The organism is Pseudoalteromonas sp. EB27 (assembly GCF_001974875.1).
Lineage (GTDB): Bacteria > Pseudomonadota > Gammaproteobacteria > Enterobacterales > Alteromonadaceae > Pseudoalteromonas.
Map to the genome: position 1 here is coordinate 1 of NZ_MTQD01000005.1, position 57,671 is coordinate 57,671.

The 57,671-nt window shown below is 39.6% G+C and carries 48 protein-coding genes and 15 tRNA genes (1 of these 63 running past the window's edge); 21 read left to right on the forward strand and 42 right to left on the reverse strand.

Annotated elements, in window-relative coordinates:
• The first annotated feature begins 644 nt into the window (after positions 1-644).
• Together BW142_RS06790 and BW142_RS06795 are read left to right on the forward strand one after the other, a co-directional pair.
• Complete coding sequence (locus BW142_RS06790; RefSeq protein ID WP_076924379.1) at positions 645-2,060, forward strand: sodium:alanine symporter family protein; 1,416 nt, start codon at positions 645-647, stop codon at positions 2,058-2,060.
• A gap of 165 nt (positions 2,061-2,225) precedes the next feature.
• Positions 2,226-3,824 (forward strand): BCCT family transporter, encoded by a 1,599-nt coding sequence (locus BW142_RS06795; RefSeq protein ID WP_076924380.1) that lies wholly within the window; start codon positions 2,226-2,228, stop codon positions 3,822-3,824.
• Between the two features lie 527 nt (positions 3,825-4,351).
• Here the strand turns inward: BW142_RS06795 and BW142_RS06800 are convergent.
• The 12 genes from BW142_RS06800 to BW142_RS06855 form a co-directional block, all read right to left on the reverse strand.
• Positions 4,352-4,438 (reverse strand) — tRNA-Leu (locus BW142_RS06800).
• A gap of 38 nt (positions 4,439-4,476) precedes the next feature.
• A tRNA-Cys gene (locus tag BW142_RS06805) sits at positions 4,477-4,550 on the reverse strand.
• 19 nt (positions 4,551-4,569) lie between these two features.
• Positions 4,570-4,645 (reverse strand) — tRNA-Gly (locus BW142_RS06810).
• A 49-nt stretch (positions 4,646-4,694) separates the two neighbouring features.
• Positions 4,695-4,781: transfer RNA gene (locus BW142_RS06815), tRNA-Leu, on the reverse strand.
• Between the two features lie 39 nt (positions 4,782-4,820).
• Positions 4,821-4,896, reverse strand: a tRNA-Gly gene (locus BW142_RS06820).
• Between the two features lie 64 nt (positions 4,897-4,960).
• A tRNA-Leu gene (locus tag BW142_RS06825) sits at positions 4,961-5,047 on the reverse strand.
• A gap of 37 nt (positions 5,048-5,084) precedes the next feature.
• Positions 5,085-5,158 (reverse strand) — tRNA-Cys (locus BW142_RS06830).
• Positions 5,159-5,189: 31 nt separating this feature from the next.
• A tRNA-Gly gene (locus BW142_RS06835) sits at positions 5,190-5,265 on the reverse strand.
• A gap of 212 nt (positions 5,266-5,477) precedes the next feature.
• Entirely contained in the window at positions 5,478-6,023 is a 546-nt protein-coding gene (gene pgsA, locus BW142_RS06840) for a CDP-diacylglycerol--glycerol-3-phosphate 3-phosphatidyltransferase (protein WP_033036948.1), read from the reverse strand.
• A gap of 42 nt (positions 6,024-6,065) precedes the next feature.
• Positions 6,066-7,889: an excinuclease ABC subunit UvrC gene (gene uvrC / locus BW142_RS06845; RefSeq protein ID WP_024599811.1), complete on the reverse strand. Its 1,824-nt coding sequence runs from the start codon at positions 7,887-7,889 to the stop codon at positions 6,066-6,068.
• A gap of 9 nt (positions 7,890-7,898) precedes the next feature.
• Positions 7,899-8,549 carry a UvrY/SirA/GacA family response regulator transcription factor gene (uvrY, locus tag BW142_RS06850; protein WP_007377972.1) on the reverse strand — a complete coding sequence of 217 codons (651 nt, stop codon included), beginning with the start codon at positions 8,547-8,549 and terminating at the stop codon, positions 7,899-7,901.
• 108 nt (positions 8,550-8,657) lie between these two features.
• Positions 8,658-9,809 (reverse strand): dicarboxylate/amino acid:cation symporter, encoded by a 1,152-nt coding sequence (locus BW142_RS06855; protein WP_076924381.1) that lies wholly within the window; start codon positions 9,807-9,809, stop codon positions 8,658-8,660.
• Between the two features lie 362 nt (positions 9,810-10,171).
• On the opposite strand from BW142_RS06855, the gene cysK reads away from it, so the two are divergent.
• Positions 10,172-11,140, forward strand: a complete 969-nt coding sequence (cysK, locus tag BW142_RS06860; RefSeq protein ID WP_076924382.1) for a cysteine synthase A — start codon at positions 10,172-10,174, stop codon at positions 11,138-11,140.
• A gap of 141 nt (positions 11,141-11,281) precedes the next feature.
• The gene (locus BW142_RS06865; protein WP_024599814.1) at positions 11,282-11,716 is read left to right on the forward strand and encodes a hypothetical protein; all 435 of its coding nucleotides are present in this window, start codon (positions 11,282-11,284) and stop codon (positions 11,714-11,716) included.
• An 81-nt stretch (positions 11,717-11,797) separates the two neighbouring features.
• Here BW142_RS06865 and BW142_RS06870 read toward each other — a convergent pair whose 3' ends face one another.
• Entirely contained in the window at positions 11,798-14,074 is a 2,277-nt protein-coding gene (locus BW142_RS06870; protein WP_076924383.1) for an acyl-CoA dehydrogenase, read from the reverse strand.
• Between the two features lie 167 nt (positions 14,075-14,241).
• On the opposite strand from BW142_RS06870, the gene BW142_RS06875 reads away from it, so the two are divergent.
• A complete protein-coding gene (locus BW142_RS06875) occupies positions 14,242-16,089 on the forward strand; it encodes a M2 family metallopeptidase (protein ID WP_076924384.1) in 1,848 nt (615 codons plus the stop codon).
• Between the two features lie 67 nt (positions 16,090-16,156).
• Here the strand turns inward: BW142_RS06875 and BW142_RS06880 are convergent, their stop codons facing one another.
• From BW142_RS06880 to BW142_RS06915, 8 genes are all read right to left on the reverse strand, one after another.
• Positions 16,157-16,960 (reverse strand): putative porin, encoded by an 804-nt coding sequence (locus tag BW142_RS06880; protein ID WP_076924385.1) that lies wholly within the window; start codon positions 16,958-16,960, stop codon positions 16,157-16,159.
• A 664-nt stretch (positions 16,961-17,624) separates the two neighbouring features.
• A complete protein-coding gene (locus BW142_RS06885; RefSeq protein WP_002962833.1) occupies positions 17,625-18,419 on the reverse strand; it encodes a putative porin in 795 nt (264 codons plus the stop codon).
• 199 nt (positions 18,420-18,618) lie between these two features.
• Positions 18,619-18,993, reverse strand: coding sequence for a PH domain-containing protein (locus BW142_RS06890; protein WP_024599818.1), 375 nt, complete (start codon positions 18,991-18,993; stop codon positions 18,619-18,621).
• Positions 18,993-19,901, reverse strand: coding sequence for an ABC transporter ATP-binding protein (locus BW142_RS06895; protein WP_076924386.1), 909 nt, complete (start codon positions 19,899-19,901; stop codon positions 18,993-18,995). Before BW142_RS06895 ends, BW142_RS06890 begins: the two co-directional genes overlap by 1 nt.
• On the reverse strand, positions 19,898-20,725 hold the full coding sequence (locus BW142_RS06900; RefSeq protein ID WP_076924387.1) for an ABC transporter permease subunit: 828 nt from the start codon (positions 20,723-20,725) through the stop codon (positions 19,898-19,900). The genes BW142_RS06895 and BW142_RS06900 overlap by 4 nt, the downstream gene beginning before the upstream one ends.
• 143 nt (positions 20,726-20,868) lie before the next feature.
• Positions 20,869-22,050 (reverse strand): cystathionine beta-lyase, encoded by a 1,182-nt coding sequence (locus tag BW142_RS06905; RefSeq protein ID WP_024599821.1) that lies wholly within the window; start codon positions 22,048-22,050, stop codon positions 20,869-20,871.
• A 9-nt stretch (positions 22,051-22,059) separates the two neighbouring features.
• Positions 22,060-22,980 (reverse strand): NAD(+) diphosphatase, encoded by a 921-nt coding sequence (gene nudC, locus BW142_RS06910; protein WP_076924505.1) that lies wholly within the window; start codon positions 22,978-22,980, stop codon positions 22,060-22,062.
• Between the two features lie 173 nt (positions 22,981-23,153).
• Positions 23,154-23,657, reverse strand: a complete 504-nt coding sequence (locus BW142_RS06915; protein WP_024594121.1) for an NYN domain-containing protein — start codon at positions 23,655-23,657, stop codon at positions 23,154-23,156.
• A 137-nt stretch (positions 23,658-23,794) separates the two neighbouring features.
• On the opposite strand from BW142_RS06915, the gene BW142_RS06920 reads away from it, so the two are divergent.
• Entirely contained in the window at positions 23,795-24,418 is a 624-nt protein-coding gene (locus tag BW142_RS06920) for a hypothetical protein (RefSeq protein WP_024599823.1), read from the forward strand.
• Positions 24,418-25,161, forward strand: a complete 744-nt coding sequence (locus tag BW142_RS06925; protein WP_076924388.1) for a DUF3307 domain-containing protein — start codon at positions 24,418-24,420, stop codon at positions 25,159-25,161. Before BW142_RS06920 ends, BW142_RS06925 begins: the two co-directional genes overlap by 1 nt.
• A 126-nt stretch (positions 25,162-25,287) precedes the next feature.
• Here the strand turns inward: BW142_RS06925 and BW142_RS06930 are convergent, their stop codons facing one another.
• Together BW142_RS06930 and BW142_RS06935 are read right to left on the reverse strand one after the other, a co-directional pair.
• Entirely contained in the window at positions 25,288-26,682 is a 1,395-nt protein-coding gene (locus tag BW142_RS06930) for a DEAD/DEAH box helicase (RefSeq protein ID WP_008172585.1), read from the reverse strand.
• A 200-nt stretch (positions 26,683-26,882) separates the two neighbouring features.
• Positions 26,883-27,722: a 2OG-Fe(II) oxygenase family protein gene (locus tag BW142_RS06935; protein WP_024599825.1), complete on the reverse strand. Its 840-nt coding sequence runs from the start codon at positions 27,720-27,722 to the stop codon at positions 26,883-26,885.
• A 266-nt stretch (positions 27,723-27,988) separates the two neighbouring features.
• On the opposite strand from BW142_RS06935, the gene BW142_RS06940 reads away from it, so the two are divergent.
• Positions 27,989-29,191 (forward strand): bifunctional alpha/beta hydrolase/OsmC family protein, encoded by a 1,203-nt coding sequence (locus tag BW142_RS06940; protein WP_076924389.1) that lies wholly within the window; start codon positions 27,989-27,991, stop codon positions 29,189-29,191.
• Between the two features lie 58 nt (positions 29,192-29,249).
• Here the strand turns inward: BW142_RS06940 and BW142_RS06945 are convergent, their stop codons facing one another.
• On the reverse strand, positions 29,250-30,002 hold the full coding sequence (locus tag BW142_RS06945) for an alpha/beta hydrolase (RefSeq protein ID WP_076924390.1): 753 nt from the start codon (positions 30,000-30,002) through the stop codon (positions 29,250-29,252).
• A 129-nt stretch (positions 30,003-30,131) separates the two neighbouring features.
• Here BW142_RS06945 and BW142_RS06950 point away from each other — a divergent pair, with 129 nt between their 5' ends.
• Positions 30,132-30,455: a hypothetical protein gene (locus tag BW142_RS06950; RefSeq protein WP_010555318.1), complete on the forward strand. Its 324-nt coding sequence runs from the start codon at positions 30,132-30,134 to the stop codon at positions 30,453-30,455.
• 72 nt (positions 30,456-30,527) lie between these two features.
• Here the strand turns inward: BW142_RS06950 and BW142_RS06955 are convergent, their stop codons facing one another.
• The 3 genes from BW142_RS06955 to aspS all read right to left on the reverse strand — a co-directional run bounded on the left by BW142_RS06955 (position 30,528) and on the right by aspS (position 33,268).
• Positions 30,528-31,124 carry a pentapeptide repeat-containing protein gene (locus BW142_RS06955; protein WP_076924391.1) on the reverse strand — a complete coding sequence of 199 codons (597 nt, stop codon included), beginning with the start codon at positions 31,122-31,124 and terminating at the stop codon, positions 30,528-30,530.
• A gap of 16 nt (positions 31,125-31,140) precedes the next feature.
• Positions 31,141-31,371: a hypothetical protein gene (locus BW142_RS06960; RefSeq protein WP_076924392.1), complete on the reverse strand. Its 231-nt coding sequence runs from the start codon at positions 31,369-31,371 to the stop codon at positions 31,141-31,143.
• A 118-nt stretch (positions 31,372-31,489) separates the two neighbouring features.
• Positions 31,490-33,268 carry an aspartate--tRNA ligase gene (gene aspS, locus BW142_RS06965; RefSeq protein ID WP_076924393.1) on the reverse strand — a complete coding sequence of 593 codons (1,779 nt, stop codon included), beginning with the start codon at positions 33,266-33,268 and terminating at the stop codon, positions 31,490-31,492.
• Between the two features lie 247 nt (positions 33,269-33,515).
• On the opposite strand from aspS, the gene BW142_RS06970 reads away from it, so the two are divergent.
• From BW142_RS06970 to BW142_RS06995, 6 genes are all read left to right on the forward strand, one after another.
• Entirely contained in the window at positions 33,516-34,364 is an 849-nt protein-coding gene (locus tag BW142_RS06970) for a DUF72 domain-containing protein (RefSeq protein ID WP_076924506.1), read from the forward strand.
• Positions 34,365-34,388: 24 nt separating this feature from the next.
• Positions 34,389-34,889 carry a YgjP-like metallopeptidase domain-containing protein gene (locus BW142_RS06975; RefSeq protein ID WP_007586965.1) on the forward strand — a complete coding sequence of 167 codons (501 nt, stop codon included), beginning with the start codon at positions 34,389-34,391 and terminating at the stop codon, positions 34,887-34,889.
• A gap of 230 nt (positions 34,890-35,119) precedes the next feature.
• Positions 35,120-37,303, forward strand: a complete 2,184-nt coding sequence (locus BW142_RS06980) for a YHYH protein (protein WP_171972315.1) — start codon at positions 35,120-35,122, stop codon at positions 37,301-37,303.
• Between the two features lie 36 nt (positions 37,304-37,339).
• On the forward strand, positions 37,340-37,846 hold the full coding sequence (locus BW142_RS06985) for a hypothetical protein (protein ID WP_076924394.1): 507 nt from the start codon (positions 37,340-37,342) through the stop codon (positions 37,844-37,846).
• A 203-nt stretch (positions 37,847-38,049) separates the two neighbouring features.
• Positions 38,050-39,426 carry an ATP-binding protein gene (locus BW142_RS06990; RefSeq protein ID WP_253188805.1) on the forward strand — a complete coding sequence of 459 codons (1,377 nt, stop codon included), beginning with the start codon at positions 38,050-38,052 and terminating at the stop codon, positions 39,424-39,426.
• A 4-nt stretch (positions 39,427-39,430) separates the two neighbouring features.
• A complete protein-coding gene (locus tag BW142_RS06995; protein ID WP_076924396.1) occupies positions 39,431-40,108 on the forward strand; it encodes a response regulator in 678 nt (225 codons plus the stop codon).
• Positions 40,109-40,357: 249 nt separating this feature from the next.
• On the opposite strand, the gene BW142_RS07000 is transcribed toward BW142_RS06995, so the two are convergent.
• Entirely contained in the window at positions 40,358-41,044 is a 687-nt protein-coding gene (locus BW142_RS07000) for a DUF3334 family protein (RefSeq protein ID WP_002959987.1), read from the reverse strand.
• Positions 41,045-41,160: 116 nt separating this feature from the next.
• Here BW142_RS07000 and cmoA point away from each other — a divergent pair, with 116 nt between their 5' ends.
• The 5 genes from cmoA (at position 41,161) to BW142_RS07025 (ending at position 45,509) form a co-directional block, all read left to right on the forward strand.
• On the forward strand, positions 41,161-41,886 hold the full coding sequence (gene cmoA, locus BW142_RS07005; RefSeq protein WP_076924397.1) for a carboxy-S-adenosyl-L-methionine synthase CmoA: 726 nt from the start codon (positions 41,161-41,163) through the stop codon (positions 41,884-41,886).
• 12 nt (positions 41,887-41,898) lie between these two features.
• Entirely contained in the window at positions 41,899-42,867 is a 969-nt protein-coding gene (cmoB, locus tag BW142_RS07010; RefSeq protein WP_076924398.1) for a tRNA 5-methoxyuridine(34)/uridine 5-oxyacetic acid(34) synthase CmoB, read from the forward strand.
• A gap of 191 nt (positions 42,868-43,058) precedes the next feature.
• Positions 43,059-44,111: a phosphoribosylformylglycinamidine cyclo-ligase gene (gene purM, locus BW142_RS07015; protein WP_002959993.1), complete on the forward strand. Its 1,053-nt coding sequence runs from the start codon at positions 43,059-43,061 to the stop codon at positions 44,109-44,111.
• On the forward strand, positions 44,111-44,758 hold the full coding sequence (gene purN, locus BW142_RS07020; RefSeq protein WP_002959994.1) for a phosphoribosylglycinamide formyltransferase: 648 nt from the start codon (positions 44,111-44,113) through the stop codon (positions 44,756-44,758). The genes purM and purN overlap by 1 nt, the downstream gene beginning before the upstream one ends.
• Positions 44,759-44,774: 16 nt before the next feature.
• Positions 44,775-45,509: a DUF3108 domain-containing protein gene (locus BW142_RS07025; protein ID WP_076924399.1), complete on the forward strand. Its 735-nt coding sequence runs from the start codon at positions 44,775-44,777 to the stop codon at positions 45,507-45,509.
• A gap of 32 nt (positions 45,510-45,541) precedes the next feature.
• On the opposite strand, the gene BW142_RS07030 is transcribed toward BW142_RS07025, so the two are convergent.
• Positions 45,542-46,306, reverse strand: a complete 765-nt coding sequence (locus BW142_RS07030) for a class II glutamine amidotransferase (RefSeq protein WP_024597920.1) — start codon at positions 46,304-46,306, stop codon at positions 45,542-45,544.
• A 324-nt stretch (positions 46,307-46,630) separates the two neighbouring features.
• On the opposite strand from BW142_RS07030, the gene fadE reads away from it, so the two are divergent.
• Positions 46,631-49,087, forward strand: a complete 2,457-nt coding sequence (fadE, locus tag BW142_RS07035) for an acyl-CoA dehydrogenase FadE (RefSeq protein ID WP_076924400.1) — start codon at positions 46,631-46,633, stop codon at positions 49,085-49,087.
• A 125-nt stretch (positions 49,088-49,212) separates the two neighbouring features.
• On the opposite strand, the gene BW142_RS07040 is transcribed toward fadE, so the two are convergent.
• From BW142_RS07040 to dnaQ, 13 genes are all read right to left on the reverse strand, one after another.
• Positions 49,213-50,334, reverse strand: a complete 1,122-nt coding sequence (locus BW142_RS07040; RefSeq protein ID WP_076924401.1) for a PepSY-associated TM helix domain-containing protein — start codon at positions 50,332-50,334, stop codon at positions 49,213-49,215.
• A gap of 18 nt (positions 50,335-50,352) precedes the next feature.
• A complete protein-coding gene (locus tag BW142_RS07045) occupies positions 50,353-52,389 on the reverse strand; it encodes a TonB-dependent receptor (protein ID WP_143475915.1) in 2,037 nt (678 codons plus the stop codon).
• Between the two features lie 210 nt (positions 52,390-52,599).
• Positions 52,600-53,958 (reverse strand): histidine kinase sensor domain-containing protein, encoded by a 1,359-nt coding sequence (locus tag BW142_RS07050; protein ID WP_024599750.1) that lies wholly within the window; start codon positions 53,956-53,958, stop codon positions 52,600-52,602.
• A complete protein-coding gene (locus tag BW142_RS07055) occupies positions 53,955-54,668 on the reverse strand; it encodes a response regulator transcription factor (protein ID WP_076924403.1) in 714 nt (237 codons plus the stop codon). Before BW142_RS07055 ends, BW142_RS07050 begins: the two co-directional genes overlap by 4 nt.
• Before the next feature lie 256 nt (positions 54,669-54,924).
• Positions 54,925-55,001: transfer RNA gene (locus BW142_RS07060), tRNA-Asp, on the reverse strand.
• 54 nt (positions 55,002-55,055) lie between these two features.
• Positions 55,056-55,132 (reverse strand) — tRNA-Asp (locus BW142_RS07065).
• A gap of 37 nt (positions 55,133-55,169) precedes the next feature.
• Positions 55,170-55,246, reverse strand: a tRNA-Asp gene (locus BW142_RS07070).
• A gap of 38 nt (positions 55,247-55,284) precedes the next feature.
• Positions 55,285-55,361: transfer RNA gene (locus BW142_RS07075), tRNA-Asp, on the reverse strand.
• Positions 55,362-55,392: 31 nt separating this feature from the next.
• Positions 55,393-55,469: transfer RNA gene (locus tag BW142_RS07080), tRNA-Asp, on the reverse strand.
• Positions 55,470-55,510: 41 nt separating this feature from the next.
• Positions 55,511-55,587 (reverse strand) — tRNA-Asp (locus BW142_RS07085).
• 27 nt (positions 55,588-55,614) lie between these two features.
• Positions 55,615-55,691 (reverse strand) — tRNA-Asp (locus BW142_RS07090).
• 97 nt (positions 55,692-55,788) lie between these two features.
• Entirely contained in the window at positions 55,789-57,159 is a 1,371-nt protein-coding gene (locus BW142_RS07095; protein WP_076924404.1) for a TIGR03503 family protein, read from the reverse strand.
• 9 nt (positions 57,160-57,168) lie between these two features.
• Positions 57,169-57,671: the 3' portion of a DNA polymerase III subunit epsilon gene (dnaQ, locus tag BW142_RS07100; protein ID WP_076924405.1), read on the reverse strand. It continues 211 nt past the right edge of the window; the window shows 503 of its 714 coding nt (coding positions 212-714); its start codon lies beyond the right edge, outside the window; the stop codon is at positions 57,169-57,171.

The following is a 57,671-nucleotide window of genomic DNA, read 5'->3' on the forward strand; positions in this document are numbered from 1 at the left end:
CGCCAGCGTTCAATCTGAGCCATGATCAAACTCTTCAATTAAAAAGTTTTATGTCTTTCGACAGCTCAATGAATTCTGAATTTATTTTAATATCTTTCGATATTGAATTGACTGTGCCGAATAATTACCGAAATAACTATTCTGTTGGTCACTCAGTTTTCAATTGAGACTCTAATTTGTTTGCCTCGCTACCTAAGTAGCTTGGCTGTTAGAACTCAATCTGTACGAGTGCCCACACAGATGATTGCTTTATATTGTTAAAGAACGTTTTGAGTCGCTTTAGCGCCTCAAGGGATGCGAATAATACACCCTTTATTTTTCGAGTCAACACTTAGTTTTAAACTTTCTTTTGGAAGATTTAAAACCGAAGTTTTATTTAACTCTCTGAGTTGTTCCTGCCTCGCTATGCGTTGGCGTTTCCCGTCTCAGTGGGGTCGCATTATAGGGAGCGGTGAATTTTACGCAAGCGTTATTTACACAAAATAGTAATTAAAATTAAGCCCCAAGCAAGCACACATGATAAGCACAAGTTACCCACAAAACCCTGTTGATAACTCTGCTTTTGAACTTTAAAACTAAACACTTTTATCCTGATGTGATAAGTTGCGGTCACTTTTTTTAACTCATGTATTTAGGCAGTATCCATGACAGACATAATAAACAGTATAAGTGCCCTTCTATGGGGCCAAGTTCTCGTCTACTTATTAATAGCAGCAGGCCTCTTCTTTACTTTTCGACTAGGCTTTATTCAGTTTGTGCAATTCCCACATATGTTCAAAGTTATGTTTGGCTCTCGTAAATGTGCCGATAACGAAATTTCATCCTTTCAGGCTTTTTGTACTTCGTTAGCTGCCCGCGTTGGTACAGGCAATATGGCTGGTGTTGCTGTTGCCTTATACCTAGGTGGTCCGGGTGCTATTTTTTGGATGTGGCTTATTGCATTAATAGGTATGGCTACAAGCTTTGCTGAAAGTACTTTAGCTCAGGCTTATAAAACAAAGGATGTTGAAGGCAATTTTAGAGGTGGCCCTGCTTATTATATGCAAAACGGTTTAGGTAAACGCTGGATGGGAACTTTATTCTCGCTATGCTTAATTTTAGCCTTTGGTTTGGTATTTAACGCCGTACAGTCAAACTCTATTGCTGCAGCATTTGAAGTAGCGTTTGATGTACCTAAGTATATAGTAGGCATTTGCTTGGTTATTGGCTCTGGTATTATTATTTTTGGTGGTTTGAAAACGATTTCTCGTTTTGCCGAAATGGTTGTGCCATTTATGGCATTAGCTTACTTGTTAGTGGCTCTTTATGTATGTGCTATTAACTTTACTGCACTCCCGGATGTACTCGCCCTTATTATAAAGAGTGCTTTTGGTATTGAACAAGCTGGTGCAGGTGCAATTGGTTATGGTGTTACACAAGCTATGATCCAAGGTATAAAGCGTGGCTTATTCTCAAACGAAGCAGGTATGGGTAGTGCAGCTAATGCCGCAGCTACTGCTACACCTTACCCGCCTCATCCAGCATCACAAGGTTATGTGCAAATGCTAGGTGTATTTATTGATACTATTGTTATTTGTACAGCGACTGCTTCTCTTATTTTACTATCGCAGCAATTAATACCTGAATCTGGTGTTATGGGGATTGAACTTACACAAGCAGCATTACAAGAACATGTCGGCGACTGGGGTACTTACTTTATTGCCATTGCTATATTGTTTTTTGCTTTTACTTCTATTGTGGCTAATTACTCTTACGCTGAAACAAATTTAATGTTTTTAGAGCACAACTCTAATAAAGGTATGTTTATCTTTAGACTTGTTGTTTTAGGTATGGTGATGTTTGGCGCTGTTGGTGAGCTTGGTTTAATTTGGACGCTGGCAGATATATCAATGGGTTTGATGGCTATTGTAAACGTTATAGCGTTATTTATGCTTTCAGGTGTTGTTGTATGGCTTTCTAAAGATTATAACGAGCAACGCAAGAGAGGCCTAATACCTACCTTTGATAAGAGTAAACATCCTAAACTTGCTAAAGAGGTCGATCCCGAGGCCTGGCAGTAAATAATAAACAGCGAGCTACGGCTCGCTTTTTTAGATCTAAAAATTACAAATATTACGCTTAAACATCTCATTTCTTATAAATAAAAAGTTATATTAATTTTAAAACTATTTTATATTTAATTACGTAGGATATATGAATTAAGTTATCTATAAAAAGGAGGTCCGATGGATGACATAACAAAAAAATACAGTATAGACACTACTGATTACCAAGTTGGGCAAGATAATGTACAAAAGTGGGGATTTGATATCCATAACCCAGTATTTGGCATAAGCGCTTTCTTAGTTATTTTATTTGTAATACTTACCCTAGTTTTTGACCCTACCGTTACCCGTGATGCACTAACCTCGACTAAAGACGCCATAATTAATCAATTTGATAGTTACTTTATGTTACTAGCCAATGCCTTTGTGATATTTTGCGTTATTTTAGCATTTTCTCCTTTGGGTAAAATTCGTTTAGGTGGCGTAAAAGCTCGCCCAGAACATGGCTATATGTCGTGGCTTTCAATGCTGTTTGCAGCAGGAATGGGTATTGGCTTACTGTTTTGGGGGGTTGCTGAGCCAACTGCATATTATACTGGTTGGTATCATATGCCTATGGGCGTTGAGCCAAACTCACCGCAAGCACACTCATTAGCTTTGGGTGCAACCATGTACCACTGGGGTTTACATGGATGGGCGATTTACGCTGTTGTTGGATTAAGCTTGGCTTTTTTTGCATTTAACAAAGGCCTTCCTTTATCTATACGTTCTGTTTTTTATCCATTATTTGGTGATCGTGCCTGGGGATGGCTTGGTCATATAATCGATATACTCGCTGTACTGTCTACTTTATTTGGTTTAGCTACATCGCTAGGCCTCGGCGCTCAACAAGCTACCAGCGGGATAAATTATCTGTTAGGCACTGATTACGGGACTGCTTTTCAAATATCTGTTATTGGTTTAGTAACGTGTATTGCAATTTTCTCTGTTATTAGAGGTATTGAGGGCGGTGTTAAAGTACTGAGCAATGTTAATTTAATTTGTGCATTTATTTTATTATTAGTTGTTATTGCCCTTACTTTCTCTGATGCAATTACTGCTGTTTGGTTTACCCTTGGGGCGTACGTAGAACACTTTGTACCTTTAAGCAATCCTTTTAATAGACCCGATGAAGATTGGATGCACTCTTGGACTGTGTTTTATTGGGCATGGTGGATATCATGGTCGCCGTTTGTTGGGATGTTTATTGCTCGAGTTTCAAAGGGGCGCACTGTACGCGAGTTTTTACTCGTCGTCATTGGCCTACCAACGCTTCTTAGTTTGGTTTGGATGGGGGTATTCGGAAATATGGCAATTACACAAGTTATAGATAAAGTTGGCCCACTTGGACAAAATGGTTTAACTGATATCTCAGTGACTTTATTTCAGGTATACGAGCAGTTACCACTTTCTAGTTTTATTTCTATTATTTCTATAGCACTCGTTTTGGTATTTTTTATAACGTCGTCTGATTCAGGATCGCTTGTAATAGATGGTATAACTGCGGGCGGTAAAATAGATGCACCAGTGCCACAACGTATATTTTGGGCTACAGTCGAAGGCGTGATTGCAGCAGTATTGCTTTGGGTTGGTGGCTCGCAAGCATTGCAAGCGCTTCAGTCGGGCGTAGTTACTACAGCTTTGCCGTTTTCAATAGTACTTATTTTAATGTGTATTGCGCTTATTCAAGGCTTGTTGAGCGAGTATCCAATTTACAAAGCTCAGAGTAAACTGCAATAACAATTTATCCTTTATAAGCGATCCTCAAGGGTCGCTTATAAAACACTAGCAATTCGTATAACTAAGTACTAAACGCATTTCTTATACTCCTATCTTAAATTTATTTTAGACACCGCACTTCTATTACATTCATTAATGCCACCCCTCGTTAAAACTTAACTATTTTTAGAGAGCAAACCTTACGTTAGCAGAGTTAAAAGCATTTGATTTACTAAAACATAGGTGCAGGAGTAATTGCCAAGAAAATTGAATAGCCAGCGTTCTGATTTTTTCTTTGTTATTAACAGGTGCTCTTATTCACAACTAATTATACCAATTCAGTTAATTTAACCAGATTGGATAAAAGCATTAACGGTTAAATACAAACTGGCAGCTTTATAAATGTATGATGATGAAACTTTAAGATATTAAAGGTAAGTAGGTATTAAAAATAAGATTGGGAATCTAAATAAGGATAATTTTTGAATATTTTAAAAATAGAGTGATTTAGAATTTAAATGAATTTTATCTGAGGATTTTAGTAAAAATGGTGCCCGAGGCCGGACTTGAACCGGCACGACTTGTTAGTCGAGGGATTTTAAATCCCTTGTGTCTACCAATTCCACCACTCGGGCATCGAGTTTGCTAATTAAAGCGTGTGGAGTAAATTATATGGAGGCGGAACCCGGAGTCGAACCGAGGTAAACGGATTTGCAATCCGGTGCATGGCCACTCTGCCATTCCGCCTAAATGTATCCAAATAATTTGGAGCGGTACACGAGGCTCGAACTCGTGACCTCGACCTTGGCAAGGTCGCGCTCTACCAACTGAGCTAGTACCGCAAAATACTGTTTTATTAACTTTAAATTATCTTGGTAAAATAATTTAAAGTGGTGCCCGAGGCCGGACTTGAACCGGCACGACTTGTTAGTCGAGGGATTTTAAATCCCTTGTGTCTACCAATTCCACCACTCGGGCATCGAGTTTGCTATTAAAAGCAAGTGGATAAAACTAATATGGAGCGGTACACGAGGCTCGAACTCGTGACCTCGACCTTGGCAAGGTCGCGCTCTACCAACTGAGCTAGTACCGCATCATATTAATTCTAAATTAATCATTTTATAAATTACACTTGGTAATGTAATTAAACCACATAGTGGTGCCCGAGGCCGGACTTGAACCGGCACGACTTGTTAGTCGAGGGATTTTAAATCCCTTGTGTCTACCAATTCCACCACTCGGGCATCGAGTTTGCTAATTAAAGCGTGTGGAGTGTTGAAATGGAGGCGGAACCCGGAGTCGAACCGAGGTAAACGGATTTGCAATCCGGTGCATGGCCACTCTGCCATTCCGCCCCAACATTGGGGTAATAACCTAAGATAAACTTGGAGCGGTACACGAGGCTCGAACTCGTGACCTCGACCTTGGCAAGGTCGCGCTCTACCAACTGAGCTAGTACCGCATTTTATTTATCAGTTAGTTGAATTAACACATGATGATTTATGTGAACATTCAGGTAACTGATTAATTACCGTTTTGTTTATCTCGGGGGCTATGCCCTCTCAACACGGACGCATTCTACAGAGATTATTAAACGCGTCAATACAAAAAATGCTAGTTTTGAACTGTTTGCTTGTTTTTTATCTAAAACGGTGCGTTATTATACATTTAGAGTTAATTTTTAGTCAATTCACCCCATGCTGCACGTAAATATTGCATCATAGAACTCAAGGTTAAAAAGGTCGCAATGTACAGTAATCCAAAACTTAAATAGTTCATCCACGTATCATATTGCCAAATCAAACCGATAATGGCTAACATTTGTGCAGCCGTCTTTATTTTACCCATGTTTGAAACAGCCACGTTACCGCGCTTGCCCTGCTCTGCCATCCATTCGCGAAGTGCAGATATAATAATTTCACGGCTTATAATAATAAGAGCAGGTATTGTCATATACATAGTTTGATACTGATCGGCTAATGCAACAAGAGCAGCACATACCATTACTTTATCAGCAACAGGATCTAGAAAAGCACCAAAAGGAGTTGATTGCTCAAGCTTTCTTGCTAAATAACCGTCTAGTATATCGGTAATCGATGCAAGCCAAAAAATAAAGGCGGCAGCAAAAAATGCCCAGCTATAAGGCAAATAAAATATCACCAAAAAAACGGGGATAAGAAAAAGTCTAAATGTTGTAAGTGTGTTTGGAATATTCCACATAACTACTTGGATATGTCTTTTTGGCTATATTCGCATGAAGGGCTAGCCCTTGTCATGCAAATGGTTAAATATCTTCTCAGCCATGTCAGGGCTGATCCCAGGAACTTTCTTTAACTGTTCTATATTAGCAGCTTTTACACCTTGCATGCCCCCTAAATATTTTAATAATGTTTGGCGACGCTTAGAACCTACTCCATTTATTTCTTCTAATAGTGATTGTGTTCGTTGTTTTTGTCGTTTATTACGATGCCCAGCAATTGCAAAACGGTGAGACTCATCACGTATATGCTGAATCAAATGAAGCGCAGGTGCATCTGAATCCATCGGAATAGTTTTGCGTCCACCGTCAATCAATAATGTTTCAAGACCGGGTTTGCGACTCGTTCCTTTTGCAACACCTACTAATAAAGGCATTTTTGTGTGCGGCCAATTAGAAAAATACTGCTCAGCGCGCCCTAACTGCCCCTTACCACCATCAATAAAGATAACGTCTGGAATTTTGTCTTCGTCTACTAACTTGTTATAGCGTTTGTTAAGTGCAAATTCCATTGCAGCATAATCATCGCCACCAGTTATACCTGTTACGTTATAGCGCCTATACTCTTTTGTATTTGGGCCTTGTGAGTCAAATACAACACAACTTGCAACGGTGTTCTCCCCCATGGTGTGGCTTATATCAAAACACTCCATTCGGGTAATATCGTCAAGTCGCAGTGTTGCTTTTAATTGTGCATAACGTTTATTAATAGAGTCTTGGGTACTTTGTTTAACCGCAATACTGTTTAATGCATTTTTATTTGCGAGTTGTAGGTATTGCGCACGCTCACCCCGAGTGACAACTTTAAGAGTTACTTTACGTTCACTTATTTGTGAGAGTGCTTCGCCGAGCGCCGCGCTTTCTTCTATTTCAAACGGTAATATGATTTCTTTTGCAATACGCCCAGTTGCTCCTGGCGCTAAATAATATTGTCCTAAAAATGAGGTCAATATTTCTTGTTCACTCGAATCTTTAGGTACTTTTGGAAAATAGGTTTTACTACCCAGCACTTTATGATCGCGGATCATTAATAAATGAATACCGTTTAACCCGTTTAAATGCGCAAAACCGACAACATCCATTTCTGCAAAGTTACCAGAAATAGACTGTTGCTCCTGCATTTTACGAAGTAGCATTATTTGGTCGCGAACTTTTGCCGCTAATTCAAAGTTTAGCTGCAGGCTGGCTGCTTCCATTTTTTTTATTAAATCAGCAATAACTTCGTGAGATTTACCTGTTAAAAATTTACGAACATAATCAACCTGCTCGCTGTAATCATCATCCGTTACTTTATTTACACATGGAGCTGAGCAACGTTTAAGTTGATATTGCAGACACGGGCGACTTCTTGCGCGGTAATAAGCATCTTCACATTGACGAACAGGAAATATTTTTTGCATTAAGCGCAAGCTTTCAGATACCGCTCCTGCGCTTGGGAAAGGCCCAAAGTACTCGCCTTTAATTTTACGACTGCCACGATGAAACGCTAAACGTGGGTGTTTATGGCTAGTTAGTAAAATATAGGGGTACGACTTATCGTCGCGCAATAATATGTTGTAGCGAGGCTGATATTTTTTTATTAGGTTATTTTCAAGCAGCAGCGCTTCGGTTTCAGTATTGGTGAGAGTGACTTCAATGTCACTAATATTACTCACTAAAACGCGTGTTTTGCTATCGGTAATATTACTTCTAAAGTAACTGCTAACACGCTTTTTTAGATGCTTAGCTTTACCAACATAAATAACTTGGCTGTCACTATCAAGCATTCGGTATACACCCGGCTCGCTTGATAGCGTTTTGAGAAAATGTACGTGATCAAATTCAGACATAAATTATAGTTAGTACGAAACGTCTATATCAATCATTTTATGACGAATAGCTAAATGGGTAAGCTCAACATCGCCACCTACATTTAACTTTTCAAACATACGGTAGCGATAGCTATTTACTGTTTTAGAGCTTAGATTTAAACGCTCTGCTATATCTTGTGCTTTTTCACCTTTGGTGATCATAAGCATAATTTGCAGCTCTCGCTCAGATAAACTCTGAAAAGGGTTTTCATCTGTGCGGCCTGTTACTTGTGCAAGCGCTATCTGCTGTGCAATTTCAGGGGCAATATAACGCTGACCAGCATGAACGCAACGAATAGCACGAACCATTTCGTCAGAGCCTGCACCTTTAGTTAAAAAGCCATGAGCGCCAATTTGCATTACCTTGCTCGGAAACGGATCCTCACAATTAACAGTAAGCACAATAATTTTTACATCTGGGCAGTAACGACAAATCTTTTTAGTCGCTTCTAATCCGCCCATGCCTGGCATATTCATATCCATTAATACTATGTTTGGCGCATGCTGACGACAAAACTGTACAGCCTCTTCGCCAGTTTTAGCTTCGCCAATTACTTTAAACCCTCGTACGTCATCAAGAATACGCTTGATTCCTGTTCGTACAAGTTCATGGTCATCAACTAAAAGTACATTAATCAATGGAACATCCTCACTTACCTAACAACATGCAATTTAATTAAATTAATTTGCCACAGTAACATACATAAAGCGAAACAATAATTAATATTATTGCCTCACTCTAATAGTTTAAGCTGACGATTTTTCGCTAAATCTGTCAACCCATAACGCAATGATACCATCACCCGTTACATTACACGCAGTACCAAAGCTATCTTGTGCTAAATAAAGTGCAATCATTAATGCTACAGCACCTTCATTAAACCCAAGCATGCTTGTTAATAAACCAAGCGCCGACATGACTGCACCACCTGGAGCACCTGGAGCTGCAATCATTACTAAACCTAACATCATAATAAATGGCAGCATACCCATTAATGAAGGAACTTCCATGCTTGGCGATAAAAACATAACAGCCATTGCACAGGTTACTATTGTTATAGTTGAGCCAGATAAGTGAATAGTCGCGCAAAGCGGCACAGTAAAATTAGCTACATCTTCTTTAACATTATTTGCCTTACTTGATTGTAGCGATACTGGAATCGTTGCTGCACTCGACATAGTACCTAACGCAGTAAAGTAAGCTGGGAGCATATTTTTAACTAATTCGATTGGATTACGTTTTAACAATATACCTGTCGCTATATATAAAACGCTTAACCATAACCAATGCATAACAAGCGCAGCAACTAGTACTACACCAAATGTTTGCAATGTATCAACCACAGTGCCCGCTACCGTCATTTCGGCAAATACGCCAGCAATGTAAAATGGTAAAGCAGGTATAATTACTTTTGATAATAACCCGTCAATTACATCTCGTCCCTGATCAGACACCTTTTTAAGTGTATCAAGTTCTAATTGGCTCATGCCTATACCAAATACAAAAGCAGTCACTAATGCGGTCATTACACCCATCAGAGGTGGAATTTCTAAATCAATAAAACTGCCAATTTCAGTTGCAACTTCAGCTTCAAAAGTAATGCCACCACTTAAAAAAGGTATAACAGCACTTACTAATAAAAATGCAAGCGTACCTGCAATAATGGTAGAGCTGTAAGCAAACCCGACTGTTTTACCAAGTAAGTGACCAGACCCTTTTGGTAGGCCAGCAATACCCGATGCAATAAAAAACAAAATGATAAGAGGGATGGTAAAGGAGATAATTTGACCAATCAGCTCTTTTACTGTAAATAAAAGTTCAACACCAGTTATAGGTACATATAGTCCGACTAAGATACCGGCCACAATACCGGCAATTAATTTTAAGATTAACTTCATTGTGATTGCTTAATTGAATTTAGATACGTGTTTTTATCATGTTTTAGATGCATTGTGTGATAAAACTATTCAAGTTACATTTATATGCACAAATAACGAACAAATGCAGCTTGTTCTAGAGCTCGTTTGAACATTTTTTGACTAAACGAGTTTTTACTCTTTAAATCTCAAATTAAGCCCGCACCTACAATAACTAAAGCACCGTTAATAATTGATTTTTATTTCGACTGGTTATAAGCCCAATAAATATATGTTATAGCCAAACTTTACTTTAGTTTTTTTAAACTCACAGTAAAGTGTGTATGTATAGTTAGTAGCAAAGGCTATTAGCACGTTGATCAGATTGTATCCAAAGGAACATTATGTCTACTATTTTTGAAGATAACTCACTAACTATTGGTAATACGCCGCTAGTAAAACTTAATCGTGTTACGGGTGGGAATGTATACGCTAAAGTTGAATCTCGTAATCCAAGCTTTAGTATCAAATGCCGCATTGGTGCATCAATGATTTGGGAAGCTGAAAAGTCAGGTCAGCTTGTTGAAGGTAAAGAACTTATTGAGCCAACATCAGGTAACACTGGTATTGCACTTGCATTTGTTGCAGCTGCTCGTGGTTACAAGTTAACACTTACTATGCCAAACACTATGAGCCTAGAACGTCGCAAGCTATTAAAAGCACTAGGTGCAAACCTAGTACTTACCGACGGTGCTAAAGGTATGAATGGCGCAATTGAAAAAGCAAAAGAAATTCAAGCAACCGCACCTGATAAATATATTTTATTACAACAATTCGAAAACCCTGCAAATCCTAAAATTCACTTTGAAACAACAGGCCCAGAAATTTGCGATGCACTTGACGGCAAAGTAGACTTTTTTGTAGCCGGTGTAGGTACAGGCGGTACTATTACAGGTGTTAGCCGTTACCTTAAAACAGAAAAAGGTCTAAACGTTAAATCTATTGCTGTTGAACCAACTAACTCTCCAGTTATTAGCCAAACGCTTGCCGGTGAAGAAATTAAACCAGGCCCTCATAAAATCCAAGGCATTGGTGCAGGCTTTATCCCAGGTAACTTAGATATGGACTTAATTGATGCAGCTGAGCTTGTATCTAACGAAGATGCAATTGCAATGGCGCATCAGTTAATGAAAAAAGAAGGTATTTTAGTCGGTATTTCGTCAGGTGCAGCGGTTGTTGCAGCTAAGCGAATTGCTGAAAAACCTGAAAACGCAGATAAAAATATTGTTGTTATCCTACCTAGTGCAACTGAGCGTTACTTATCAAGCCCAATGTTTGATGAAGAGTTTAGTGAGCAAGAGCTAGTGCAATAAGCAATTCTAAAATTTTAAAAGGATGCTTTAGGCATCCTTTTTTATTATTTATTATCCAATTTTCTATTTATTGCCCGCCATACCTTTACATCTTCATAGATAAACCACACACTTTAAAAAAACTAATTAATAATAATTAATATGAAAAAAATCACGAGTTTATTAAGTTTGGTTCTCTGTTTATTTTTATCAGCCTGCGGTGACGATACCAAAACACTTGGCGACACTCCTGGCGATACAGCAACCGCTTATTTTGATGCGCTTTATAACCAGCAAGACCTTCAAAAAGCCAGCACCATGGCAACACCCAACCTTACACGCATAATGAAATCCTACGGTACTGCTAAACAGTTTTCCCGTAACTTAGTAAATATGCAATACGATGAAGTAACCATTGAAGTTGATATGACCAATATGAGCGTCCGTGAGCAATACGGTGATAATGCTAAAATAAACCTTATTTTTACCGGCTATTTAAATGGTGATAAAATTGACGAAATGCGCAGCGTAAAAATGCTTCGTAAAAAGGGGAAATGGTACATAGATAAAATTGTTGCCGACCCTTACGCTCGTTAAAAGAAATGAATTACACATAAAAAGGCCTTACATTTGTAAGGCCTTTTTGATCATGCTTGAGTTAGTATTTAAAGTAGTGCGCTACAGCTCACCTGGTTGAAAATTATCAACTGCAATGGCTTTCTTTCGTAACTTATTAGCGTGATGCATTGCATCAGCATCCGTTTGCTCTAACAACTTATTTTCAAGTGCATAGTTAATAGCGCCTTCAATATCAAGCGTTGTAGGCACACTGCCCTTGCGCTGCCATTGTTTTAAATCTTTAAACTGCGCTTGCATGTCGTGCATTGCTAAAAATGCATTTTCCATTACGCCTGTACCTGCATTTTCATCTACATAACATAAGTGTGTTAAGCGGTTTCTAAATACACCCGGTTGAGTCATACGCTCACAAATACTTTGTGCTATTTCATCACTTGGTCTGTGGTAATGATTTCCAAGCGGGAACACGATACGTTTAAGGATAAAATTAACAACCGGATTTGAAAAGTTTTTAAAGAAGCCATTAAACGCTTGGCCAATTTCAAATAATGAGTTCTCAATTGCATATTTTACGAATGGTAAATCAGCTTGTTGGCGCCCTTCGTCTTCATAACGTTTTAAAACAGTTGATGCTAAGTACAAATGACTTAATACATCACCCAAACGTGCCGATATCATTTCTTTACGTTTAAGTTCACCGCCAAGCATTAACATAGCCACGTCTGTGCAAATAGCTAAGCCTCGGCTCATTCTACTCAATTGTTTATAATAAACAGCCGTTTCACCACCTACAGGGGCTTTAGCAAAGCAACTACGTGTCAAGCCATGCACAAATGCCATGCCTGCATTACTTGCTGCAAATATTATATGGTTCATTAATAAACCATCAAATTGTTCAAGTGCTGCGTCGTCATCTTCCATTGCAGCGGCTTCCATTTCTTTTAAAACAAATGGATGACAGCGTGTTGCACCTTGGCCAAATATCATTAAGTTACGCGTTAAAATATTTGCGCCTTCAACCGTAATTGATACTGGAATACCCATATAGCCATGCGCCAAATAGTTATTAGGCCCTACTTGAATTCCTTTACCTGAATGAATATCCATTGCATCGTTCATTACCGTACGACCCATTTCAGTCATATGGTATTTAGCAATCGCTGTTACAACCGACGGGCTTAATTTTAAATCAATCGCACCTGCGGTCATTAATCGGCACGACTCAAGTGTGTAAGTTAAACCACCAATACGTGCAAGTGCCTCTTGCACTCCTTCAAACTGCCCTATAGATACACCAAACTGCTGGCGTACCATGGCGTATGCCGATGTCATTTTTGAAGCTAAATGTCCAGTTGCTGCACTTAATGCTGGTAGTGATATACCACGCCCTGCACTTAAACACTCAACAAGCATTCTCCAGCCACGCCCTGCACACTCTTGTCCACCAATGATCCAATCCAGTGGTATAAATACATCTTTACCGTAAGTGGTACCATTCATGAAGGCCATATTAAGTGGATAATGACGCTCACCCGTTTCGACACCCGGATGATCGGTTGGTATAAGCGCACACGTTATGCCTAGCTCTTTTTTATCACCTAATAAAGCGTCTGGATCATACATTTTAAATGCTAAGCCGAGTACAGTAGCAACGGGTGCAAGCGTAATGTAACGCTTTGACCAATTTAAACGCAAACCCATTACTTGCTCGCCATTGTGCTCACCCATACACACCACACCGGAATCAGGAATGCTGCCAGCATCAGAGCCCGCCTCTGGTCCCGTTAATGCAAAACAAGGAACATCTGTACCATTAGCTAAACTTGGCAGCCAACGATCTTGCTGTTCTTTAGTACCATAGTGAAGAAGTAACTCACCTGGACCTAAACTATTAGGCACCATAACAGTGACCGCGGCTGTTAAGCTTTTAGTCGAAATTTTTGACACTATCGTTGAATTAGCAATTGCCGAGAACTCACGACCGCCAAATTTTTCAGGAATGATCAGCGCAAAAAAACCTTCTGTTTTTAGGTAATCCCACACTTCTTTTGGTAAGTCTTTGTCTTTTTGTACAATTTGATAATCATCAAGCATCGCCAATAAGGTTTCTACTTGGTTAGCCATAAATGCGTTTTCTTTATCGCTAAGCTCTGGTTTAGGAAAGCGGTGCAGTTTTTGCCAATCTGGGTTACCACTAAATAACTCTCCATCCCACCAAACATCACCTGCTTCCATTGCCTCTCGCTCTGTTTGCGATAATGGCGGAAGCACCTTTTTGAACATTTTAAACGTAGGACGACTAATCAAGTTTAGGCGAATATCTTTAACCGCAAAAATAACCACCACCACGACCAGCAATATTATAAATATTAACATGCGCACATTCCTTACACATTGAATGAAAATAGTAACTTAATTATGACCCATCTTAATTTAAATACAATCATTGCACGACGAGTCGTGAGCCTTAACGCATCCATTTTATTGTTTTAAACATCACTGCTATTATCAACGTTTTAATAACAATAAATTAAAGGAATAGCATGACCCCCTTTCGATTTAAACTAAGTATGAGCGCCTTAATGGTAGCAAGTACTCTTGCTTTAACGGCCTGCGATGCAGAAGTAACGATAGACACTACCGATTCAGCACACACTAAAAAAGCTGTAACAGCTAAAGGTGCAAAAACATTTATAACAAACACAGAAAAAGAACTAAGTGCACTTTATTTAGAATCGAGCCGTGCAGAATGGATTTACGCAAACTTTATTACTCATGATACGTCGGCTCTATCGGCTGAAGTTAACCGTAAAATGACCGAAACAGTCGTGCGTTTAGCAAATGAAGCTGCAAAATACGACGAACTAGAGCTTGATTACGATGCTCGCCGTAAGCTTGATAAACTAAAACTCGCACTTACACTTCCTGCCCCACAAGACGCTGATAAAACAGCACGACTTTCACAAATTGTCGCAGAGCTTGGCGGCCTATACGGTAAAGGTAAATACTGTAAAGAAGACGGCAGCTGTTTAAGCCTTGGCGACATGACTTCAAAAATGGCCACCAGCCGAGATTACAACGAACTACTTGATTTATGGCAAGGCTGGCGTCAAATATCAAAACCTATGCGCTCACTTTACGAGCAACAAGTAGTACTAACCAACGAAGGTGCAAAAGAGCTTGGTTATGCCGATACGGGCGCTATGTGGCGCAGTAAATACGATATGCCTGCTGATGACTTCACCACCGAGCTTGACCGTATTTGGGGCCAAGTTAAACCGCTGTATAACTCGCTACACTGCCATGTTCGCGCAAAGTTAGGTGAAAAGTACGGCACCGACAAAGTACCGCAAGACCAACCTATTCCAGCGCACTTACTTGGTAATATGTGGGCGCAAGCATGGGGTAATATTTACGATGTAGTTGCACCAGAAAACGCCGATCCGGGTTACGACGTAACCGAGTTATTAGCTCAAAATAATTACGACGAACTTAAAATGGTAAAAGGGGCTGAAAACTTTTTTACCTCAATGGGTTTTGACGCACTACCAGAGACATTTTACGAGCGTTCACTGTTTGTTAAACCAAAAGACAGAGATGTGCAGTGTCATGCATCAGCATGGAATATCGATAGCAAAGACGATTTACGCATTAAAATGTGTATTCAGCGCACAGGCGAAGAGTTTTCAGTTATTCATCATGAACTAGGTCATAACTTTTATCAACGCGCATACAACAAGCAGCCTTTATTTTATCAAGAAAGTGCAAACGATGGTTTTCATGAAGCCATTGGAGACACCATTGCCTTATCGGTTACACCGGGTTACTTAAAAGAAATCGGCTTACTTGAACAAGTTCCTGATGAATCTAAAGATATTGGTTTATTAATGAAAATGGCACTTGATAAAGTCGCCTTTGTGCCGTTTAGCTTAATGGTTGATCAGTGGCGCTGGCAGGTATTTTCAGGGGAAGTAGCACCAGAAAATTACAATAAAGCATGGTGGGAACTACGTGAAAAGTACCAAGGAGTGCAAGCTCCTATCGCACGTAGCGAAAATGATTTTGATCCGGGTGCTAAGTACCACGTTCCGGGTAACACGCCTTATACACGTTACTTTTTAGCGCATATTTTACAATTTGAGTTTCATCGCAGCTTATGTGAAATTGCCGGTAACGATAAAGCCATTCATCGCTGCTCTATTTATAACTCAAAAGAAGCAGGGGATAAGCTAAACGCTATGCTTGAAATGGGTTCGTCTCGCCCTTGGCAAGAAGCGCTTGAAACTGTAACAGGTAAGCCGCAAATGGATGCAACAGCAATGCTCGATTACTTTGCACCATTACAAACTTATTTAGATAAACAAAACGAAGGCCGCAACTGCGGCTGGTAAATAGCGCTGAACAAAAAGCCCGCTCAAATGAGCGGGCTTTTTATTCATATTCTAATTTTCTGTTAAATTAGAACTGTAAGCTTACATTTGCAAAGTAGGCATCATAATCAGAATCATCCCAGTTATTGCCGTAACCTGCTTCTAAACCAACATTGTTGTTGAAAAAGTGTTGAGCACCAAGAGTGTAATCATCATTTTTATTAACTGTAACAAAAACTGATGTTGCTTTGCTGAAATAGTAGTTAGATGCTAATTCCCAGTTACTTGAATCGCCATCAACATCTTCAAATTTACCTTCAACAGTCAAGTAGTTACCTTGCTGTAAATCAACAAAGTACTTAGCTGCTACTGCACGGTAATCAAACTCATCATCTGCTGTTACTGTAAAGCCGATATAATCAGTGCTGTTTAACTGGTGGTTATACGCTAAGTCAAACACAAATTGATTGTCAGCATCTTCTACATCAACAAACGTTGCTTTTAATACAAGGTTTGGGTTAAAGAAGTAACCAGCTGAAAGTTCAATTACATCCGTGCTTGAGCCAAAATCACTATCGAAATTATTGTACTGTGCACCTAATACAAAATCTTCTACAAAATACTCACCGCCAACGCTAGTAACATCTACAAAATCATTATCACTGTATGCACCATAAACATTTGTTTGCTTATTGATGTATTCAAATTGATCGTAAGGACCTAAAGTCGCTTTTGGAGAAAAATAATACGTTGAGTCAACACTTAATGTGTCATCACCATCTACGTCCACATATCCTACATGGCTAATTGATTGGTAAGTATCTGCGGCTATTGCAGTGGTTGCAGCGCTTGATAATAAAATGCTCGAAATGATAACGGCTAATTTTTTCATTTTAAATTCCCTATAAATATTACTTTAATGCCTCAGCTGTCTAGCCAAAGTCGGGGCGCATCCTAACGCCAGAAAAATGAACAAAAACTGAACGAAAGGTCAAATTAAAACCAATGGAGTTGTAATAATTTACATGCAAATGTAAATACAAAGTATCCATTAAATCTACAAGACAATATCATGTCATCATTTAAATTCAAAAAGTAACAAATACGGTACAAACTGTCGCTAAATCGAACACAACTGAATTATTCGATAAACCTCATCAATATAATTTCCTCTCACTAATTTTTTTTAATTTCTCAAAAAAATTACTCTGTTTAATTCATTTTTTCTGTATTTATAATGAAAAATAGGTTTGTATCAGTGCATATTTTTATCTGTTTTTTCCAATAACTATTGTTTACTAGCAAAAACAACTCCAATTCTTACTATTTTATAGCTATTATCATCGACTGCACTTAATGGCTTTAATAACAATTTAGCCATTCATGGCGACTCTATTTATAACTTAAAGGAGTTATTTAGATGAGCATGATAAAGGCCGTAATTATGGCTGGTAAAAGTTTATAGTTGAAAGCTCAAACGTTTAAAAACGACAAAGCCCGCTAAATTTAGCGGGCTTTTTAATATTACTTTTGTATTAACTAAGTACGGGACTTAATTAAAACTGAAAACGCATGTTAGCAAAGTACGCATCGTTGTCAGAATCATCAGCGTTGTTTTCGTAACCCACCTTTACACCAATATTTTTATTGATGAAGTGTTGAGCACCAAAGCTATAAGTATCTTGCTTATTGTAGTTAGCAAATACAGATGTTGCTTTTGAGAAGTAGTAGTTAGTTTCTGCTACCCATTGGTTTTCTGCATCATCAATACTTTCGTATTTACCTTCAAATGTTAGGTAGTTACCTTGCTGCAAATCAATAAAGTATTTAGCAGCCACTGCACGGTAATCAAAATCGTCGTCTGATGTAAGTGTAACACCTACGTAATCAGTGCTGTTTAGCATGTAGTTGTAAGCTAAATCAAATAATGCGTAATCATCGCCGTCTTTATTTTCAACTAGTGTTACTTTTGCAAGTAAATCAGGGTTGAAAAAGTAACCACCCGTCAGTTTATAAAGCTCACTGTTAGAACCTGAATCTGGGTCTAGGTTTTCGTAAGATGCGCCAACAACAAATTCATTAATGAAGTATTCACCACCAACTGATGTTAAATCGCCAAAGTCGTCATCAGCGTAGCCACCATATACGTTAGTTTGTTTATTGATGTATTCAAACTGATCGTACGGGCCTAAAGTTTTTTTAGGAGATAAATAGTAAATAGAATCTACAGCAACAGTATCGTTGTTATCGCTATTTTTGTAGCTTAGGTTACTAATTGAATTATAGCTGTCTGCAGCAGCCGCAGTGCTAGATAATAAAATGCTCGAAATAATAACTGCTAATTTTTTCATTGTAAGACTTCCCTATGTACATTGCTTTTTATGCTCTAGCTGTATTGCTAAAGTCGAGGCACATGCTAACGTTAGGAAACTGAATGAAAACTTAACTAACCAGTTGTATTTATTAAGTTAATTGTAAGGAAGTGTTGTAAACTGTAAAATTAAAGTAGTTGCAACATCTAGTCAACAACTACTTAAAACATGTACCGTATTAAAGCGCGTGTTGGCTAATAATACGGTAAACATCGTTAATATTATCGCCAGACTTAAACTCTTTACTAATTGGTGTTGGATCTGAGCCAACCCATATTTTTAGCTCGGCATCTAAGTCAAAATGACCTGCGCTTTCTTTACTAAACTTGGTAATTTTAGAGTAAGCAACACTCACCATTTCCATTTTAGAACCGGTCATACCTTGCTTATCAATTAAGATTAAACGCTTATTAGTAAAAATAAACATATCACGTACTACTTTATATGCCTTTTCTACTTGCTCGCCGTCAATTAATGTATTGGCGAGGATTTTCTCTAAATCAGAATCGTCAACTTCGCTTGCATTACCCATAAGTCCGCTAAGTAAACCCATTATACTTTCTCCTGTTTAAATATTTGATTCTCTAATGTGTGACCATTAACTAACTGCCTGTACTTCCAATTGTGCTGATGACAAAAACTCAGCAGTGCAATATCAAGTGGATCGCTCGTTGGCTGATACTCAACTACATATTCTTTATGTTGGCTCATATACACCCGACTCACCCCTGCAATTGCTTGAAGCTGTTGCTCAACATTTTGATAAGCCTCGCTTAGCATTAATGTATAAAAGTGTTTATCGGTATTATTAGTTTTTGTTTGGTGCTCGCTTAGTACGCCTTTATCTAAATGAAGTACCTGTGAGCATAGTCGCTCAAGCTCAGTTAAATCGTGAGAGCTTAAAATAAATGTAGCCTGCTCACTTAATTCAGATACTAGCTCACGTACTTCTCTGGCATGAATCGGATCAAGCCCTGCGGTTGCTTCATCAAGCATTACAATTTGTGGCGCGCCAATAAGTGCTTGCGCTATCGTAACGCGCTTGCGCATACCGTGCGATAAGTCCCCTGCACGCTGCTTTGCAATTTCTTTTAAGCCAACTAAATCAAGTACACGTAGCGCCTCAGTTTGACTTTGCTTTGCCCCCATACCTTGTAGTTTTGCATAAAAGGCGAGTTGCTTATCTATATTAAAACGAGGGTCAAGTTGTGCATCTTGCGGTAATGCACTTACTTTATTAAATAAAGCAGCACTACCAGGTTTATGCTCTAATATTTCAAGGCTGCCTTTACTTGGCGCTATATAACCGCACAACAAACTAAATAAGGTAGTTTTACCCGCACCATTTGGCCCAACAAGCGCCACTGGCGCGCCTTTGTTAATTTCAAAGTCCACATTATTAAGCGCAAGTTTTGCACCATACGATTTACTCAAACCGCTAGCTGTAATTAATGGTCTCATAGTGAGCTCCTTGCAAAAATACGTTGAGCAACACTTAGTAGCACCGCTGTTTGTACAAGGGGAATAGCAACAGCGCTTAATAATGGTAAATTTTGCCCCGCTAATAACTCTATTTGCACACCCGGAAATAAATAATCAAGCAAGCCTAATGCGGGTATTTGCCATTGCAATATACCAACTACAATACCGCCTGCTGCAAAATATAAAATTGCCAATACAATAGATAAGCGCGATGAGCGAGCAAAAGTATTTATTAACGTCATAAGTGCTACAAATGGGCACAGAGTAATCACTAATATTAAAAATATAGAAAGTGCACGGGCAAAACCACCAGCCAGTAAACTTGGCTCTCTAAACCCTACTACAGCGAGCGTAGCCACAAGAGTAATGCCCACTAAGCAGGCTAATACCGCTAGCTGCCCTAAAAAACGGCCAAACAGTATTTCAAAGCGAGTGGAGCGCAGTGATAAAAACCTCAGTGTGCCACGCTCTCTGTCGCCTACTGTTTGATCGCTACAAATAAATAAACCAAAAACGGGAAAGCTATACAGGGCTATTAACCAGTACATAGCAAATTCGGCCTCAGGCCAATCTAATAACTTACTTAAACCAATAGAACCTGATATATCACGGGCTATTTGCTCAAAATCGGGCGCACTTACAATACCTACTGCTTGTCCTATTGGGTAGCGCAGTATGATTAGCCACACCAATGCAAAGGCAGCTAATGCAATAAGTCCACGTTTAGTTAAAAACATACGTACAAGCTCAAATCCCGCTATTTGCGTTAATCGCCCTACGTTTATCGGTAATGGTGTTGCCATTGACTATCCTTAATGACTTTTTATTTTCTGTGTATTTATCCACACTAAGTGTAAACACCTTGAATTACCAGCAAAAAAAAGCCCACCTATGGTGAGCTTTGTAACAATACATTTAAATGTAACAGCATAAATTGCGATATAAATTATAAATGCTGCTTATAAACCTCAAGTGCTTGGCTTAAATCGCTAATTAAATCTTCAACATCTTCAAGGCCAATATGCAGGCGAATAACCGGGCCTAAATCCCAACCTGTATTTGAACGTAGCCCTTTCATAGTTAAATTAGCGGTTACTAAACTTTCAAAACCGCCCCACGAAAAGCCCATTTTAATATGCTCAAGGTTATCTAAAAATGCATCAATCGCTTTTTGATTACCGGTTTTCATCACAAATGAAAACAACCCATTACTGCCATCAAAATCACGTTTAAAAAACTCATGCCCTGGGCAGGTTTCAAATGCAGGGTGGCGAATATGATCAACAAGCTCATGTTGTTCAAGCCATTTAGCTACTTCTATTGCTGCTTTTTCATGTTGATTTAAACGCACACCCATTGTACGCAGGCCTCTAAGCGCTAAATACGCATCATCGGCACTGGTACATTGCCCTAGTAAGTACGAGTTTTCGCGCAAGGTTGGCCAGTACTTTTTATTAGCAACAGCCACACCCATCATTACGTCTGAATGGCCAACAATGTACTTTGTTGCAGCCTGAATACTAATATCAACACCGTGCTCTAGCGGGCGATAATGCAAGCCGTTACCGTAGGTATTATCAAGCATGGTCATTACGTTGTGCTCATTGGCTACTTTTACCATAGCGGGCACATCTTGCACTTCCATCGTAATAGAACCTGGAGACTCTAAAAACAACACTTTAGTATTTGGCTGAATGTAATCTTTAATACCTGCGCCAATGGTTGGCGGGTAATAGGTTGTTGTAATGCCCAGCCCCACTAAAATTTTATCGCAAAAATCGCGAGTTGGTTCGTACACGTTATCAACCATTAAAATATGATCACCGGTTTTTAAAAACGATAAAAATACTTGGCTGATCGCCGCCGCGCCACAAGGGTATAATGCACACCCTTCGCCGCCCTCAAGTTCTGTAATCGCTTCTTGCAGCGCAAAGTGTGTTGTTGTTCCCCGGCGCCCATAAAATAACGTTTTATCGCCACGGGTTTTAGCCGCTTCTTTTAAATCGGCTACAGTATCAAATACAATGGTAGATGCCCGTTGTACAACGGGGTTTACTACGCCATGTGTATAGGCTTTTTTGCGCCCTGATGATACCAGCTGAGTGTTTTTATTACTTTTACTCGACATTGTTAATCCTTAAGGGTTTGTGCGCCAATGCTCAATTAAATAACGAGAGATAGAGTCGGTTCTAGGCAGCTTTAAATGCTCCCCTTCTTCGTGCCAATTACCAAATTGCTCTAAGTCTTCACGACTAAACCATTTTGCATCGTCTAGCTCTTCTTTATCTACGTTAATTTCCTCAGATGTCGCCTCTGCAAAAAAACCAAGCATAATTGACGATGGGAACGGCCAAGGCTGAGATGCTACATAACGTACATTATCAACCTCTATACCTGCCTCTTCTTTAACTTCACGTGCAACAGCTTGTTCTAGTGTCTCCCCTGGGTCTACAAATCCAGCAAGCGACGAATACATACCGATAGGCCACGCAGCTTGGCGACCTAACAAGCAGCGTTCTACTCCATCAGCAAAGACTTTAGTAACCACCATAATTACCGCAGGATCGGTGCGTGGGAATGTAGGATGCTTACAGTTTTCGTTTTCACATACACGAGAATGCCCGGCTTCCACTGAACGATTTTTACTACCACAGCGCCCACAAAAACGGTGCGTGGCATGCCAATAACATAACCCTCTCGCAAGGGCCGCTATTGAGGCATATTTAATGGTTACTTGAGGCCCATATTGGCGAATATCAAAAAACTGAGCGCCCTCTATTAAAGGCGAAAGTACGCTTTCATCCAGATCAGAAACATCCAATGCAAACACACCATGTTTAGCATTATTTAAACCAACAAAAATAGCACTCGTTAAATCTAAATGTGCCACTTGTTGATACGTTAAATAGCTTACTTTAGGGGTATCTTTAATAAATAAGGTTTGATTATTTTTAACTAAAACCCATTTACTTTGCGCCGACATTTGCGCTTTAAGCCACGATGGGTCTTTACGAAAATTTGAGCCTCTATCTAGTGGCATGTTGCTGTAATGAAGCATGTAAGTCCTTGGTAACTCGTTATGCTTTAAAATTACCATAATCATTTAGCAAACCCAATTGATTACAGTAATAAAAAAAGCCTATATAAGGCTTAATTCATCTATTACGGCTTTGTATTAAAATCTCTCATGTTGCAGGCACTTAGCTTGCATTTTTTTAACTATTTTTTCTATTAAAGTAGCAAAGTATTATCAATTAAATGAAATTGCTCAGCGCTTTGTTTTAATACCTCAGCGGTTAACCGATCAGCACCGTAAACATCGCACGGTACATTATATTGATTTTTTAAATGCCCAAGTAACAAGGCAAAGTCACCATCGCCAGAGAGCAAAATAACCTTATCAAGATTTTTACCCTGCTCTAACATGTCTATTGTTATGCCTACATCCCAATCGCCTTTAGCACTTCCATCACGACGTTGAATAAATGGCTTTAGCTTTACGTCAAAACCAATCGCACGCAAAATATTCTGAAACTGATTTTGCTTTTCATCCCCTCGATAAATAGCATACGCAAAAGCACATTCAATATTGTATTGCGCTTGCATTACCCGCCAAAACGCATTGTAGTCAAAGTTTTTTCCGTAACTCTCGCGGCACGTGTAATAAATATTTTGCACATCAACAAAAATACCGACTCGTGGTTTCGTGCTTTGCTGCTCGTTTTGTAAAGTCATTTAGTGTCCTAATGAGGATTAATAGCAATTAAAATAAGTGTACCTTGCAATTTATATTTAAGTAACCTAAATTAGTTACTTACCCTTATGTAACCAATATTGGTTACATATTAAAAAGTAACCATTTTGAGATTTTTATGATTGGTGTGATCAGCGGCGATATTATTAAATCGCAAACCATCCCTAAGCAGCAATACGATGCCATGCTTTACCAACTAGAGCAAAGTTTGCGAAATATTTCGGGTGAGCAAACCCTTTGGAATATATACCGAGGCGATGCCTTTCAGTTACAAGTTAATAACCCTGAGTATCTTTTTAAAAACGCTATACTAGTGTATTTACACCTTAAATCATCAGGTTATGAGCTACGCCAAAGCCTAGCGCTTGGGCAAATAGATAACCCACGCAGCGATATAAAAACAGCAACCGGCTCTGCTTTTACCCTTTCGGGGCAAGCCCTTGATAAAATAAGCAATCAACGCTTTGTTTTTAATATTAATGAGCAGCAGCTCGATGAAAGCTTAAATCTTAATTTAGCCTTTGCTGACGTATTGCTCACTAAAATCACACAAAAACAAGCAAATGCCCTGTATGTCTATTTAACATCATCAGACAACAGCCATGCGGCACTAGCTAAAGAGCTTAAAACAAGTCGCGAAAATGTAACAAAACTACTAAATTTAGCGCATTACCAACTTATAGAGCGCTTCATTAAGCACACACAGCACGTTATAAAAAATATAATTAAAGGAGGTGAATAATGGCGTTTTCACTTTTACTGGTCGCACTTATTATTGGCCACTTACTCGCTGACTTTTACTGGCAACCTATGAGTTGGGTAAACGAGAGAAACACTCGTCACTTTAAAGCCACTAAGCTTTATTTTCATGTACTCGTGCATGGTGTAACAAGTGCACTCATCGTTACCGTGTGGGAATACACATTTGGCTGGCAGCAACTAAGCAGTGTTTTAATTGCAACGGCAAGCATTATGGTGAGCCATTATCTTATTGATATAGCTAAATCGTATTCTAATAAAGGCGTGGTACCTTTTTTACTTGATCAAATAGCGCACATACTCGTTATTATTGCGCTCAGTATTTGGCTAACTGATAACAGTAGCTTTATGGCTGCAATTAATAATATGCTCACTGATCCCAAAATACTGTGGGTGGTATGCGGTTATTTAATTATTTTGAGTCCTAGCGCCGTATTTATAAGAATGATGTTAGAGCGTTTAACAAGTAACTTTTCAAGTACTGGTAGCTTAGTGCTTGCAGGGCAAAGCATTGGTATGTTGGAGCGCGTACTTATGCTGAGCTTTATATTGCTTGACCAATTTGCAGGGCTCGGCTTTTTACTTGCCGCAAAATCGGTATTTAGGTTTGGCGATTTAAGTGCCAGTAAAGATAAAAAACTTACCGAGTACGTTATGCTCGGTACACTACTTAGCGTAAGTGTGACTTTATTTGTAGGTTTAGGTGTTAACTATTTAATCAGCTAATAACACATTACAGGCAATAAAAAACGCGCTACTTCTATTTATTCAAAAGAAGGGAGCGCGTTTTTTTGTATCAGCACTTAACTAAATTCTAAATTAATTAAACGCCAATATAATCTTTAATAATGATTAATCGTTATTTGTGCGACGGCGGCGTTGGCCATTACCGCCAACAGATTCACGCTTTGCCCATGGGTTTTGCGCGCTGTCATCTGTTTTAGCTGCTGGCTTTTTAGAACCACCTCGGCGTGGGCCGGTACCATTACCACCATTGTTCGGCTTTTTACTGTTAGGCTTGCTGCTATCAGATTTAGGCTTATTAAAAGGCTGCTTTTTCTTAGGTTTTTTAGCTGGCAGTGGGCGAGCATCTAATGCGCGCTCTGCTACTGGGTTAATAGGCTCAAAACCGTCCTCTTCAGCACGCGGTATAAGCTCACCAATAAAGCGTTCAATACCGTATAAATCAACAGCATCTTCTGTTGTTACAAACGAAATTGCATGACCCGATGCACCAGCACGGCCTGTACGGCCAATACGGTGAACGTAATCTTCATATACGTTTGGTAAGTCGTAGTTAACAACATGCGGTAATTCAACAATGTCTAAACCACGTGCAACAATGTCTGTTGCTACTAGTACGCGTACTTCACCACTTTTAAAACCATCAAGTGCTTTAACACGTGCGCCTTGTGATTTATTACCGTGAATAGCCGCGCCTACAATATCATCGCGCTCTAGTTGTTTAACTAAACGGTTAGCACCGTGCTTTGTACGGCTAAACACTAATACTTGTTGCCAATCGTTAGTGCGAATCAAGTGGCTTAGCAATGCTGTTTTACGTGTTTTATCTACCGCGTAAACGCACTGAGTAACACTCTTAGCTGTGGTATTTTTTGCAGCAACTGAAATTTCAACTGGGTCATTAATTAACCCTTTTGCTAATGCGCGAATTTCATCTGAAAATGTAGCTGAAAACATCAAGTTTTGACGTTTAGCAGGCATTTTAGCAATTAAGCGTTTAATGTCGTGAATAAAGCCCATGTCTAACATGCGGTCAGCTTCATCGAGTACAAGCACTTCAACGCTATCAAATTTAACGGCATTTTGATTATGTAAATCAATTAAACGACCCGGCGTTGCTACTAAAATATCAACACCTTTACGAAGGCGCTGCATTTGTGGGTTAATTTTAACGCCACCGTAAACTACAAACGAGCTCACATCCGAATGCTTAGCGTACTCTTCAACGTTTTCGCTTACTTGCAAAGCAAGCTCACGTGTAGGCGTTAAAATAAGTGCACGTACGTGGTTACTTTTAGCTTTAGGGCCAGAAGACAAACGTTCAATAAGTGGTAATGTAAAACCTGCTGTTTTACCAGTACCCGTTTGCGCTGCCGCCATAACATCACGGCGTTCAATAATTGCAGGAATTGCTTGAGCCTGAATCGGCGTTGGCGTTTCATAGCCCTTTTCTAAAACCGCATTAACCAAAGACTGTGATAAACCTAAACCTTCAAAACTCATATAAACTCTCTTTTAAATTAGGCTACATTAGCCAGTTGCGCGCATTATACCTGTAGTAGCTAAGAATGCATGCCATTATTTACGTTGCGAGCAATTGAGCATAGCTTAATAAAATTAAACCTGTGACCAAGTTGCTTAAAAATGCAAAAAACGGCCATAAGCCGTTTTATATTTATACTTAATTACTCTAAGTATAAGAGTTACTTAACACCTAACTCGCGCAGGCGTTCTTGCAAGTAGCTATCTGCCGTGTAGCGCTCTGAAAGCACAACATCTGGATGCGGGTGTAAAAATAACGGCAGTGATATACGCGATTTAGTAGATGCTTTGCCCGTTGGGTTAATTACACGGTGAATTGTCGATGGGAAATACCCGCCCGACGCTTCTTGTAGCATGTCGCCAATATTAATAATTAAGCTGCCAAAATCACATGGCACGTCTAACCAACCGCCATCTGTTTTTTGAACTTGTAAACCAGGCTCATTAGAAGCTGGCAATACAGTCAATAAATTAATATCGCCGTGAGCTGCTGCGCGAATAGCACCTGGCTCTTCATCACCTGTCATTGGCGGATAATGTAAAATACGTAACAATGTTTGCTCAGAACCGGCAATCATGTCTTTTAAATCAATCGAAAACTTAGCACGTACATCAGCTGGAGATTCAGCCTGCACCCAGCTTAGTAAAGTACCAGCAAATTCACTTGCTAAACGGTAGTATTCACGTACATCAGCTTCAAGCTCTGCAGGAACGCGACCTTTAGGGTACACATGGAAGTACTCTTTAATGTCTTTTATTGTAAAGCCTTTCGCTACTTCAGATACTGAAGGCGGAAAGTAACCGTCTTGAGTTTCTTTAGAGAATAAAAAGTCCTGCTTTTGCTCTGAGTTAAAAAAGTCTTGCCAATTTTTGTAAATAGACTCAACTAAAGACTGTGGGATTGGGTGGTTTTTTAAAACGCCAAATCCAGTATTTCTTAATGATTCAACAAATTGTGCAGCCGCATCGGGAGCTTTATAATCAACAGTAGGTAATTGCATTGTACGTTCCAGTGAATAGGTTGTGAGAAGTGAACTGCTTCAATAGTAGCAAATAGCTAAGATAAAGTAGCAAAGCCTTCATTATAGCGCTATGCGAGGATAGACAAATGACCTTAAAAACATAAGGACATATGTCCGCAAAGCATAGCCGCCGCCACTTAGCTTGATCAAAATCAACTTATAAAAAAACGTTGAATTTGCAAGGTTTAGTAACAATCTCTGGTCTACTACTATAATGTATTTTATTTGTGTAAATAAGGCTCCCCATGCGACAAAAAGTATCTTTTAAAAGCGGCGATTTAGAACTTGCCGGCCAACTTGAACTTCCCTCTGGTGACGTTAAGTTTTACGCGCTATTTGCACACTGCTTCACATGCGGAAAAGACATAGCAGCAGCTACACGTATAAGCCGTGCACTTACGCAACAAGGCATAGCTGTACTGCGTTTTGACTTTACCGGTTTAGGCAATAGCGATGGCGACTTTGCTAACAGTAACTTTTCATCGAACATTCAAGATTTAGTTTCAGCGGCTGATCATCTGCGTAAGCACTTTGCAGCGCCGCAATTACTCATTGGCCACAGTTTAGGCGGCGCTGCGGTACTGGCTGCTGCTGAGCACATTCCTGAAGTATCGGCCATTACAACTATTGGTGCACCGTCAGATGCGCAGCACGTAGCGCATAATTTTAAAGCACATCTCGATGAAATTAACGCAGCCGGCGAAGCAAAAGTAAGCCTAGCAGGCCGCGAATTTACCATTAAAAAACAGTTTATAGACGATATAGCCAAGTACGATAAAAGCCACATTAGTAAGCTTAAGCGCGCATTATTAGTAATGCACTCCCCTATTGATGCAACTGTAAATATTAACGAAGCCGAAAAAATTTACGCATCAGCTAAGCATCCTAAAAGTTTTATTAGCCTAGATAACGCCGATCACTTACTTACTAATAAAAACGATGCCGACTACGCTGCAGAAATTATTGCAACGTGGGCTAATCGCTACGTTAAATATGACAAAACAAAATACGCCGCAAGCCTAACGGGTGGCAATGTACTTGTTGAAGAAAAAGATCATATATTTACTCAGCACGTAAGCACCAAAGATCATACTTGGCTTGCCGATGAGCCAATAAAGGTAGGCGGTAAAAACTTAGGCCCCGATCCGTATCATCACTTATTGGCGGGGCTTGGTGCCTGTACAGCAATGACACTGCGCATGTACGCTACACGTAAAAACTTAGCGCTAGAGCATGTCAAAGTAGAACTTGATCACACTCGAGATTACAACAAAGATTGCGACGATTGTGAGCAAACCGGTAACCTAGAAGCCATTACCCGTAAAATCACTTTAATCGGTGATTTAACACAAGAGCAGCGCCAGCGTTTACTCGAAATAGCCGACAAATGCCCTGTGCATAAAACACTACATAACAATCCTGTTATTGTAAGTGAATTGGTAGAGTAACTACCATAAAAGTAATATAGCGCAGCTAACACTGCGCTATGATTTAACTTTTATAAACCTAATTTTTACTAGCTAAAAATCCCTCTACTTCTTTACTCATTCTATCCACCAGCCATATTGGTCCGCCATCGTACATATCGTTATGGCGTGATTTTTCTATCATTATTTGTGTAACAGGAAACTTATCCAGCTCTGAATCGTTTAACAACACATTCGCATCAGCGGGGTAATCACTACCACGAAGCGTAAGTACGCGAATGTTTTTATTGCGTGGGATCAACATGCGGCGATGATCGAGAGTAATAATTTGGCTTACTTCATTAGGGTAAATAGAGCCGTATAACGCCGAAATATCCCCGCCATTAGAATGCCCAAATAAGGCGAGCTTTGTAAAGTCGTACGCTGGGTATTTACTCGATAGCTCATTAACTAAAAACTTAAGCGTTACTACGCCACGGTGCCAGTTTTCCATGCGAGTGGTTAAGTAAGGTTGCTCACGATTAAGGTAAGGGTCACTTTTTAATTCATGTGCAACGGCTACTGTTAAGTATCCGCGCTGATTAAACACATTACTAGCAAACGTGTATTCGTTATGGCTAATACCGTAGCCCCCATTAATAAACGCCACAGGGCATTTTGCTTGCGCTGTACACTTAGCATTATTAGCTGGCAATGTAATATTGATAGGAATATCGCGATTACGGCTTTTATCAGTCATAACGTTGTCATTTGCATAGCTTGTTGTGCTCATAACTAATGTGCTTAGAGCTAGTGCGCTTAATATAAAAAGCTTTTTAAGTGTTTTTTGCATATTTAAATTTATATAAATTATTGTTTTTAATTAAAAATAACTTTTACTTTATAGCTTTGCATTCTCTATTGTCAAACTATGCGATAATAGCCGCCATTGTTTAAATATATTTAGTAAAAGATCCAATAAATGAAATCATACAATAGCATTCAAGAACGTATAGAAATTTTAGAAGACAAACTAACTGCAATACATGACGAAATCGAAACACTAAAAGCACCTGCTAAAAACAACAATGAACGTATTATTTTTAAGTTTATTGAAACAGGCAGCACAGGTAAAACGAAGGATTTTGTTCGTGAGTTAGGTATTAAATCACCGCGTGACGGTTTGTTTTCGTCAGGTGATGTTACAAAACTAATTAAAGATGGCGCTGAAGATATTTCACCAGCGTTATTAGAAATCGCAAGACAGCTTGCCAGTGCACGTAATAAAAATGGCCCAAGCCGTTAATTACGCAGTCACGCAGTATCTAGAAGCCCAGCTAAGCTGTCGCTTCTAGGTATGTAACCATATTAAACTAAATTAATCACAAAGCTCTATATCAAGGCTGGTAAGCAGATTAAGTGCTTCGAAGCGATCAAACTTAGCATTCGCTAACATATTATTATTCAAATCTATATTAAACGCTGTAGCACCTACAAAGTCACATTTTGTTAAGTTAGTTTGAAAAAACTCACTATCGCGAAAATCTGTTCCTGTAAATTCACTACCGCTTAAATCAGCGTGTCTAAAATCAACATTTTTGGCAAAGCAGTGTGTTAGTTTGAGGGCTTTGAGAGTTAATTCAAAAAAAGAACTATTACTGAGCTCGCAATAATTAAAACTCACCGGTGCGTTAATACTAAGCGCTGGCCAATCTACATCAGCCCATTGCAAACTATTTAATTTACAGTGGCTAAAACTTACATTTTCAAGCGAACTGTAGTTCCATTTAAGTGACGATAAATTACAGTTTTTAAAACTACATTCTATAAATCGGCAATTTTTAAACTGCCCATCTGAAAAGTCGCAATCGATAAATATACACTCTTCAAACTCAGAGTTTTCAGTTAATTGCTCTGCGTACTGTAAAGCATTAAATTGTTCATCAAAATACTGGTTATTATTACTTAACAACACAATTCACCTATTAAATTTAACCCGTGTAGCCATTACTTTTAGGTAAATCTTTTTTAAGCGCAAGCACTGCAATAAAAATCAAAGCAAGTAGTGGAAATAGCGCTAAACAGCCACCCACAAAAGCTAAAACACCCGGCATAGTACTTTTACGCTTACCTATTTTGTAGCTAATTACAGCAAAAATAGGAATACACAGCACAATAATAAAAACTAAAAACTCACCAAATAAGGTTGCATTGATCGACATAATAATTCCTTTTTCGTCTGTTCGTTTAAAACACACTCCGCTATAAATTTAACCATAAAAAAACCCTTAAGCATATAACTTAAGGGTTTTTAAATTCAGCTCAAAAGCTAAGTAATAATTACTCTTCGCTTGATACTTCTTTTTCTACAACACTAATTGCAAGCTCAGCTAACGAATCAAGGTTAGGTTTACTTGGCGCGTTGGTTAATAAACACGACGCTTGTGTTGTTTTAGGGAAAGCAATAACGTCACGAATGTTATCGGTACCACATAAAAGCATTGCTAAACGGTCAAGGCCAAATGCTAAACCAGCATGTGGTGGTGTGCCGTATTTAAGTGCATCAAGTAAAAAACCAAACTTGTCTTGTTGCTCTTGCTCGTTAATACCTAAAATTCTAAATGCGGTTTCTTGCATATCTGCATTATGAATACGTACCGAACCACCACCTACTTCGTAGCCGTTTAATACCATATCGTAGGCGTCTGAAATAGCAGCGGCTGGGTTTGCTTCAAGCTCACTTGCAGTAATATCTTTTGGTGCAGTGAATGGATGATGTACAGCATGTAATGTGCCTTCGTCATCTTCTTCAAACATTGGGAAATCTACAACCCAAAGTGGTGCCCAGCTATTAAGGTTAGTGATTTCTAAATCAACACCAATCTTAACGCGTAGCGCGCCCATTGCTTCATTTACTGTGTTGCGCTTATCGGCACCGAATAAAATAATATCGCCAGACTGTGCATTAGTACGCTCAAGTAATTTTGTGATTACGTCTTCGCTTAAAAACTTAGCCACTGGCGATTGAACACCTTCAGCGCCTGCAGTGTGGTCGTTTACTTTCATCCACGCCATGCCTTTAGCGCCGTAAATACCAATAAACTTAGTGTAATCGTCAAGTTGTTTACGAGAAAGCTTAGCGCCACCCGGTACAGTTAACACAGCAACGCGACCTTTTTCGTCGTTAGCCGGACCTGAGAAAACATTAAACTCTACGTCTTTAACTAAATCTGCAACATCAACTAATTTCATCGGGTTACGTAAATCTGGCTTATCAGAACCGTAAAGGCTCATTGCCTCGCTGTAAGGCATGATTGGAAAATCGCCTAAATCAACGTTTAGCAATGTTTGCCACATTTCGCGGATCATTTTTTCAGTCATACCACGTACTTGATCAGAGCTCATGAACGAGGTTTCTATATCTATTTGGGTAAATTCTGGTTGGCGATCGGCGCGTAAATCTTCATCACGGAAACATTTAACAATTTGGTAGTAACGGTCAAAACCCGACATCATCAACAATTGCTTAAACAACTGTGGAGACTGTGGTAAAGCGTAAAAGCTACCTTTATGAACACGACTCGGTACTAAGTAATCGCGCGCGCCTTCAGGTGTTGCTTTAGTAAGTACAGGTGTTTCGATGTCTAAAAAGCCGTTTTCATCTAAAAAGCGACGAACAAAGCTGCTTGCTTTAGCACGTAATTTAATACGGTCACTCATTTCTAGACGACGTAGGTCTAGGTAACGGTATTTTAAACGACGCTCTTCTGAGTTTACTTGGTTAAAATCAAGTGGTAATGGCTCTGAGCGGTTAATAATATTAAGCTCTTTACCTAAAATTTCAATTTCACCTGTTGCCATGTCTTTATTTACTTGGCTGTCTGGGCGTGCGCGAACAACACCTTTTAACTGAACACAAAATTCTTGGCGAAGTGTGTTAGCCGAACTCATTAACTCTTCAATATCAGAATCGAATACAACTTGTACTAAACCTTCTCTATCGCGTAAATCGACAAAGATAAGTCCACCAAGGTCACGTCGTTTGTTGATCCAGCCACATAGTTCTACTTCTTGATCTACGTGAGTTTTATTTAGCTGTCCGCAATATATAGAGCGCATAGTTTTCCTGTCAGATAAAAGGCTTAAACGGTTAAAGTTATTTGTTTTAAGGCGTGTGATTTAAAAAACAGGTCACCACAATACAAATAAAGCCGCTAGCAATCTAAAAATAATCAAATTAAGCCCTGCATTATACCCAAGTAGTATCAAGATGCTAGGGCGTGTGCCGCTTTTGCCCCTGAATTTACAGCAGCTCGTTTTGTTATTTGCTACACTATCGCCACTTTATAATAAGGCGCTAGTTTGTATGTTATATATTGGATGCCCGCAGTGGTCGAGCAATGCATGGAAAGGCAATTTATTTTCAAGCCAATGTAAAAACGCCGATATGCTTAGCCAATACGCTCAGCATTTTAATTCAGTCGAAGGCAATACCAGCTTTTACGCCGATCCATCGCCAAGCACCGTGTTGCGCTGGGCAAATAGCGTTCCCGACGATTTTAAATTTACTTTTAAGTTTAATCGTCGCTTTAGCCACGAGCTGCACCTAACTAATGTTCAAACCGAGCTTACTGATTGGCTTAACTTGTTCTCCCCTATTTTAGAAAAAACTGGGCAGATCATGCTGCAATTACCTAAAGCATTTGGTCCTGGTGACTTACCCAAACTCGCCCAATTTATTAGCCTATTACCAAAAGAGGTTAATTACGGTGTAGAAGTACGTCATACTGCATTTTTTCAAAAGGGTGAAGCCGAAATAGCACTTAATCAGTTATTAATGGTAAACAACATAAATCGCATATCGATGGATACTCGCGCCCTATTTGCCGTAAAACCAACAACCGAAGCGCTAATAGATGCACAGCAAAAAAAGCCCCACTTACCGGTACATGCAATAGCTACTGGCTCAGAGCCTATGGCGCGCTTTGTAATAGCCGATTTACAAAATGACTTTAAACCCTTTTATAAACCGTGGCTAAGTAAAGTAAAACAATGGCTTGATGAAGGAAAAACGCCTTATGTGTTTTTTCATACAGCAGATAACCGAGAAGCGCCGTTATTAGCTCGCCAGTTTTGTAAGGACCTTGGTTATGATCACAAAGCATTAAACCTATTTACTGGCGAAAAAGAAGCCCACCAGCAAGCACTTTTTTAAAAGTAAAACGACAGAGAAATAATAATGAGTGAATACGCACGTTACTTTACCGGCTACCCAGCTAACATTGTTGAGCAAGTATTAAGCCTTATAAATAACAAAAAGGTATGTGACTACTTACTTAAAAAGTACCCGCAAGCACATACCATTACTAGCGATAAACTACTTTATAGCTATGCAACCGAGCTTAAAAAACAGTATTTAAAAAATGCGCCACCATTTGGTCGTGCAGCATTTAAAAAGCAAGGTGACATGGTTACTAATGCACTTGGTACACATACTTATCGAATGCAAGGTAAAACCCGCAAACACGATTTAGCGATAAACAGCGACTTACTCCGCGCTCCCGAGCCATTATTAAAAGCGTTAGTGGTACATGAGCTCGCCCACTTTAAAGAAAAAGATCACAACAAAGGCTTTTATCAACTTTGCTGCCATATGGAGCCGAGTTATCACCAGCTAGAGTTAGATTTAAGAATTTTTTGTGTGGTCGTCGCAATGGGAGAAAATCCTTATTTAAAATAAGGATTTTACCGTTGTTTAACTGAGTGAAAATAACGCCCATGCTTAAGTTAATATTTCCTTCCATAACCAAGCGTTCATACCCAGTCTTTTATCCCCGTAAGCAACTCACAACTTAACGCCTGTCCTTAATAAAAACAAAAAGTTTAAAACTACATAATTGCCCTACATTTGAGAACTACACTCTGTAATAGCTAATTCTTTCTATGTACTCTTAATCTTTGGAGTTTTAAATGATGAAAAATACCTATGCCTTTTTACTCAGTGCACTGTGCTGTGTAACCTTAAGTGCCTGCAACGAGCAAAACAGCCAATCACTTCAACAATCAAACCTCAATGATTTTACTCTAACAAGCTCAAAGGTAAGCGGTGGCGGTAACTTGCCTATTACTTATACGTGCGATGGGCAAAGCATTAGCCCTCCACTTAACTGGAGCGGTGCACCTGACACAACCAAATATTATGCATTAATTATGGATCATAAAGCGCCAGAGGGAATGCATTGGTATTGGACCATGTATAATATTACCGCCGATAAAACACAAATTAAAGCGGGCGAAACTCTCGGTGAAGTAGGCTCTAATAGCGTAAACGATTTAAACCAATACGCACCGCCTTGCTCTAAAGGTCCGGGTGAAAAAAGCTATACTTATACTGTGTACGCGTTATCTGCACCGGTTACCTTTAATAGCGATACAAAAGTAGATCGCTCAGCATTACTCGCTGCTGTAAAAGATATTACGCTCGATACTGCAAGTATGACGGTTAAATACTCGCGAAGCGCCAATAGCGCCGAGCACAAACCTAATGCAAGACCAAAACCAAATGAGCAACCAAAGCCTGATAAATCATATTTAACCGCTAACGTAAAATCACCTCGTTGCGATGCTATTACACAATCAGTGAGTAATGCAGGGTTTGATAAAAGCGTATCTGTTACGTGCGATGAACAATATGCTTATATTGCCTCATCTACTTATCCTGATCATGAAGTAATGACTGGTATTACAGGTACTAACGAGCAAATACCCGTTCCAGCTAAAGACTACGCCGCACCTATAAAACTAAATCCTAAAAAAGCGAAAGCAATTACTACAATTGATGCAGCCGTAGGTGTTGCCGTTAATGGCGTACCAATATACGACTATTCTTCGCAAGGCGAACTAGACGTAAATAGCTACGATGAGAAACACGACACTTTAGCACTCGGACAGTTAGATATATGCGGCGGACACGCAGGACGAGGTGATGACTACCATTACCACGTATCGCCAACGTGTATGATTGACACAATGAAAAACCAATCAAGCGATGCCATTATTGGTTGGGCTTACGATGGTTACCCGCTCTATGGTAGTAAAAACCCAGACGGCAGTGCAATTGCCAAAGGTGACCTTGATGTATGTAATGGGCAAGCCGACGACACATTTGGCTACCGCTATCAAACATCAGCTACGCCGCCGTATATTATTCAGTGCTTAGTAGGTGAAGTAGATACCGCAAAATTACCAAGAGTGTCACCATTGAATGGCGATACTCAAGGTATAAGAGCCGACTTGCGCCCGCCACAAGGAGGCGTTAAAAACCTAACGCACACAATCTCTGAAAACGGCAGCCGTACAATGAGCTATTCATACAAAGGCGAAAACTACTTTACTACGTACAGCCCTGCATCAGAGGGAAAAGACTGTTATAACTTTAAACAAAAAACTATCAGTAATGGTGGCAAGGTTCAAACAGGTACATTTTGTAGAGGTCCGCAACCAAATCACCTTACTCCTACAGTCACTAAGCAAAATACAAATCCTGCCATTACAGGCAAGCATAACTTAAAGCTAGAAGCATGGGCTGATAACTGGTTTACAGCCTACATAGGCGAGCAGTTACTTGTTGAAGATTCTGTGCCTATAACCACAGAGCGTTCATTTAATGCACAAAGCATTACGTTTTCTGCAAACTACCCTATTGAGCTTAATTTAATAATTAAAGACTTTAAGCAAAACGACACTGGGCTTGAATACATCGGCGCTAAAAATCAGCAAATGGGTGATGGCGGTTTTATTATGCAACTTACCGACACCAATACAAATAAAGTGGTTGCGGTAAGCAATAAAAGCTTTAAATGCGAAATACTTCACAAAGCGCCGCTTAACAAATTATGCGAAAGCGAAACAAACCCTGTTGCGGGCGAAGGCGCTTGTACGTTTATGTCAAAAGAAGCACCAACTAACTGGCTGCAAAGTAACTTTGACGATACGAATTGGGCTAATGCAGTAGAGCACAACTTTGCCGATGTAGGACCAAAAGACGGTTACGACGATATTAACTGGGATGAAAACGCAAAATTCATATGGGGCGAAGACTTAGAAACCGACAACACCCTTATTTGTAAAGTAACTATTGAGCAACCGCTATAAACAAAAAGGTCTCCGCTTCAATAAAAGGTAATGATTATGTATTTTTTTAAAAAATTAAAATGGCTAATGCTAGCGTGTATTTTAACAAGTATGTGCGCTCAAGTGAGCGCACATGTATTAAAAAACACAACAGCCCAAGTAATTTTAAGAGATGGACAAGTTGAAGTAAAAGTATTAACTAATGCTGAGCATTTAATCTCAGCGCTGCAAAGCGAGCAAGCATGGCTTATGGGCGATATTGATAAGCTTATGCCTACAAACTTAAGTGCAGAGCAACAAGAAGAGTTTGTAAAAAATGCACTTAAACAAAAAACGAGCTTACGTGTAAATCAGCAAGTTATCGTGTTTGAACGCGTCGTTTTTACCACCAGCAACAACGAAGCGCACGACCTAGAAATTGTTTTTCAAGCGAAGCACTCATTTACAACAGTAGATGAACTTGCCATATCGTTCCCTAAAAGTTTAGGTGCAGTACACGCAAGCTTTGTAAAACCACAATATAAGTTACTGGGTGCTGGCGATACCGCAAAAATAAAGTTCTAGCCCAAGAATCAACATACCTAAAAGCTTACTTAAAAAGGATTTTAGTAAGCAACTCCCTAAATACGCTAATTGTAGGCACATAATCAATATGCAATACTGCTTGGTACGTTAACGTCATGATCTTTACTATTTGCCAATCAGTGAAATTAATACATAAATTCTTTTTAGCTTTTTTTATCACTAATATCGCCCTTGTTGGGCTTATGTTTGTGTTTATATACATGACCTTTTCGTCAGGTTTTAACGGCTTTATTGAACAAGAAGAAACAAAACATGTAGCAATGGTTAAGCATCAACTTATTGAGCTTTATAGCGGATTAGGCAGTTGGCAACCCATTACACAAAGCACGCAATTATGGCGCTCTATTGTAGAGCCGCAAAAAAAGCCAGGCGAGCCCAAAGCGAATAAACACACAAGCACCCCACCCAAACCAAATAACAGCAATGCAACGCCTTCTTTATTGTGGGTACACTTACCTGCAGGTTCCCTTAAAACAGGGCAACGTATAAGTTTATATGATCAAAATAAAAAGGTTGTTATTGGTAGGGCTAATTTAAACGACAACCCACATATAGAACCTATTTTATTAAACAATAACGTTATAGGCTGGATAGGTTTAGTACCTTCAAAACTTGTGCAAAGTAGCCCAACAAAAGCATTTTTAGCAGCGCAATTTCATAACTATTTTATGATCACATTACTCGTTATTGTGCTCGCATTTATTATGGCTATTGTGTTATCTCGCCATTTAATAAAACCAATAAAGCAAATAGTGACTGGCACCGATGAGTTAACAAAAGGAAATTTTGCCAGCAGAATCATCCCCTCTAGTAAAGATGAGCTAGGTACCCTATCCAACAACTTTAACGCCTTAGCCCACACGCTTGAGCAAAACCAACAAATGCGATTCCAATGGGTGTCAGACACATCCCACGAATTAAGAACCCCACTTACTGTACTACGCTCGCATTTACTAGCCGTGCAAGATGGCGTATTTACAGCCGACACAAAGCGTATTAATTTACTCATAAACCAAGTAGATAACTTAAGTCACATTGTTGACGACCTAGCTCAACTAGCACAAACAGATAGCGTTAATTTAACCTATGACAATGCGCGCATTGATTTAATCACTATTTTTGAGCAATCAATTGAAAACTACACCGCTCGCTTTAAAGAGCGTGAATTAAATGTAGACAGCAAAAGCTTAACCAAAGCCGGCAAATGTACAATAAATGGCGATAAAGAACGCCTTGTACAATTATTTTCAAACCTGTTAGAAAACACCTGCAGATACACGCATAAAGGTGGGCAAGTAATAATACTTGCCAACAAAACACACAATAATATTGAGCTTATTTTACAAGACTCAGCACCAAGTGTTTTATCAAACGACTTACAAAAATTGTTTGAGCGTTTTTATCGCGTTGAAAAATCTCGAAGCCGAGAGCACGGCGGCTCGGGCTTAGGGCTTGCACTTTGCAAACAAATAGTAGAAGCACATGGTGGTCAAATATCGTTGCACAACTCACCACTTGGTGGGCTAGAAGTTAAAATAACGCTGGCACTTTTAGGTTAAAATAATGGCATCACAAAAAATACTTATCGTTGAAGACGAAGAAAACATTGCAGAGGTACTTATTGCCTACGCTAAGCAACAAGATTACGAAACTGAGCACTTTAATAGCGGCAAAGGTGTAGTTAGTTTTGTAAAACAAAACGCAGTAGATTTAATACTTCTTGATTTAATGTTGCCAGATGTTGATGGCATAGAGCTATGTAAGCAAATTAGAGCCTTTTCAAGTGTGCCTATTATTATGCTTACCGCAAAAAGTGAAGAAATAGAACGCTTACTGGGTTTAGAGCTCGGCGCCGATGACTACATATGCAAACCTTTCAGCCCTAAAGAAGTTATAGCGCGCATACAGGCAGTACTAAGAAGGACCAGCCAGCCTAAAACCAACATCATCAATCATAATAATTTTCAATTACACAAAGACGATTACGAAGCGCGCCTAAACGGCAAAAGTATTGGCTTTACCGCCGTCGAGTTTAAAATATTTTTACTATTTATAAGCCACGTAGGTCGTGTTTTTACCCGCGAAGATATTATTAATAACGTATACAGCGACACAACCGACATATACGATCGCAACATTGATACACACATTAAAAATATACGAAAAAAGATTAACGACGTTCAAGCAGGACTAAACCCAATAGCGGCAGTTTATAGCGTAGGTTATAAGTTTAAAGAGTAGGTTTACTTATTCAAATAAAGCTAACATGACGAAAAAGCGCGATATAAATCGCACTTTTATTTTAATCACTAATCTGATCGCTAACAGCTAAAGATTAATAGCTGAGCAGTCGTTAGGTATCGTTTCACTCAACCCAAAGCTGACACATATCTGTTTTGGTGTTGTGAAGAATCAAACTGAATATCAGCCCCAAGCTATTTAAAGAAAGCTTGAGGCTGATTAGAAGAGATGGTATCTACGTAAATAAACTTAAAGCCCCAGGCCTGCCATAAAATCATCATCACCATCATCTTGCTCTACTGCTTTAGATGATTTTTCTTTGTCCGCTTTTTTACGAGCTTCGTTTTCAATTATGTCATCTGGGTCTAGTGCTTCTGCTATATCAAAGTCGTGTAATTTAATAAACTCTGTTTTATCCATCGCTAATTCCAAGTAAAAAATATTTTGTTTACTTGTGGTGAATGTTACGCGGCGGGCCTGCGGGCGATCCATTGTGGTATCTACCGATATTTGCACTTGCTTATTTATTGCCATCATTTTTGGCTGATTTTGTGTAATAGACGTATGTAATTGCTCGCGTACTTTAGACGTAAAGTCGCCAACAATTTGGTTCATTAACTCGCCTAATACGTTTGATACGTCGTCTGATAAATGGCTATGCGCTATTTCATCTTCTGGCATCCCCATGTTGCGCATGTAATCGCCATAAATTTCCATCGCCGCTTGCGAAGTAAAGTTGGTAATTACAAGCCCGGTAAAACCGCCGTCAAATAAAACAAAGCAGCCAATATCTGGTCGCATGCATGTACGCGTTATTTTTTGCACCATGGCTGAGTAGCTAATACCATTACCGCTGGCTGATGTGAGTACGCCTGTCACTGAATGACAAAGGGTTGCTAATATATCGTCTGTGCTAATGACCTTACTTTTGCTCATTTAATCTTCTCTTTTATACTTATTATTCATAATTCTAGTCAAGCTACTGAATTTATCACTGACTATCCAGTATAAAATGTTAAAATAGCGCCATTATTTACAAAGAGACTGCCTTCGTGACCATAAAAGACAGTATTTATGCCTCTGAGCAACAAGTAAAAGATTTTAGCTTTGACCAAAATGTAGTCGAAGTTTTTCCAGATATGATCCAGCGCTCTGTGCCTGGCTACGCAACTATTGTCAGTACAATGGGTAAACTTGCGGGTGAATACGCGCAAAGTAACTCAAATCTTTATGATTTAGGCTGCTCTTTGGGCGCAGTAACACTTAGCATGCGACGAAATATTCGCACCGATAACTGCCATATAATAGCGGTAGATAACTCTCAAGCTATGGTTGAGCGTTGTAAGGTACATTTACAAGGTTTTAAATCAGATGTGCCTGTTACTGTTACTTTAGGCGATATTAACGAGCTTGAGATTCAAAACGCCTCAGTAGTAGCAATGAACTTTACGCTGCAGTTTATTCCGCATGCTCAGCGCCAAGCCGTGCTTGAAAAAATATACGCTAATTTAAAACCAGGTGGTGTATTGCTGCTAAGCGAAAAAATTAAAGCGCAAAACGAGCAATGCGACAATTTATTGATTGATTTGCACCACGACTTTAAACGACACAATGGTTACTCTGAGCTTGAAATAAGCCAAAAGCGTACCGCCATCGAAAACGTTATGCGCCCAGATACACTAAGCGCTCACTTTACTCGCTTAAAAGATATTGGTTTTAGCCAAACTCAAGTGTGGTATCAATGTTTTAATTTTTGCTCAATGGTAGCAATTAAATAAAGAGAGTCATCCATGTCTCAATGGTTTAACCAATTTTACGCATCTATCGCACAAAGCCCACTTAGTCATTGGCTAGAAACCCTACCTGCACAATTAAAACATTGGCAGTTAGAGGCAAGCCATGGTGATTTACCTAAATGGCAAAAAGTACTTAAAAACTTACCAGAGGTGGCTACAACACATGTTGATATCTCTACTAAGGTAGAAATTGGCGCCTCAGGGGAGATGAGTGATGGCGAGCAAAAGCAAGCCATGCATTTATTAAAACGCATGATGCCATGGCGCAAAGGCCCATTTAGTGTGCACGGTATTGAAATAGACACAGAGTGGCGCAGTGATTGGAAGTGGGACCGCCTGCTGCCTCATATTGAGCCATTAAAAGGCCGCACCGTTTTAGATATTGGTTGTGGCTCTGGCTATCATTTATGGCGTATGCGTGGTGAAGGCGCAGAGTTTGTGGTGGGTATTGATCCGTCTGATTTATTTTTATGTCAGTTTCAGGCAATTAAACACTACAACCCAGACGAAAATGTGCATTTACTGCCACTAGGCGTTGAAGCATTACCCGAGCTTAAAGCGTTTGATACGGTTTTTTCGATGGGCGTACTTTATCATCGTCGCTCACCTATCGACTTTTTAGCGCAGTTAAAAGCGCAGCTTCGCCCAGGCGGCGAACTCGTACTTGAAACGCTAGTAATTGAAGGTGACGAAAACACAGTATTAGTCCCTACTGATCGCTACGCTAAAATGCGCAACGTTTGGTTTATTCCAAGTACTGCAGCATTAAAGCTTTGGATGGAACGCGTTGGCTTTAAAGATGTGCAAATAAAAGATTGCGCTATAACCACGCTTGAAGAACAACGCAAAACCGACTGGATGGAAAACGAATCGTTAATCGACTTTTTAGATCCAAACGATACAAGTAAAACAATTGAAGGCTACCCTGCTCCACTTCGAGCCATATTAACTGCAAAAGCATAGCTGTTAATTTAACGCCTTTAATTACTAAAAAAACGCCTATGGGCGTTTTTTTGTTTATTTAAACAACAGACAGCGGACAAGTGTCCTTGTTAATTATTTCAAAATTACATTTGAGCTAGCCGCGACCCTGCAATTGTTGTAAAATACGCGCGTTTCTAAGCAACCCAAAACAACTATTTTGAGGAAAACCTGTGAGCGAACAAAAACAGTCTCTAAGCTATAAAGACGCGGGCGTAGATATCGACGCTGGTAATGCACTTGTTGAGCGTATTAAAGGCGTAGTTAAAAAAACTCGTCGTCCTGAAGTAATGGGCGGAATTGGTGGTTTTGGCGCACTTTGCGAAATTCCTGAAGGCTACAAGCAACCAGTATTAGTTGCAGGCACAGATGGCGTTGGTACTAAACTACGTTTAGCAATCGACTTAAAAAAACACGATACTGTTGGTATTGATTTAGTTGCAATGTGTGTAAACGACTTAATTGTTCAAGGTGCTGAACCCCTGTTTTTCCTAGATTACTATGCAACTGGTAAGCTAGATGTAGACACAGCAGCTGACGTAGTTACAGGTATTGGCAAAGGTTGTGAAATTTCAGGTTGTGCCCTAATTGGTGGCGAAACAGCTGAAATGCCAGGTATGTATGATGGTGAAGACTACGACATGGCAGGCTTTTGTACAGGCGTTGTAGAAAAATCAAAAATTATTGATGGAACAAAAGTAGCGGCAGGCGATCAGCTTATTGCACTTGCTTCAAGCGGTCCTCATTCAAATGGCTTCTCTTTAATTCGTAAAGTACTTGAAGTGTCAAAAGCTGATACCAGCGCTGACTTTGAAGGTAAAACATTAGGCGAAACCTTACTTGAGCCTACGCGTATTTACGTAAAACCTTTACTTGAGTTATTCAAAAACGTTGACGTACATGCGCTTTCGCATATTACTGGCGGCGGTTTTTGGGAAAACATTCCACGCGTATTACCCGCTTCAGCAAAAGCTGTAGTTAAAGGTGATAGCTGGCAGTGGCCACCTATTTTTAACTGGTTACAAGAAAACGGTAATATTACTACACACGAAATGTACCGTACATTTAACTGTGGTGTAGGTATGGTTTTAGTAGTCCCTGCAGACAAACTTGAGCAAAGCTTAACAATGCTAAAAGACTTGGGCGAAAATGCATGGCACCTTGGTGAAATTCAAGATGCAGCAGCTGGCGAAGAGCAAGTTGAAATTGTAGGTGGTGCTAAGTAATGGCACCGACTCGTCTGGTAGTTTTAATCTCAGGTAGTGGCTCTAATTTACAAGCCATCATAGATGCCTGCGAACGTGGCGAGATAAACGGACATATAGCGGCTGTTATTAGTAATAAAGCTGACGCTTATGGCCTAGAGCGTGCAAAACAAGCAGGTATTGCTACAAAAGTGCTCAGTCATAAAGATTTTGACTCGCGCGAAGCGTACGATGCGCAATTAATGAACGTTATCGATTCTTTTATGCCAAATCTAGTTGTATTAGCTGGGTTTATGCGTATTCTTACTCCTGGCTTAGTGCAAAAATATGTTGGAAAAATGTTGAACATTCATCCATCTTTGTTGCCTAAGTATCAGGGGCTGAATACCCACCAAAGAGCAATTGATGCAAAAGACGATGTTCATGGCGTAAGTGTTCACTTTGTTACTGAAGAATTAGACGGCGGTCCCGTTATCCTTCAGGCGCAAATACCTGTACTCAAGGATGATACAGCAGAAACATTAGCAAAACGCGTGCATGAGCAAGAGCATATAATTTATCCTTTGGTGGTCAAGTGGTTCAGTGAACACAGACTTACTATGGAAGCAGATTATGCAGTTCTTGACAAAAAACAACTTCCTGCACACGGCGCGCACTACCCACAATAAAAAAATAAGTGCCCTGTTGTTATGTGCGGGCGCTTTACTTCCAACTAGCCTAATTGCAGGCGAATTGACCCAGTATCAAGCTAATTACGATATTTTACGCAAAGGTAAAAATCATGGTGAGGCTGTTCGTGAGCTCAAAAAAACGGGCGATGATACTTATGAACTAACATACCACAGCAATATTGAGTGGATGATCTTTTCTGATTCTCGTGAAGAAACATCAGAGTTTACCTTTAAAGATGGTAAGGTTACCCCGCATCATTACAATATGATCCGCACCGGTACAGGCCCAGATAAAGATTATAAGATTGATTTTGATACGACAAATAAGGTAGTGACTAGCAGCGCTAGCGAATACCCACTAAAATGCGAATGGACTGATGAATTTCAGGATGCTATTTCGTACCAAGTGCAAGTCCGCGAAGGATTGAAAAAAGGTGAAACGAGCTTTTCATTTCCGCTTATAGACAAAAAAGGTAATCGCCGCGACTACAACTTTGAAGTATCTGGCACCGAGATGATTTCGTTGCCTATTGGTAATGTAGAAGCCATTAAAGTAAAACGTTTATACGATAACGATAAACGCCAAGCGATTGCGTGGTTTGCGCCAGAAATGGATTACATGCTGGTACGTATGTGGAAAGGCGAAAAAGGTATGGAGCAGTTTGAAGTTCAAATGAATTCATTTACTGTTACTGCACCTACAGCTGTTGCGCCTGCTACAGCACAACAACCTCAAGAAGCTAACTAGCTTTTAAATAAATCAGTAATAAAATAGGTGGGCTAAATTAGCTCACCCATCTTAAACAATGCAAATTCTCCCGGCTCCATTTTTTGCCAACGCTCATCGTTAGTTAATGGCCTTGTTGTTATTACCGTCACTACATCGTTTGGTGTGGTCTCTTGTTGAAAATCAACCACCATGTCGGCATCAATCAACGTTGCTTTACCAAATGGCGCACGGCGCGTTATGTAATGTAAGTTATTAGTGCAATACGCTAAAACAAACACCCCGTCGGTCAATAACATATTAAACACCCCTTTTTCACGCAACGTATGCGACAACTTAGCAGCGTATCTAAAAACCGACGCCATATTACTTGGACGCTTTGGGTATTTTTCGCGAATTTTATCAAGTAACCAACAAAAAGCGAGTTCACTATCGGTGTTACCCACTGGGCGATAGTACTCTGTTTTTAAATCATGATAATTAGATAACTGCCCGTTATGAGCGTAAGTGATTTCACGCCCCCATAACTCTCGCGTAAAAGGATGAGTATTTTCAAGACATACTCGCCCACGGTTACCTTGGCGAATATGGCTAATAACCGAGACACTTTTAATTGGGTATGCTTTAACGAGCTTTGCAATTTCAGATTGATAACTCGGCTCAGGATCTTTAAAGGTTCTACAACCTTTACCTTCGTAAAACGTAATGCCCCACCCGTCTTTATGTGGTCCCGTGTTTCCGCCACGCTCTAAAAGGCCTGAAAAACTAAAACAAATATCGGTAGGCACATTGGCTGACATGCCAAGTAATTCACACATTAATAAAATAACCTTTAAAAACCATACATTAAAATAAATAGCGTTATATTTGTGTATTAAGCGTACACTAATTTGCAGCCCGCTATAACGGCTATACTTACTTAAAAAATGTCATTTTGCTATTAGATTTATTTATTTTTACGTTAACACTACTTACGGTTAATGCTTTGACTATACGATAGTTATTGTGCGTTCCTCTGTCGGGTAATTAAATATCGTATTTAAGTTACTTTCTACTACAATTTAACATCGTTATGTACTTGAAAATTACTCTTACTAGCGCTACTCTAAGTGAGGTGGTCTGACCTCTATTAAGGAATAAAAATGACACTCATATTTACACTGGTTCTAATCGCGTTGCTTTGCACTGCGGTTTACCACAGAGCAAGTTGGAACACAGCACTTGGTGTTTCGGCTATAACTTTATTAATTGGTACCTTTGCGGGTGCTTTTGGTTTAATTAGCTGGTTGATCTTTTTGATCATCGCGGTTCCTCTTTCTGTTACTGGCATTCGTCAGCAATATATCATCAAGCCAATTTTTGCTACGTTTAAAAAAGTAACGCCAAGCATGTCTGATACTGAAAAATCAGCTATTGATGCCGGTACGACGTGGTGGGAAGCTGACTTATTTTGCGGTAACCCTGATTGGAAAAAACTTCACCAATATCCAGTTCCTAAACTTACTATTGAAGAGCAAGCCTTTGTAGATGGCCCTGTTGAAGTAGTATGCAGCATGTTGGACGATTGGGAAGCAACGCATGAACTAACCGACCTTCCTCAAGATGTATGGCAATATCTAAAAGATAATAAATTCTTTGCCATGATCATCAAAAAAGAATACGGCGGTTTAGAGTTTTCTGCATTTGCACAGTCATGTGTACTTCAAAAGCTAACAAGTAAATCAACATTGCTTTCGTCAATTGTTGGTGTACCAAACTCTTTAGGCCCTGGTGAATTATTACAGCACTATGGTACGAAAGAGCAAAAAGATCATTACTTACCGCGCTTAGCGAGCGGTCAAGAAATTCCATGTTTTGCATTAACGTCGCCAGAAGCGGGTTCTGATGCAAGCTCAATTCCAGACTACGGTGTAGTGTGTAAAGGGCAATGGAATGGCGAAGAGGTTGTGGGTGTTAGTTTAACGTGGAATAAGCGTTACATTACACTTGCCCCAGTTGCTACGGTACTTGGACTTGCGTTTAAATTACAAGATCCAGATGGCTTAATTGGCGACAATAAAGAGCCAGGCATTACCTGTGCACTTATTCCAACGGATACTCCTGGAGTTGAAATTGGTCGTCGACATTTCCCGCTTAACGTACCATTTCAAAATGGTCCTACTCGCGGTAAAGACATTTTTGTACCACTTGATTACATTATTGGTGGTCCAGATATGGCTGGTCAAGGCTGGCGCATGTTGGTTGAATGTTTATCGGTTGGTCGTGCAATTACGTTACCGTCAAACTCTGCCGGTGGCATTAAAATGATTGCTATTGCGACAGGTGCTTATAGCCGAATTCGTCGTCAGTTCCGTTTACCTATTGGTAAAATGGAAGGTGTTGAAGAGTCACTAGCAAAACTTGCTGGTTACGCTTACAGCTCTGATGCTGCGGTTAGTATGTCTACAGGTGCGGTTGATTTAGGCGAAAAGCCATCGGTTGTTTCTGCCATTATTAAATACCACCTGACAGAGCAAATGCGTGATGCAACTATTCATGCAATGGATGTACTTGGCGGTAAGGGCATCATGCTTGGGCCAAATAACTATTTAGGTCGTGGCTATCAAGGTGCACCTATTGCCATTACCGTTGAAGGTGCAAACATCTTGACCCGTAATATGATTATTTATGGTCAGGGTGCGATTCGCTGTCATCCATTTGTACTTACCGAGCTTGGTGCGTGCGAAATTGAAGACCGCGAAGAGGCGCTTAACGTATTTGATAAAGCGCTAATGGGTCACATTGGTTTTACTATGTCGAACCTTGTACGTACTAAGTGGCTTGCTCTTACCGGCGCTCGTTTTACAAGTGTGCCGTACAACGACGAAACCGCTGAATTTTACCGTATAGCGTCACGCTTTAGTGCATCACTTGCACTTATGTCTGACATTAGCATGGCAGTATTTGGTGGCTCACTAAAACGTAAAGAACGTATTTCAGCACGTTTAGGTGATTTACTTAGTTACCTATACTTAGTATCTGCAACGCTTAAGCGTTACAACGATGAAGGCCGTAAAAAAGAAGATTTTGCTCTAGTAAAATGGAGTTGCCAAGATCACCTTTACCATTGCCAACGTGCACTTGCTGATTTAATTAATAACATGCCTTCGGCTCCACTACGCGCCGTGTTAAAAGTATTGTTATTCCCGTTTGGTCGCCCGGTTCGTAAGCCAACTGACCAACTTGAGCATAAACTTGCACAGCTACTACAAGTACCTAGTGAAACGCGTAACCGTTTAGCAAGCTATGTATACTTAACAAATGAGCCGCTTAACCTTGTAGGTCGTCAAGAGCAAACGCTTAAAGACGTCCTTGATGTTGAGCCATTATTTGAAAGAGTATGTAAAGAAAAAGGCCTTAAACTGCCATTCTTCCAGCTTGATAAAGTAGCGCAAATGGGGCTTGAAGCAGGCATTTTAAGCCAAGCAGAGGCTGACAAGCTAGCTGCTGTTGAGCAATCTCGTTTAGATGTTATTAACGTTGATGACTTTGACCCGGCTGATTTACTTGCAGGCAAAGCCGCGCGTAATAGCGTTAAAAAAGAAGCTAATGCCGCTTAATTAACTAAGTAAGCATTTGAATACTAAAAGCCAGCGCCTAATGCGCTGGCTTTTTTGTGTAAAATAAATTTTTATATATCAAATCGCACATATCAAGCAATCAAATACTCGACGATAAGTGTAAATTAGCGCTTAGTTATCAATCGCTTCCATGCTAAAACTATGCCTGTATACACTAAAAAACATGCGAGCAATGATGCCAAACCAGCTAATGTTTGCCCTAAAAAACCAAAGTATTCACCGGTATGTAAAAATCGAGATGTTCCCCATGCTTGATCGCCTCGCGTCCAATCCGATTTTTTTAACATTTTAATTGCATCACCAGTGCGAGTATCTAAAAATAATGAATACGCATATTCTTGGCGATTCCCGATACTGGTATCAATATAAAAACGTGCTTCGTGTTTTTTGTCACCTAATTCTAACCACATTGAATACCAATCAGCAGCACCATTATTAATTGCATGTACTTTAGCTTGTTGAAATAAAGTATCGTACAGTACTTCATCAGCCGATAAATCTAATACTGGTAGATGTTTTTCACGCTCCGGTACACTTTGTCCAAATGCGCCGTACAGTGCTTTATTTGCCCAATCAAAATGAAACAAAGTAGCCGTTAATGACAAAACGAGTAAAACCGGTAAACACCAAATTCCAAAAACTAAATGCCACTGCCTATTTCGATGATGTGATGATTTGTAACTCTTTGCTAGTAATAAATATCCTTTTAATGCAGAGCGGTTAAATCGCTTTGGTAACCACAGATAAGCACCCGATAGTAATAAAAAGATAAAAAATAGATTAGCGTAGCCATTTATATTTTTACCAATCACCTGCGAAGCGCCATGCAGTAATAAATAACGATGTATATCAGTTACAACGTGAAAAAAGTCAGCCGCTAACCCCTCTCCTTCACGAAGCACGTCTCCTGTATAAGGGTGTAATAAGTAGCTATGCTTTCCAGCCCAGGCAGGAATGGCAGCCCCTTCTCGATTAACCCAACGAATATAAATATGTGATTGACTCGGATGCGATTTTCGCAAAATATCCACAACATCATCAGTCGATAGTCGCTGTTGAACATAGGTGTTATTTACAGTAAATCGCATTTCATCTAGCTCAACAATCTGTCGTTCATAGGTTAATAGAAAACCCGTGAACGACATGCTAAAAATAAATAAACCGGCGATTAGACCTATAATTAAGTGGACCCAAAAGACCCACTTTTTAAACAATTTTAAGAACATAAAATAAGTTACTTATTCTTAAAACTGGTAGGAAATCGATAAGCGAATATCGCGCCCAGATTCGTATGGACCAACAACAGTGCCAAATACTTCACTGTAATCACCCACACTTGAATGATCGATATATAACTCATTAAATAAATTAGTAACAGCAACATTAAATAATAATGCATTCGTCACATTCCACTGCCCATATAAATCAACAGTGGTATAGCTTGGTTTATTTAGGGTATATAAAGAATCGGTCCAACCAAGGTCAACAGCTTGATGAAGAGTATCAATATCAAGCGAATCGACTTTAGTTACACTAAAACCAACCTTTGCATCAGTGTTAATGTCGTAATCAACGCCAGCAACCCATGTATTGCCTCTGCTATTCCCTAAACCGACAAACTCATAGCCATTAATATCAATTGCATCATAACTTACACTGTACAACCCATCACGTGGGTCAAGCTCTGTATCAGTAGCTGAAAATCCAATGAAGAAATCAAATGAATTTAAACGATATGCTAGGTCAAACTCAAATCCTTTAGTCTCTAACGTGCCTATATTGTTATAAACCGAGTTTCCTTCATACCCTTCAAATATCACATCATCTAAAGACGAATTATAAATACTTGCCTTAGCGGATAAATTTTCATTAGTGTACGTTATGGATGCTTCAATATTAGCTACGGTCTCAGGTACTAAACTTTCATCTGCTACTGGAATATCTGAACCGTCATATAAATATCCATCAATGGTAAAGCCATCACCTATTTGCTTACCACGCGCGGCTTCAGCATACCCAAGCCCTACTGTCCAAGCATCATTAATGTCGTATGCTAAACCGATATTAAAACTCAGTTCATTGTCATCTAAACTCGATGCGCTTTCTGTAATTGCAGTGCCGTAATATTCATCTAATAAGATGTCTTGTTTAAACTTATAACTATCAAAACGCACCCCATAACTCAGTAAAAGTTGTGGAGTAATATCACTATAACCTTGTGCATAAACACCCAGTACACTGCCTTGTTCTGAATTTTCTTTTGCACCTGCTGCAGACCCACTCGATACTTCATCATTTCTATAATCAACGCCATAAACAAATTTATGTTCATCAATAATACTTGTATTACGAATATCTAAGCCATATGTGTCAATGTCAGCAAGCCAAGCAAATCGGCCGCCATTAAAAGATGATTCGGTTTTGTATGCTGTCGCCTCTAAATACAATAAGTTATTGTGAGAAAATATATAATTAGCAACGTAAGTCTCTCGCTCTGCTTCACTTGGATACAAAGCATCACCTTCTTGTACCGCCCAGTTAGGGCGTGCTGAAAAATCCCCTTCTTCGTCGCGTTTTTCAATACTTACCGACAAATGATGATTATCTGCTAACTCACCACTGGCTTTAATAAACATCATATCTTGATCGGCGGCCGTACCATAAATAGTATCGCCATCACCATCTTCCATGTTCTCGCGATCCACAGTACTGAAATACCCTAGTACGCCCCATGTATCACTTAATTTACCGTATACACTGGTGCTTAAACGCGTACCGTCATTTGAAAAGTAACTTGCTTTAACACGTCCACCAAATTGTTCACCTTGATTAAGTAAGTCTTGCGCGTCTTTAGTTTTAAAGCGGATAGAGCCGCCAATCGCACCAGGACCACTTGTTGCTTCGCCGGCACCTGCTTGCACATCGATTTGTTGCAGTAGGTCTGGATCTATTGTTACACGACCAATATGATGAAATAACGTTGATGTTTGCTGTGCACCATCAACCGTTATATTTAATAAAGAATCTTCAACACCACGAATATAGATCTTTTGTGCAACGCCTACCGAGCCACCCACACTAACAGAAGGTGAATGTCGAAAAATGTCAGCCAGATCACTTGCTTGATATTGTTCTATTTCTTCAGCTGTAATACTCAAATTAGTTGCAGAACCAACTACAGATATTTTTTCAACAGACGCTGTATTTTTAGCAAGTTCTTGCGCGTATATAGGTGAACTAAATGATGCACAAATGGCACTCATTAGGGCTAATTTTTTCAAGGGGGACATTCCTTCTCAATTACAAATAAGAAGAATTATCATTTTCTTTTAATGAAAAGTATAGCAACTTTACATTTGTTACATTTAGGAAATATACAAAGACGCGTTAGGTGCAATCTACTTTAGTTGCCTAAAAACATGTAAGTAAAGGCGTGAGCAAGACGAGAAAGCGTTGCTCAGTTTTTACAAGCACACAATATGAAATGTAATTTATACACCTTTAGGAACCGTTACAGTCATTACTAAACCACCTGCAGTATCATTTTTAGCAAATACTGTTGCAGCAATCGCATGTAATTGCCTTTGTGCTAAAGCAAGCCCTAAACCAAAGCTATCACTGTTGCATGAGCGAGCTGAATCAATCCGGAAAAAAGGTCTAAAAATAGTATTTAAATGCTCTTTAGGTACTCCTGGACCTTGATCTGCAATAATAATTTGATATTCATGTTTATAATCAATGAGGCTAATCCGTACTTTTTTATTAATGGGTGTGTAACGTAGTGCATTTCTAAGTATATTCTCCAGTGCTTGACCTAATGCTCTGTGATTACTGTTTTCAATATGGGCTTGATTAGGTAAGTCAGCAGAAATCAGTTTATCTGGATATTCAAAACGCCCATCTTCAATGAGGATTTCGAGTAAATCGACTAAATCCAAAGATTCAATGCGCAACTGAGGTGACTCGTTATCTAACCAAGATAAAGTAAGCGTGTCATCTACTAACTTACGGATGTGCTGTGACTCTTTGTGAATACGCTCTAATTTGATTTGCGTGTCTTCTACACCCTTTTCTCTGTGAGTGAGTAAATTGTCAGTTGCTATATCTAAGCGTGTTAAAGGTGTTCTCAACTCGTGAGACAGATCAGTTAGTAATACACGTTGATGCATAATCTGATCACTGATCCGCTCTGCCATTAAATCAAATGTTTCAGCTAACTGGGATAGTTCATCATTGCGTGAGCCCAGCTGCTCTCGAACTCTGACACTAAAGTCTCCTTTGCTAAATGCCCTACTTGCTAAGTCGAGTTCTTTAATAGGATGCATAATATGGCGATATAACACAATAGATAAACACACCAATATCAGCATTGGCAATAAAACTTGTAACGACAAACGTGTTAAATTCCAAAGTGATCCTGGGCGCATTCTTTGCGGCAACTGCACAACAAGGCTAGTTGCACCATCTTTAAAGGGTAATTGCATAACGGGGGCATGCTCAAAATACAGATGGATTTTCCAATCAATACTTCGCCCCAAGTTATACCCTGTATACTCATGACGATGAGAGCGATTACCTGCTAACTCAACCACATTGGCTTTAGCAATTACAGCCCAAATATTTTCTTGTTGTTGTAAATCATCAACCCAACGCTCAAGTTCGCTCATATCACCTTGATCAAATACAACCTCAGCCTTTTTTTGCCAATTAATTAACTCTTCTCGGCTTGAGTCACTTAGCATGCTCATATCATTTTCAAAATGATTAACCGCGACATTAATTAAATAAAACATCGCAACAACACCAGTACCAATAATTAAGCACAGCTTCCAAAATAAACGTCGTGTCATTTAATACAGTACCCTTGCCCATGCACAGTGTGTAAACGGCTGCCATCCCAGCCGGCGTTATTTAATTTTTTTCGTATACGACTCATATGCATATCTAAACTACGATCGTACTGACTGAAACGCTTGTTAAGCGCCGCTTGATATAAAAAAGGTTTTAACAGTATTTGTTCTTGGTTTTTCACTAAAATTTGCAGCAAGGCAAACTCAATAGGCGTAAAAGCTAATAGCTCACAATGCAGAAAAACCTGCTGGCGTAGGCTATCTATTTCAAGTCCATCAATATTAGCAATGTAAGGGGTATTTGTGTCTTGTTTAAAAACGCGCCTTAGTACTGAATCTACGCGTAGTAATAATTCTTGGCCATTAAACGGTTTTGCTAAATAATCATCTGCACCGGCTGATAAACCTAAAATACGCTCTTCTTCAGCATGTTTTGCCGATACAATTATTACAGGGGTGTTATTACAACTACGTAAAATATTAAGTACTGCTAAACCGTCTTTTCCCGGCAACATAACATCTAATAAAATAAGACTAAAACGTTGAGCAACCGCTAAATCAAGCGCTTGATCACCATCAAAACACTGTGTAACAGAGTACCCTTGGTTAGCTAGTAATTCAGTAATTTGATCATTAAGTAATGTATCGTCTTCAACAACTAAAATATCAAAATCAAATTTGTTGCGTTGATAGCCCTGTGGTGCAGACATAGAAAACCATAATTTTTATAGTATTAAAACAAATTAAAGCAAATGATAATACAAATCAATATCAAAAACGGTGCGCAGGAAAAAAGTTAACTATTTGAGTGTTTTGAGTGTTTTGAGTGTTTTGAGTGTTTTGAGTGTTTTGAGTGTTTTGAGTGTTTTGAGTGTTTTGAGTGTTTTGAGTGTTTTGAGTGTTTTGAGTGTTTTGAGTGTTTTGAGTGTTTTTCAAGTATAAACTTGTTATTGAGGAAATAACAAGTGGCGGAGTGGACGGGACTCGAACCCGCGACCCCCGGCGTGACAGGCCGGTATTCTAACCAACTGAACTACCACTCCGCAGTGGTATGTGCATGGGGTAATGCACTTACTAATTTTAATCATGATATCAAATGGCGGAGTGGACGGGACTCGAACCCGCGACCCCCGGCGTGACAGGCCGGTATTCTAACCAACTGAACTACCACTCCGCAGAGATATCATTATACTTGTTATTACTTAATTTGTTGGCGGAGTGGACGGGACTCGAACCCGCGACCCCCGGCGTGACAGGCCGGTATTCTAACCAACTGAACTACCACTCCAGCATACAAATTTTGTAATATAACATTGTTTAAATAGTTGGCGGAGTGGACGGGACTCGAACCCGCGACCCCCGGCGTGACAGGCCGGTATTCTAACCAACTGAACTACCACTCCAGCGCATATTTAAACTGTTATTTTTTCTTATTGGCGGAGTGGACGGGACTCGAACCCGCGACCCCCGGCGTGACAGGCCGGTATTCTAACCAACTGAACTACCACTCCATAATAAGAATATGTTTTACAACCATACGTTGTGTAAGTGTTGGCGGAGTGGACGGGACTCGAACCCGCGACCCCCGGCGTGACAGGCCGGTATTCTAACCAACTGAACTACCACTCCAGCTTTTACTTACAAGTTTTACGAAAATGGCGGAGTGGACGGGACTCGAACCCGCGACCCCCGGCGTGACAGGCCGGTATTCTAACCAACTGAACTACCACTCCATATTTTCGTTGCTGTTTAGGTCTCCCTGACAGCGGCGTGAATAATACGAACCAACCCCTATTTCGTCAAGGGCTTTTTTGTTTTTTTATAGGTTTTTTAGTCATCTGTCATCGAAAGGTTTAAAATTTCACCTGATCTGTCATTTTTTGAGCCGTTTTTACCAACTTGATTTTTTTCTGTGTCGGCAACATCACCTTCACTTGTTTTCTTTTTCTTTAAAAAAGGCAGCTTCACTTTAAATTTAATCGGTTTTTTCTGAACAAATATACGAATTAACAACCAACCGAGTAATAAAATGAGCGTATTGCAGCCTACAATTAAGCTAATAATTGTAGACGTGGCCATTTTTTCTTCAACAGGTTCATTCTCAATCATTTCATCTGGGGTAATAATCGTTGCAGGATCAATTTCGGGCACCGCTTCTATAGGTCGTTCTATCTCAAATTTGTACGTTGGTAGCGTTGCCATAAATTCGCGGCCATTAATATTAGTCCCAAAAACTGACAGCTCAACGCTATACCTACCCCAATCATAATTTTTAACACTCAGTTGGCGTAAGTCTTTAGCTGCAGCATCTATGGTAAACATTTGCTCTTCGTTATTGGGATAGTAGATTTTTCCCTGGATGATGACTGTTTCTGGCTTAACAATACTTGAGTCTATATTTATAGTTAACAGATGCTCGTCTGTGTCTTGCTCTGCTAACGCGATTTCGGTTACAAAAGGCGGCTCGTGCACTTCTATTGTATTTTGCACAATGCGGCGCTGCAGCAGAGGTGTTGCAACGTAAAGCTCTGGTGTCCATTCACCCGCAGGGAAATCTAAAGTAAACTCGCCAGTAAACACACCATCTTTAGGGCGCTCATCAAATCCACGTCCATCGTCTTTAAATTCAGCGACTTCTTGAATGCCTGCGCCAAAGTTAGCAAAGTTTTCATTGTTAGTACTTACAAAGTCGACATTAAGGCTCACAACATCTCTAAATAGGTTTGTATTAATTGGCTCACCGTCATTTAGTATTTTGCCAGTGATTTTTATTGTCTCCCCTCTAAACAACATTGAAGGAAGAGGCTCTGCCTCAAGAGATATCTCGCCTAATACGACTATTCGGCTGTCGGGCAAAATACTGCCTATGACTTGCCAAGGACCTGCCATAGGTTTTTTTATGGTTACTAAATCGTAGCTGAGTTCGTCAAACCATTCTAAGTTAGGGTTTTTAACAGAGTCAGCAGCAAAGTACTTACTGCCATCGGGCCTCACTAAAATAACAGCAGGTGCACCTGATTTTCTAAAAAAAAGCAGTGTTATTTCATCTATTTTGCTATCTATGCGAAAACGATTATCAAGTAAAGGGATCTCATTTTGATGCCCATCGCGCTTGAGCACTTCTACTTGTTTTACGCCATATGCATTGCCAGTAAATAAACTAGCTGCACATAACGCTGTTAAAAAATACATCGTTTTCATTAAATCGCCTTATTCAGCGCGCCAGATACATTGGCCGCCTTCTTTATTTACAAGATCCAATCGTGCCTCGTGTGCGCTTTGCTCAGCGTCACTTGCTCGCAGAACAACTAATGGGGCTCTATCACTATTTAAACGCTTTATACCGCCCTTCTGTTGCTCGCTGCCGTCATCTTTGTTTTGATTCAAATTCAACTTTGTTTGACCGCCCGTCATGGCAAGGTAAACATCGGCTAAAATCTCAGAATCCAGTAGCGCGCCGTGAAGCGTTCGTTTACCGTTATCTACATCGTAACGACGACATAATGCATCAAGGTTGTTCTTTTGACCTGGATGCAAGTCACGCGCCATTTTAAGCGTGTCGAGAACTTGACAAAAAGTATCTGTTTTAGGATAACCCTGATTAAGCAACGCAAATTCGTTATCCATGTGGCCAATATCGAACGGCGCGTTATGAATAACTAACTCAGCCCCTTCAATATAGTCGAAAAACTCTTGGGCAATTTGATGAAACA

Excerpts from the sequence above, each read along its gene's own strand:
- BW142_RS06975 (WP_007586965.1), top strand. The coding sequence starts at position 34,389 with ATGAGTGAATACGCACGTTACTTTACCGGCTACCCAGCTAACATTGTT.
- BW142_RS06970 (WP_076924506.1), top strand. The coding sequence starts at position 33,516 with ATGTTATATATTGGATGCCCGCAGTGGTCGAGCAATGCATGGAAAGGC.
- BW142_RS07030 (WP_024597920.1), bottom strand. The coding sequence starts at position 46,306 with ATGTGTGAATTACTTGGCATGTCAGCCAATGTGCCTACCGATATTTGT.
- BW142_RS06980 (WP_171972315.1), top strand. The coding sequence starts at position 35,120 with ATGATGAAAAATACCTATGCCTTTTTACTCAGTGCACTGTGCTGTGTA.
- BW142_RS06915 (WP_024594121.1), bottom strand. The coding sequence starts at position 23,657 with ATGACTTTACAAAACGAGCAGCAAAGCACGAAACCACGAGTCGGTATT.
- BW142_RS06855 (WP_076924381.1), bottom strand. The coding sequence starts at position 9,809 with ATGAAGTTAATCTTAAAATTAATTGCCGGTATTGTGGCCGGTATCTTA.
- BW142_RS06885 (WP_002962833.1), bottom strand. The coding sequence starts at position 18,419 with ATGAAAAAATTAGCAGTTATTATTTCGAGCATTTTATTATCTAGCACT.
- BW142_RS06945 (WP_076924390.1), bottom strand. The coding sequence starts at position 30,002 with ATGCAAAAAACACTTAAAAAGCTTTTTATATTAAGCGCACTAGCTCTA.
- BW142_RS07095 (WP_076924404.1), bottom strand. The coding sequence starts at position 57,159 with ATGAAAACGATGTATTTTTTAACAGCGTTATGTGCAGCTAGTTTATTT.
- BW142_RS06985 (WP_076924394.1), top strand. The coding sequence starts at position 37,340 with ATGTATTTTTTTAAAAAATTAAAATGGCTAATGCTAGCGTGTATTTTA.
- cmoB (WP_076924398.1), top strand. The coding sequence starts at position 41,899 with ATGTCTCAATGGTTTAACCAATTTTACGCATCTATCGCACAAAGCCCA.
- BW142_RS06870 (WP_076924383.1), bottom strand. The coding sequence starts at position 14,074 with ATGTTAATATTTATAATATTGCTGGTCGTGGTGGTGGTTATTTTTGCG.
- aspS (WP_076924393.1), bottom strand. The coding sequence starts at position 33,268 with ATGCGCTCTATATATTGCGGACAGCTAAATAAAACTCACGTAGATCAA.
- BW142_RS06875 (WP_076924384.1), top strand. The coding sequence starts at position 14,242 with ATGACCCCCTTTCGATTTAAACTAAGTATGAGCGCCTTAATGGTAGCA.
- BW142_RS06790 (WP_076924379.1), top strand. The coding sequence starts at position 645 with ATGACAGACATAATAAACAGTATAAGTGCCCTTCTATGGGGCCAAGTT.
- BW142_RS06900 (WP_076924387.1), bottom strand. The coding sequence starts at position 20,725 with ATGGCAACACCATTACCGATAAACGTAGGGCGATTAACGCAAATAGCG.
- BW142_RS07055 (WP_076924403.1), bottom strand. The coding sequence starts at position 54,668 with ATGTCTGCACCACAGGGCTATCAACGCAACAAATTTGATTTTGATATT.
- BW142_RS06930 (WP_008172585.1), bottom strand. The coding sequence starts at position 26,682 with ATGAGTTTTGAAGGTTTAGGTTTATCACAGTCTTTGGTTAATGCGGTT.
- BW142_RS06960 (WP_076924392.1), bottom strand. The coding sequence starts at position 31,371 with ATGTCGATCAATGCAACCTTATTTGGTGAGTTTTTAGTTTTTATTATT.
- pgsA (WP_033036948.1), bottom strand. The coding sequence starts at position 6,023 with ATGTGGAATATTCCAAACACACTTACAACATTTAGACTTTTTCTTATC.
- BW142_RS06920 (WP_024599823.1), top strand. The coding sequence starts at position 23,795 with ATGATTGGTGTGATCAGCGGCGATATTATTAAATCGCAAACCATCCCT.
- cysK (WP_076924382.1), top strand. The coding sequence starts at position 10,172 with ATGTCTACTATTTTTGAAGATAACTCACTAACTATTGGTAATACGCCG.
- BW142_RS06950 (WP_010555318.1), top strand. The coding sequence starts at position 30,132 with ATGAAATCATACAATAGCATTCAAGAACGTATAGAAATTTTAGAAGAC.
- purN (WP_002959994.1), top strand. The coding sequence starts at position 44,111 with ATGGCACCGACTCGTCTGGTAGTTTTAATCTCAGGTAGTGGCTCTAAT.
- uvrC (WP_024599811.1), bottom strand. The coding sequence starts at position 7,889 with ATGTCTGAATTTGATCACGTACATTTTCTCAAAACGCTATCAAGCGAG.
- BW142_RS06925 (WP_076924388.1), top strand. The coding sequence starts at position 24,418 with ATGGCGTTTTCACTTTTACTGGTCGCACTTATTATTGGCCACTTACTC.
- BW142_RS06880 (WP_076924385.1), bottom strand. The coding sequence starts at position 16,960 with ATGAAAAAATTAGCCGTTATCATTTCGAGCATTTTATTATCAAGCGCT.
- BW142_RS06990 (WP_253188805.1), top strand. The coding sequence starts at position 38,050 with ATGTTTGTGTTTATATACATGACCTTTTCGTCAGGTTTTAACGGCTTT.
- BW142_RS06890 (WP_024599818.1), bottom strand. The coding sequence starts at position 18,993 with ATGGGTTTACTTAGCGGACTTATGGGTAATGCAAGCGAAGTTGACGAT.
- nudC (WP_076924505.1), bottom strand. The coding sequence starts at position 22,980 with ATGCTTCATTACAGCAACATGCCACTAGATAGAGGCTCAAATTTTCGT.
- BW142_RS06935 (WP_024599825.1), bottom strand. The coding sequence starts at position 27,722 with ATGCAATTACCTACTGTTGATTATAAAGCTCCCGATGCGGCTGCACAA.
- BW142_RS07050 (WP_024599750.1), bottom strand. The coding sequence starts at position 53,958 with ATGACACGACGTTTATTTTGGAAGCTGTGCTTAATTATTGGTACTGGT.
- BW142_RS06905 (WP_024599821.1), bottom strand. The coding sequence starts at position 22,050 with ATGTCGAGTAAAAGTAATAAAAACACTCAGCTGGTATCATCAGGGCGC.
- BW142_RS06795 (WP_076924380.1), top strand. The coding sequence starts at position 2,226 with ATGGATGACATAACAAAAAAATACAGTATAGACACTACTGATTACCAA.
- BW142_RS07000 (WP_002959987.1), bottom strand. The coding sequence starts at position 41,044 with ATGAGCAAAAGTAAGGTCATTAGCACAGACGATATATTAGCAACCCTT.
- BW142_RS06995 (WP_076924396.1), top strand. The coding sequence starts at position 39,431 with ATGGCATCACAAAAAATACTTATCGTTGAAGACGAAGAAAACATTGCA.
- BW142_RS06895 (WP_076924386.1), bottom strand. The coding sequence starts at position 19,901 with ATGAGACCATTAATTACAGCTAGCGGTTTGAGTAAATCGTATGGTGCA.
- BW142_RS07040 (WP_076924401.1), bottom strand. The coding sequence starts at position 50,334 with ATGTTCTTAAAATTGTTTAAAAAGTGGGTCTTTTGGGTCCACTTAATT.
- BW142_RS06865 (WP_024599814.1), top strand. The coding sequence starts at position 11,282 with ATGAAAAAAATCACGAGTTTATTAAGTTTGGTTCTCTGTTTATTTTTA.
- fadE (WP_076924400.1), top strand. The coding sequence starts at position 46,631 with ATGACACTCATATTTACACTGGTTCTAATCGCGTTGCTTTGCACTGCG.
- BW142_RS06940 (WP_076924389.1), top strand. The coding sequence starts at position 27,989 with ATGCGACAAAAAGTATCTTTTAAAAGCGGCGATTTAGAACTTGCCGGC.